Genomic DNA, 54,920 nt, shown 5'->3' with positions numbered 1-54,920 from the left:
AACTGCACCGCGTTGGTCAGCGAGTTGACCATGTTGCCGCCATAGTGGTTGAGCACCAGCACATCGGCGCCAGAGTTCAGCACGGGCGCGATGTAGGACGAGAAGTCAGTCGATGCCAGCGGCGTTTTCACCGCGTTCACGGTTTCCCAGCCCATGGCCTCGGTCGAGGCAACGATCGATTCCTCCTGGGTCCAGCCCCAGGTGTAGTCGGCGGTCAGGTGATAGGCGCGACGGTCGGCGCCCAGTTCCTTGGCCAGCACCGGGGCCAGCGCGGCGGCGGACATGTAGGCGTTGAAGAAATGGCGGAAGCCATTGGCCTTGCGGTCCTTGCCGGTGGTGTCGTTGGAGTGGGTCAGGCCGGCCATGAAGATCACGCCCGCTTCCTGGCAGAGGCCCTGAACGGCCACGGCAACACCCGAGGACGAGCCGCCGTTGATCATGATGGCGCCGTCTTTTTCGATCATCGTCTTGGCCGATGCGCGCGCGGCGTCCGATTTGGTCTGGGTGTCGCCGGTCACGAAGTCGACCTTCTTGCCCAGGATGCCGTTGCCCTTGAGTGCCTTCGAGGTGAAGGTGTTCAGGCAGCCGCCGTCGCCCATCCCGTTCAGGTGCTCGACCGCAAGCTGCTGCGCGAGCAGTTCGTCATTGCCTTCGTCGGCATAGGGGCCGGTCTGGGGCACGTTGAAACCCAGGGTCACGTTGCTGCCGGTCGGTTCGTTGGTGTAGCCGGAAGCAGACGCGGATTGAGCGGTGAAAATGGTCGGCAGTGCGACGCCGGCACCGGCGACGGCACCGGTTTTCAGCACACCACGACGCGTGAAATTCGATTTGGACATGTAATCCTCCCGTTTGGTGAAACGTGCACGGGTCTCCTCAAACCCACGCACTGCGCACATTTGTGCAAAATCATTATCGTGGGGGAACGGAAAATTTCGCAACAACTGCTTTCAAAGCAACAATTTTTTTGTAAAGTAATTCGCAACAGTATCGTATGTGTTGTAAAGAAATTTTTCGGCGGCGCAGAAAGCCGTTGAAAACCCAAGGAATTGCCCATGGCCCGCGACACTTTGACAGGCAGCCGGATCCGCGAGCGCCGGGTGATGGCCGGGATGCGTCAGGCCGAGCTTGCGCGTGAGGTCGGGATATCGGCCTCATACCTCAATCTGATCGAGCATAACCGGCGCAGAATCGGCGGCAAACTGCTTGTCGACATTGCCCAGGTACTGGATGTGGAGCCATCGCTGCTGAGCGAGGGGGCCGAGGCGGCGCTGATCGCGACGCTGCGCGAAGCGGCTGCCGACAGCGCCGCGACCAGTCAGGAACTGGACCGGATCGACGAGTTCGCCGGACGGTTTCCGGGCTGGGCGGCGCTGATCGGCGAGCAGCATCGCCGCCTTGGCAGCCTGGAGCGCACGGCGGCCACGCTGACCGACCGTCTGACCCACGATCCGCACCTGGCCACGTCGATGCATGAGATGCTGACCATCGTTACCGCAATCCGATCGACCGCCGGGATCCTGGCCGATACCCGGGAAATCGAACCGGAATGGCGCAACCGGTTTCACCGCAACCTGAACGAGGACAGCCAGCGGCTGGCCGAAAGTTCGCAGCAGCTGGTGGCCTATCTGGACGGGGCCGGGGATGCGGGCGCCAGCCTGACGCTGCCGCTGGAAGAGGTTGAGGCAATGATGGCGGCGCACAAGTTCCGGTTCGACGCGCTGGAAGGCGCGCCGGACGCGGCGCTGCGGGCCTTTGTCGAGGCCCAGCCCGAGCTGACCTCCAGCGCGTCGCGCGATCTTGCCGAAACCGCCTTGCGTCAGCTGCGCCATGACGCGGGGTTGCTGCCGCTGTCGGACATGCGCGCGGCGCTGGCCGGGAAAGAGGCCGACCCGGTACGCCTGGCGCGCGAGACCGGGGCGCCGCTGACGGCGGTGTTCCGGCGGCTGGCGGTGTTGTCGGATGAATTGCTGCCGGCGCCGCTGGGGCTGGTGATGTGCGACGGGTCCGGGACGCTGATGTTGCGCAAGCCGATCGAGGGCTTCCCGCTGCCCCGGTTTTCCGCGGCCTGTCCGAAATGGCCGTTGTTCCAGGCGCTGGCCCGCCCGATGCGCCCGCTGTGCCAGCGTGTCACCGTGACCGGGCGGGACGCGCGCCAGTTCGAATGTTATGCCGTGACCGAAGCGGTGGGGCCGCTCGAGGTCAATATGGATCCGTTGTATCACAGCTATATGCTGATTGTTCCGGTGGCGGGCGCCGAGGGCGGCGCGCGCGAAGTGGGGTCTACCTGCCGGGTCTGTCCCAGCCGCGAATGCGCGGGCCGGCGGGAGCCTTCGTTGCTGGCAAAGGGCATTTGAGCTTGGAATTTTGTTTCCTGTGGGTAAGGTTGCGGGGAACGTCGCCCGCAAAGGGCGGAAAGACAGGGGAGAATGCATGGGGAAGAGCGTTCTTCTGATTGAAGACGAACCGAACATCATCGAGGCGATCAGTTTCATTCTGTCGCGCGACGGCTGGGCCGTTGCGACGCATTCCAACGGCCATGATGCCGTGGACGTGGTGCAGGCACGCCAGCCCGATCTGATCATTCTGGACGTGATGCTGCCGGGCAAGAGCGGCTATGACATCCTGCGCGAACTGCGCGACCTGGCGGGGACGCGCGATCTGCCGGTGCTGATGCTGACCGCGCGCGGCCAGGTCAAGGACCGCGAGATGGCCGAGCGCGCCGGGGTCAGCCGGTTCATGACCAAGCCGTTTTCCAATGCCGAGGTTCTGGCGGCGGTGCGCGATCTGGTGCCGCGGTGAACGAGCGGCGCAAGTCGCTGTTCCTGGAACGGCAAAGCTATCGGCGCCGGCGGCTGGTTGACGTGATCCGGATGCTGCCGGTTCTGGGCGCCCTGTTGTGGATGGTGCCGCTATTGTGGCCCACGGATGCCCAGGGCGGCGTGGCGACATCCAAGGCAATCATCTTTATCTTTGTGGTCTGGGCCGGGCTGGTGCTGGCGTCGGCCTTGTTGACACGCGCCCTGGCCAGGGGGGATGCGGGCGACGATCAGGAGGTGGGCTGATGGGAACGCTGAACGTTCTGATCGCGGTCTGCCTGATCTATGTGATCTTTCTGTTCCTGGTGGCCTTTGGCGCCGAGCGGGCCGCCATGGCCGGGCGCAGCGGCTGGCTGCGTTCGCCCTGGGTCTATACGCTGTCACTGTCGATCTACAGCACCGCCTGGACGTTCTATGGCGCGGTGGGGTACGCGGCCCGGTCAGGGCTGGAATACCTGACCATCTATATCGGCCCGACGCTGGTGATGATCGGCTGGTGGTGGGTTCTGCGCAAGCTGGTGCGGATCGGGCGCAGCCAGCGGATCACCTCGATCGCCGACCTGATCTCGTCGCGCTATGGCAAGTCCAACCTGCTGGCGGTGGGGGTGACGGTGCTCGCCGTGATCGGCACCACGCCCTATATCGCCTTGCAGCTGCAATCCGTAACGGTGAGTTTCGCGGTGTTCTCGGACGCATATGAGGCGGCGCTGCCGGTGGACAGCCCGGAAAGCAACGCGCTTCTGGTGGCGGCCGGGCTGGCGTTGTTCACCATCATTTTCGGCACCCGCAACCTGGATGTGAACGAGCGCCACCACGGGGTGGTCATGGCGATCGCCGTGGAAGCCATCGTCAAGCTGTTCGCGCTTCTGGCCGTGGGCGTGTTCGTGGTCTGGGGCATCGGCGGCGGGGTGGGCGAGATATTGCAGCGCATCGACGCCTCCGAGATCGGCAGCTGGCAGATGCAGGGTGATCGCTGGGCGGCGCTGATCTTTCTGTCGGCGGCGGCCTTTGTGTGCCTGCCGCGCATGTTCCAGGTGATGGTTGTGGAAAACGAGGATGAAAGCCACCTGCGCACCGCGTCATGGGCCTTTCCGGGCTATCTGATGGTGATGAGCCTGTTCGTGGTGCCTATTGCCGTTGTCGGGCTGGACCTGATGCCGCCCGGATCCAACCCGGATTTCTTTGTGCTGACCGTGCCGCTGGCCACCGGCAATAACGGGCTGGCGATGCTGTCGTTCCTGGGTGGATTTTCCAGCGCGACATCCATGGTGATCGTGGCGGCGCTGGCGCTGTCGACCATGGTGTCGAACCATATTGTCATGCCGATCTGGCTGAGCGCCTCGGGGGGCGGGGCCAGCGTTTCGGGCGATGTGCGCCACGTGGTGCTGCTGTCGCGGCGCATCTCGATCGGGGCCGTGGTGGCGCTTGGCTATCTATACTACCGGCTGTCGGGGGGGGGCACGGCGCTGGCGTCGATCGGGTTGATCTCGTTCACCGGCGTGGCGCAGTTCCTGCCGGTGCTTTTGGGCGGCATCTTTTGGCGCGGTGCCACGCGGATGGGGGCTTTTGCCGGGCTGACCGTGGGGTTCGTGATCTGGGCCTACGCGCTGTTGCTGCCCAGTTTCGGCGCCGGCACGTTGATGTCTCCGGCGCTGCTGGCCGAGGGGCCGCTGGGCCTTGGCTGGCTGCGGCCGCAGGCGTTTTTCGGGATCGAAGGGATGGACCCGCTGGTTCATGCGATCCTGTGGTCGATGGCGTTGAACACGCTGGTGTTTTTCGTGGTGTCGCTGATCGGTTTCCCGTCTCCGATCGAGCGGTTGCAGGGCGCGCAGTTCGTCAATGTCTACGAGCACAGTTCGAACCCGCAAAGCTGGAGCGGCAGTCTGGGTCAGAGCGAGGACCTGATGGTGATGGCCCAGCGCATCCTGGGTGCGCGCGAGGCGCAACAGTTGTTTGAACGCGAAGCGCGGCGGCAAGGGGTGGCCGGGCTGTTGCCCGAGCCAAGCCCGGATTTTCTCCAGGTTCTGGAGCGCGCGCTGGCCGGATCGGTGGGGGCCGCGACGGCGCATGCGATGATCGGGCAAATCGTGGGCGGCGCGTCTGTCTCGGTCGAAGACCTGTTGGCGGTGGCCGACGAGACGGCCCAGATGATGGAATATTCCAGCCAGCTCGAGGCCAAGTCCGAAGAGCAGGCCCGCACCGCGCGCCAGTTGCGCCAGGCCAACGAGAAACTGACGCGGATTTCCGAACAGAAGGATTCATTTCTCAGCCAGGTCAGCCATGAGCTGCGCACGCCGATGACCTCGATCCGGGCGTTTTCGGAGATCCTGCGCGACAGTGAGCGGCTGAGTCCGGAGGAGAAGATCAAGTATTCCTCGATCATTCACGATGAAGCCATCCGTCTGACACGGCTGCTGGACGATCTGCTGGATCTCAGCGTTCTGGAAAACGGGCAGGTCAATCTGAATGTGCAGACCGGGCAGTTGGCAGAGGTTCTGGACCATGCGCTGGCCACTGCCCTGACCGGGGCCGGAACCGACCGGTTGAAAGTGTCGCGCCGCCGTGCCCAGGAGCACGTGCGCCTGACCACCGATCTGGACCGGCTGAGCCAGGTGTTCATCAACCTGATCGGCAATGCGCAGAAATACTGTGATGCCGAGGTCCCGGCGCTGACGATTTCCGTGGGCCGTACCGAGGGCGCGCTGATCGTGGACTTCATCGATAATGGTGCCGGGATTTCGGACCGTGATCAGGCTGTGATTTTCGAGAAATTCGCCCGGGTGGGAGAACAGCGCGCCAGCGGTGCCGGGCTGGGGCTGGCGATCTGTCGCGAGATCATGGCACGCCTTGGGGGCGATGTCAGTTATTTGCCGGGTCAGGGCGGCGCAGCGTTCCGGGTGACATTGCCGGCCGCGCTGGCGCTGGCGGCGCAATAGCGGATCGGGGCGGCTCTGGCTCTTTGTAAATCCGATGGTAACCTTCTGGAGGCTAGGTTGCGAAGCGGCCCGCCAGCGGGCGCGGGGACAGTGGCACGACGAGATGAGCGAAACCGGAACCGGATCCATACTCAGGCGCAAGGCGGTCGATGGGCGACAGGAGCACCTGGCCCGTTCGATGCCACCGCCCAAGGCGTTGCGCCTGGGGCTGGAGCGGGCTGCCGAAAAGGGGCTGGCGCTGGCGTTGGACGTGGCGTCCATGCAATACGAGCTGGTGGGCCATGAGGCGCTGGCCGGGCGGCTGGATTCCCAGGCGCTTCTGGCGGTGCTGGACGGCGACAATGGCGAACCGGCGGCGCTTGCCATCGAGACACAGGCGCTGGCCGGGCTGGTGGAACATGCCACGATTGGCAGGGTGATCGCGCGGCCCGCGCCGGGGCGGGTGCCCACGAGGGTGGATGCGGCGCTGGTCACGCCCTTTGTCAACGACGCGCTGGCCCGGTTCGTTGCCCTGATCGAGGCCGAGGGGCCGGTGCCGGGCTGGTTGCAGGGCTATCGTTTCGGCGCCATGGCGGCGGGGCCGCGTACGCTGTCGCTCGCGCTGACTGCACATGATTACCACCTGTTCGAGATGGATCTTTCACTGGCTGGCGGCGCCAAGAGCGGGCGGTTGGTGGTGGCCTTGCCGGATTGTCGGATCGCGCAGCAAAAGGCAGATGCCGCCAGGGGCGATGCCAGATCGGAGAAAGCCTTTCAGGCGGCGGTGAAGACCGCCCCCGCGGAAATGCGCGCGGTGCTGACACGGCTGAGCGTGCCGATCACGCGTCTGCAATCGCTGGCGGTGGGTGACAGGCTGACTGTCGCGGGCGACGCGGTACAGGATACCATCCTGGAAAGCGCCACCGGGGAAGAGGTGGCGCGGGTGCAGTTCGGGCAGGTCAACGGGATGCGCGCCGTGCGCCTGCGAAACATGGGCCTGCCCGGGGCGGAGGAGGCGGCGCAGGGCGACGGGTTTGTCGCGGAGAAATCGCCAGGGCAGGGCAACAACGAACTGGACGAATTGCTGGCGGCGGAAACCGCGCTGGATGCGCTTTTGCCACCGGTCGAGGACGATCCGGCCGGGGATGATCCGACCGGGGATGATCTGGACGGGGATGATCTGTCCGATCTTGACGATCTGATCCGGCTGAGCGCCGAGGACATCGGCGATCCCACGGCGCTTGCCAACCCGCCGGGAAAAACCGGCGCCGGGACGGGCGGTTCAGCCGCGCCCGGCGATGGCGTCTAGCGTGGGGGCCAGCCCGGCGATGTCATATCCGCCCTGCGCGGCGGCGGCAACGATCGCTTCGGTCGGTTGGTCGGCGGCCTGCGACAATGCCCAGCAAATTGTGCTGCGCGTGCCAGAGCGGCAATAAGCGAGCACTTTGCCGGGGGCGCCCGCCAGCGTATCGCGTTGAAGCGCGACACGCTCGGGTGTCATCGTGTCCATGGTCAGCGGATTGTCCACCACCACCAGCCCCGCCGCCTCGGCGGCTTGCCGCATGGCCGGGCTGGCCTGATCCGCGCCCACCTCAGCATCAGGGCGGTTGTTGATGACGGTGGTGAAACCGGCCTCGGCCAGGGCGGACATGTCGGCCGCATCGATCTGTGGCGCGACATGGTAGCGGGGGGTGATCTGACGAATATCCATGACGGGTGCTTACTCGGCGGGCACGGCTCTGTCCAGTTTCGCGCGCGCCATCGGCGCCACGGCGAATCCGGCCAGCATCGCCAGGAAGAACACCCAATGCGGCCAGCCGCCATAGGACAGCGAGGCGATTGCCGGTCCGGGGCACAGCCCGGCCAGGCCCCAGCCCATACCGAACAATACCGATCCCAGCGCCAGATCGCGCCCCACTTTCGGTTCGGGTGGCGTGGGAAACGCACCGCCCAGGATGGGCCTGCGCCCGCGTGTCAGCGCCCAGGCCCCCGCCATCGGGATGATCGCACCGCCCATCACGAAGGCGAGCGTGGGATCCCAGTCGCCGAAGACATCCAGCCAACCCTGCACCTTGGTGGTGTGGGTCATGCCCGAAACGAACAACCCGGCGCCGAACAGCCCGCCGGCGAGAAATGCAAAGAACAGGCGCTGCATCAGATCACCCCCAGAAGATGGCGGAACACGACGATGGTCAGACCGCCGGCCACGATATAAAGAACCGTGGCGATGATGCCGCGCAGCGACAGGCGCGAGATGCCGCAAACCCCGTGCCCGGAGGTACAGCCATTGGCAAACCGCGTGCCGATTCCCACCAGCAGACCGGCCGCGACCAGTACGGCGACATTTTCGGTCGCGTCGGTCGAGAACGGGCGGTACAGCGGTTTGAGCGCGATCGGCAGCAGGAAGACACCGGCAAGAAAGACCAGCCGTTCGGCGGCGGTGTCGCGCCCGGTGCCATCGACCAACCCGCCGAGAATGCCGCTGGCGCCCATGACGCGGCCATTGGCCAGGAGATAGACAGCGCCGCCAAGGCCGATCATCAGGCCCCCGACCAGCCCCCATATCCAATCTGTGGGGATTGCGTTCAACATATGCGTTTCCTTTCGCTTGGTCGTCTCATGTCGCCCCGTCGCCATCCTGTTCGCTGTGCGGCGGGGTGGTGTGTGTCACATCCGTGCCGGTCTGCTCAGAGCTTGTTCACTGGCACCTTGAGAAAAACGTCGCCTTCGTCATCCGGCTCGGGCATCTGCCCGGCGCGCATGTTCACCTGGAGCGAGGGAATGATCAGCTTGGGCATTGCCAGCGAGGCATCGCGCGCGTCGCGCATCCGGACGAACGTGTCCTTGTCCTTGCCCGCGCCGACATGCACGTTGCGCGCCTTTTGTTCGGCCACGGTGGTTTCCCAGGCATATTCGTCGCGCCCCGGCGCCTTGTAGTCATGGCCCACGAAAATGCGGGTTTCGTCGGGCAGGGCCAGGATTTTCTGGATCGAATTATAGAGCGTTTCCGACGAACCGCCGGGGAAGTCGCAGCGCGCGGTACCGAAATCGGGCATGAACAGCGTATCCCCCACGAAGGCCGCGTCGCCGATCACGTAGGTCAGGCAGGCCGGAGTATGGCCGGGGGTGTGCAGCACGTCGCCGCGCAGCTGACCGATCATCAGGCTGTCGCCTTCCCTGAACAGTTTGTCGAACTGGCTGCCGTCGCGCTGAAACTCGGTGCCTTCGTTGAACACCTTGCCGAACGTGTCCTGCACAAGTGTGATGTTTTCCCCGATGCCGATCTTGCCGCCAACCTTTTGCTGGATATAAGGCGCCGCCGACAGGTGATCCGCATGGACATGGCTTTCCAGCAGCCATTCGACCTTGAGATCGTGGTCCTGTACAAAGGCGATGACCGCGTCGGCCGATCTGGTATCGGTGCGACCGGAGGAATAGTCGAAATCCAGAACAGAGTCGATTATCGCGCAGGACGCGCCCTCGGGGTCCTTGACCACGAAGGAGATCGTGTTCGTGGCATCGTCGAAAAAGGCCGTTACGTCGGGTTTCATGTCGAATCCTCCATTTGATGGAAAACATATATTGAAACGCGCATATGTTGCAAGGGGGACTGTGCGCCTGCCGCTGCGACGGTGGGGATTGACTTGTATCAAGGCCCTCGCCGCCCGGTTGTGTCAATATGCTGGCGACCAAACAGGAGGCTGTCATGGCAAACTACGACAAGAACAAACAGGCGCTCCTGAAACGGCTGGCCGAACTGGATTCCCGGCTTCATGCGATCGAGGCCGAGCTGGACGCGCCCCATTCCAGGGACTGGGAAGATCTGGCGGTGGAACGCGAAGGCGACGAGGTTCTGGAAAGTCTGGGCACCAGCGGCCAGGAAGAGATTCTGCGTATTCGTGCGGCACTTCAGCGATTGCGTGATGGAGAATACGGCAGTTGCGCGCGATGCGGCGAGGAAATCGCCACCGAGCGTTTGAACGTACTGCCGGATACGCCACTGTGCCGGGCATGTGCCGAAGCGGTTTCGCATTAGGGGCGCGCGGGTTTGTGCGGCCCGGGGAGAGACGCACGGAAAATCGGGAGGACTGACATATGAGATTGGATCACTTGCTGGCCAAGGCCGGAGATCTGGAAAGCAGGATTGCAGTCAGCAGCGGCGACGCGCGCTATGAATTGCATCAGCAGTTGCACCGCACGCTGGAGAATATCCGGCTGAGCGGGGGGCGGGTGCCCGCCCATCTGCGCGCGCTGGATCTGGAGCTGGTCGAAGAGGAAATCGAGGACAGTTTCGACAACATGCCGATCTGACCGGCGTTTGCGATACATTGCCTGAACAGGGGCGCGGCCAGTCGGGACCGCGCCTTTTCGGGTTTTTCGGGGCTTGCGCGGCGGGTTACGCAGGGTACAGTTTCGTGAACAGAGGGGCCGGAGTGGGATGTGGCGCAGGCAGTAAGCTATGAAGTGACGGACGGGATCGCGGTTTTGCAGATGCGCAATCCGCCGGTCAACGCGCTGGGCGCGGCGCTGCGCCGGGATCTGGCCGAGGCCCTGGCGCGGGCCGTGCAGGATCGCGAAGTCGGCGCGATCGTGCTGAGCGGGGCGGGAAAGGGATTTTGCGCCGGTGCCGATATCGCCGAGTTCGAGGCGCCGTTTGCCGATCCCTGGGTGCCCGAATTATGCGATCTTGTCGAAAACGCGCCCAAGCCGGTGATTGCCGCCATCCACGGGTTCGCGCTGGGCGGCGGGCTGGAACTGGCGCTGGCTTGCCATTACCGCCTGGCCGGGGCAGAGGCGCGGGTGGGGTTCCCCGAGGTGAATCTGGGCCTGTTGCCGGGGGCAGGGGGCACGCAGCGCGCGCCGCGCCTGATCGGGGCCGGGGCGGCGCTGGATCTGATGATCACCGGACAGCCCGTTCCGGTAACGTCCGCGTTGGTGCGGCCCGCTTTTGACATGATCCTGAAAGAGGGCCTGAACGCGGGCGCCCGGCTTTTTGCGCGCAAGGTGATCGACAAGGGGATGCGTCCGCGCCGGACCCGCGATCAGGGGGCCGGGTTCCGCGATCCGGCGGGGGACCGCAAGGCGTTGCAGACGTGGCGCGCGCGGCTGGCCGGGAAGGCGGAAAAGGCGCCCGGTGACATCCTGCGCTGTGTCGAGGCGGCGGCGCTGTTGCCATTCGAAGTGGGGCAGGAATTCGAGCGTGCGGCCTTTGACGACCTGCTGGGCGGAGACCAGTCTCGCGCGCTGCGCCATATCTGGCGGGCGGAGCGGGCCGCGCCGCGCTTTGGCGAACTGGCCCGCGCCCCGCCGCGCCCGGTGGCGCAGCTTGGGATCGTGGGGGGCGGTTCGCGCGGGGCGGGGCTGGCCGCGGCCGGGCTGATCGCCGGGCACGAGGTGGTTTTGGTAGAGCGCGACGCCCCGTCGCTGACGGCGGCGCTGGCACGGGTTGCCCGGGTGCTGGACCGGGCGGTTCGGCGCGGGCGGTTGACGCAGGTGCAGCGCGACGGGATCGAGGCGGTGCTGCATGGCAAGACCGATCTTGTGGCCCTGTCCGAGGCGGATCTGGTGATCGAAACCGCCGGGCACGACGCGCGCGCGCGGGCGGCGATCTTTGCCCAGCTGGACGCGGTGGTGCGCGACGGCGCGGTGCTGGTCAGCGGCGCGGCCTATGGAGATGTGGAGGCGCTGGCGGCGCAGACGGGGTGCGCGCAGGATGTTCTGGCGCTGCATGTGCCGCTGCCCACGCTGACCGCGCCGCTGGCCGAGATCGGGGTGGGCCGCCATACCGGCGCGGCGGCGGTGGCCACGCTGCACGGGTTTGTGACCGGGCTGGGCAAGCGGGCGGTGTGGGCCAGGGCCGGGGGCGGGCTGATCGGCAGCCGCCTGATGGCGGCCTGTATTCATGCCGCCGACGGGCTGGTTCTGTCAGGTGTCGCGCCAGAGCGGATCGACCGGGACATGCGCGGCTGGGGCATGGGGTTTGGGCCGTATCAGATGGCCGACATGCTGGGGCTGGCGCGCATGGGCGACCACCTTGAGGCGCTGCCGGGGGCGACCGGCGTGAACCCGCATCGCGTGCTGGCCGAGGCGGGCCGGGCCGGACGGCGCAACCGGGTGGGGTGGTATCGCTATGATGCCGGCGCGCCCAGAGGCGTGCCCGATCCGGACGCGGTGGCGCTGTTGGGTGTGGGCGCTGATGGGGCAGGTGATCCCGGCGACATTCCCGGGCGCCTCCTGGCGGCGATGGCGAATGAGGGGGCACGGCTGCTGGAGGCGGGCATTGCCCGGTCCGGGGGCGATATCGACGTGGTGATGACCGGCGGGTTCGGCATGGCGCGCTGGCGCGGCGGGCCGATATGCGCGGCGGATGCGGCCGGGCTTTTGGCGCTGCGCAACCGGCTGCGCGGGCTGGCCGAAGCCGAAGGCGGCTTCTGGACGCCCGCGCCGTTGCTGGATCGCCTGATCCGCGAGGGTGGACGGCTTGGCGACGTGGAGGCAAGTGCCGGTTAACCCAGCGAGATCCCCACGATCACGATCATCAGGCCCATCACCGACACGAACAGCGCGCCCATGTTCAGCGGCATGACCTTTTGCACGGCGGCGCGCAGGTCTTCGTCGCTCAGGCCCGAACGGCGGGCCTTGGTGACTTTCACGATCGACAGGACCAGCCCGATCAGCCCAACCACGGATAACAGGGCACCCGCCCAGATCAGCCATTCCATATCTGTCCCCTTTCAGGCCGTTTTACCGCCCCTAACCCATGGCCGAAAAGATCGCAAGGGCAGGGCGGCGAGAGTGCTTGCGGGGGGGGCGGAGGGGCGCTAGGTTGCGGCTTCGATCCGAACCGAAAACCCGTCAGGAGCTTCCATGACCGACACCGCCTCGCCCGACAGCAGCTATCGCGTCACCGCCAATGAATTGCGCCAGTTCATAGAACGGTTCGAGCGGCTGGAGATGGAAAAGAAAGACCTGGCCGACCAGCAGAAAGAGGTCATGGCCGAGGCCAAGGCGCGTGGCTATGACACCAAGGTGATGCGCAAGATCGTGGCGTTGCGCAAGCGTGACAAGGACGATATCGCCGAGGAAGAGGCGGTGCTGGAAATGTACAAGGAAGCGCTTGGCATGGGCTGACGCCCAGCCGGGGCAAGGGCCGCGTGATGTCCGACAATTCATCGCAATCGCAGGCCGACGCGCCCGGGCAATTCCGGCCCGCGCCCTGGCTGCGCCCGGCCGCCGTGCAGACCGCGCTGGCCAGCAGCCGGTTGCGCAGCCGGCATTGCAAGGCGTTCGGGGCCGGCGCGAAGCGGCTTGTGCTGGAGCAGCGCGACGGGCTGAAGACCACCTGCTATGTGAATGACCGCGCCGATGCGCGCGCGATGATCGTGCTGTTGCATGGCTGGCTGGGAACTCCGGGATCCAGTTATGTGCTGTCGGCGGCCAGGGCGCTTTATGACGCGGGCTTTGCCACCGCGCGCCTGACCCTTCCGGACCATGGCGAGGCGGCGCTGATGAACGAACGCGTTGTCAACCTGACCCAGCATGAGGTGCTGCATGATGCGCTGGCCGCATTGGCGCGGCTGGATGGGCGGCCGATCGGGCTTATGGGGTTTTCGCTGGGCGGCAATTACGCGCTGCGCATCGCCCGCGATCTGGGCCATGCGCCGTTGCCCGGGTTGCGCCACGTGTTCGCCGTCAGCCCGGTGATCGATCCGGGCGATACCTGTGACAAGGTGGACGCGCGCCCGTTGATCCGGCGCTATTTCCTGAACAAGTTTGCGCGGCTCTACCGCGGGAAACAGGCGCTTTATCCAGACCTGCTGCGCGCGGACGAGGTGTTGCGCCAGTCCACTGTGCGCGCCATGACCACACTGTCGGTGGCGCGCTGGACCGGGTTTGACTCGGTAGAGGCCTATTTTGACGGCTATCGCATCAACCGGGGGGATTTGGGCGCGGTGCAGGTGCCGGTGACGCTTTTGACTGCGCAGGACGATCCGATCGTGTCGGCGGGCCCGGCACAAATGCTGGAACCGGGTGGCAATTTCGAGCGGCTGATTCCCCGCCATGGCGGGCATAACGGGTTCTTCGGCGCGTCGCTGCGCGCCAACCTGGCGGAAGATCTGGCGAAAAGACGGTTCGCCGCCATGAGCGCCCGGAAAGGTCGCACGCCCTAGGCGCGCTCAGCCCGCGTTGCGCAGATACTCCATCACCGCCGGGCGCACCGATTGATCGCCGCGCTCGCGTGACGCGATGATCACGTCGCGCACTTCGCCCAGATTCACCCGCCGAAACAGGCTTTTGACCGGCCCGATCGAGGCCGGGCGCATCGACAGGTTGCGCAGCCCCATGGCCGCCAGGCACAGCGCCTCGATGGGGCGCCCGGCGTCCTCGCCGCAGAAACTGAGCGGGGTGTTGGTGCTGATACAGCGGTTCACGATACCTTCCAGGAACGTCAGAAAGCTGACATTCAGCGTGTCATAGCGCCGCCGCACCCGTTCGTTTTCGCGGTCTGCGGCAAAGAAGAACTGTTTCAGGTCATTGCCGCCGATCGACAGGAAATCTACCTCTTCAAAAAACTTCTGCGGCGCGAATCCCAGCGACGGCGTTTCCAGCATCGCGCCCACTTCCAGCGAGGCGGGCAGGGGGTGGCCCAGGATCCGTTCGCGCTCCAACGCCTTGTCCATCTCGGCACAGGAGGCGGTATATTCGTCATATTGCGCGATGAACGGGAACATCACGGTCAGCGGACGGCCATGGGCCGCGCGCAGCAGCGCCTGCAACTGCATCCGCATCACGCCGGGCTTGTCCAGCGCAACCCGCACCGCGCGCCAGCCCAGCGCCGGGTTCGGCTCGTCCTGGGGCGCCATGTAGGGCAGCACCTTGTCCGATCCGATATCCAGCGTGCGAAACACCACGCGCTTGCCTTGTGCAGCGTCCATCACCCGGCTGTAAAGCGCGGCCAGCTCGGTCCGCTTGGGCATCTTGTTCTGAACCAGGAATTGCAGCTCGGTGCGGAACAGCCCCACGCCCTCGGCCCCCGAACCGGCAAGGCTGGGCAGGTCGGCCATCAGACCGGCATTCATGTGCAGCCCGATGGTGACGCCGTCCAGCGTGGTGGCGGGCTTGTCACGGATCGAGGCATAGCGTTCCTGCGCCTGCGCGGCCATGGCAATCTTGTCGCGAAAGGCCGCGACAACCGTGTCGTCGGGGCGCAGATGCGCGATGCCCTGATCGCCATCCACCATGATGTGATCGCCATTCAGCGCCTCGGTGGTGATCCGCTCGGCATGGACCACCAGCGGAATCGCCAGCGCTCGGGCCACGATCGCGGCATGGCTTCCGACCGAGCCTTCTTCCAGCACGATGCCGCGCAGGTTACGGCCATATTCCAGCAACTCACCCGGTCCGATATTGCGCGCCACAAGAATTGGGTCTGCGGGCAGTTCGGCCCCGGTTTCCGAGCCTTGCCCGGTCAGGATGCGCAACAGCCGGTTGGACAGGTCATCCAGATCGTGCAGCCGCTCGCGCAGATAGGCGTCTGTCACCTGCTCCATGCGTTTGCGCGCCGCCGATTGTTCCTTTTCCACCGCCGCCTCGGCGCTCAGGCCCCGGGCGATGTCCTGCTCCATGCGCTTCATCCAGCCCTTGGAATTGGCAAACATCCGGTAGGCTTCCAGCACGTCCAGCTGTTCGCGGTCGCCCCGCGCGGCGGTGGCCAGCATCTTGTCCACGCCCACGCGCAGTTCCTCGATCGCCTCGCCCAGGCGCAGTGTCTCTTTTTCGGGGTCGTCGGCCACCGGGTTGGTGACAACCACACGCGGCTCGTGCAGCCAGACACGGCCCTCGGCGGCGCCTTCCTGCCCGCTGGTGCCCCGGAATATTTCGGGCTGCTGGTGGCGCGCGGTCATCGCCGCGCCTTCGCCCACAAAGGCGCCCAACTCCGTCATCTCGGCCAGCACCATGGCGACCACTTCCAGCGCATAGACCTCGTCCGCGGAATAGCTGCGCGAGTCCTTGGATTGCACCACCAGCACCCCCAGGTTGTCCCCCAGGCGCTGGATCGGAATGCCGCAGAACGAGGAATAGATCTCCTCGCCGGTCTCCGGCATGAAGCGAAAGCCCTTTTCGGCGGGCGCATTATCCGTGTTGATCACACGCGACGAGCGCGCCACACGACCCACCAGGCCCTCACCCACGCGCATCCGGGTCTTGTGCACGGCGTCGGCGCGCAGACCTTCGGTGGCGCAAAGCTCCAGTGTTTCGCTATCGCGGAACAGGTAGATCGAACACACTTCGGTGCCCATCGAGGTGGCAATCAGCCGGGTGATCCGGTCCAGCCGTTCCTGCCCGGCGGCCTCCTCGGCCAGCGCATCGCGCAGGCGCCCAAGCAGCTTGCGGCTTTCGGATTCGGTGCGTTCAGACATGGTGCGACAGGTTTCCCCTGCTGGTTGCATTCAGGCTGAATAGACCACAAGCCGGGCCAAAGCGAAACGCGTTTTTGCCATTCCGGCCCTCAGCCGTCGCCCCGGTGTCCGGCAAACGACCGCCGCTGGCAGATCAAACCGGCCTCAGACCGCCTTTTCCAGCTCGAACGCGTCATGCAGCGCCTGCACGGCCAGTTCCATGTATTTACGGTCGATCAGCACGGAAATCTTGATTTCCGATGTGGTGATCACCTTGATGTTGACGCCCTCGTCGCTCAGAACACGGAACATCTTGGCCGCAACCCCAGATTGTGACCGCATCCCGATTCCGACCACGGAAATCTTGGCTACGTCCATGTCGGTGATCAGTTCCGCAAAATTCAGACCGCCGCCGCTTTTCAGTTCCGCCAACGCCTTTTCGGCGCGTTTCACCTGGTCAGTGGGCAGAGAAAAGGTCATGTCGGTGCGCCCTTCTTCCGAAATGTTCTGCACGATCATGTCCACATTCACCCCGCCATCGCTGAGGCAGCCGAAGATGATCGACGCAATCCCCGGGCGGTCCGCGACCGAAACCAGGGTCATCTTGGCCTCGTCGCGGCTATAGGCGACACCAGAAACTACATTGCTTTCCACTATTTCCTCCTCATCGCAGACCAGCGTACCGGCCTCGTCGGATTGCTCCTCGAACGAGCTGAGCACCCGCAGTTTGACATGATAGCGCATGGCCAGCTCGACCGAGCGGGTCTGAAGCACCTTGGCCCCCAACGAGGCCAGTTCCAGCATTTCCTCGAAGGCGATCTTGTCCAGCTTGCGCGCCTTGGAACAGATTCGCGGGTCGGTGGTGTATACCCCGTCCACATCCGTGTAGATGTCGCAGCGCTCCGCGCCAAAGGCGGCGGCAAAGGCCACGGCGGTGGTGTCCGATCCGCCCCGGCCCAGGGTGGTGATGCGCCCCTCGGGGCTGACTCCCTGGAACCCGGCGACGACGGCCACGCGCATCCCCTGCGCGAACCTGGCGCTGATATTGTCGGTCGGGATCTCCTCGATCCGCGCCTGGGAATGCGCCGAGGTCGTGATCAGCGGCACCTGCCAGCCCTGCCAGCTGCGCGCAGGCACGTCCATCTCCTGCAAGGTCAGCGCCATCAGCCCGGCAGTCACATTCTCGCCCGACGACACCACCGCATCATATTCGCGCGCATCAAACAGCGGCGAGGTTTCCTCGACATAGCCCACCAGCTTGTTGGTCTCGCCCGACATGGCCGACACGATGACGATCACGTCATAGCCCTTGGCAACTTCCACGCCGATGCGTTTCGCAGCGCGGCGGATACGGTCGAGATTGGCAACAGAGGTGCCGCCGAATTTCATGACAAGAACGGGCATGGCGCTTCCTTGGTCTTTTGTTGCGCGCGGTTTACGCGCTTGGGCGCACGGGTGCAAGCGGGGTCGGGTGTCGCAGGGGGCAGCCAACCCCGCAACCGGTCCGCCCCTTCATTTTGCCGGAAATACTCCGGGGGGGTCGCGCTTGCGCGACGGGGGCAGCGCCCCCGCCACCCTCACCGCATCCAGAACCCGTTCTTGCGGATCGTGTTGCGGATCACCTGCTCGCGCCGGGGCAGAAAGCCCCGGTCGAACAGCGCCCGCACCTTGTGCCCGCGCCCCTGATAGATCATGCGCTTGAACGGATCGTATTGCTTGAGCACCTTCTTGACCTTGTTGGGCGCCGCCACCTGTTCCAGAACCTCCACCACCCGGTCGCTTTCGCGGGCATAAAGCAGTGGCAGCATCCGGTAGTGACAGCTGACATCGCCATCCAGATAGCCCGGCGTCAGGGCGTCCCGCCCGCCGTCAAAAGACCGGATCACCAGCGGCAGCGCCACCTGATCCAGCCAGGGAAACAGCGACTGGCAGGCCAGCTCGGGCGGCGGGTCGTCGCGGATCTCCCGCGCGTAATCCTCGAACCGCGTCCCGAATTCACGCGGACAGCGATAATAGAAGAAACCCGCGTTGAAATACATGTAGCGCCGCCAGTATTCGTCGGGCTGCGTCAGGTCCAGCGTGCTCTCGAATTCCAGCCCGAACCGATCATAAAGCGCGCGCCAGATGTCGGAATACCCGGGGCCGTAAAGCTCGATCTGCGGCCAGGTGCCCTCAACCCGCTGCGACGCGGTTGGCCGGCTGAAATCGAACGGCACCCCGCCCAGATCGCCGGTGATCAGCGTGTCCGTGTCAAAGAACACGAAAGGCTCGCCCTCGGGCAGCGCGCGCAACATCTCGATCTTGTTGCCTTCGGGATAGCTCTGGCCAAACAGGGTGTTCTCAAAGGGCAGGAAAGTCACGTCGAACCCCTCCAGCAGCGCGCGCACGTCCGGGTTCGAGATGCGGGGATCCTTGCTCCACAGCGGTCCGGGCTGGGGTTCCGCCACGAACAGGCGGCCCGCGAAATCCGGCGAACTGGCCCGCAGCGAAGCGGCAAACAGCACCGCCTCGTATTGCAGCCGCCCCGACTGGGCCACGATGACCACGTTGAATTGACGCGGAGTTTGCGCTTTGCCTGTCATGTATCCGATGTTCTGCCGATTTCGTTCGTGCTGACTATAGGGGCTGGGCGGGCGCCGCGAAAGGCGGCAGTTGCCGCCGGGCGATTGCGTCGATCCCGGCGGAGCAGAAAGTGACCAGCTCGTCCAGATGTTCGCACGTGTCCGACGCCCCGTCCCCCAGCGCCGATATGCGCCAGCGCGAGGTCAGAAGCGCCAGCATGGCCGAAACCGAATAGACGAACCCGGCGGAAACCGTCTGGCGCGGGCAGGTGGGATAAAGCGCGGCAATCTCCGCGACAAACCGCCCGGCGGTGGGATCAAAACAATGCGCGCACAGGTCGCGCCAGCGCGGATCGGCGGACACGACAGCCACCAGCCGCGCATAGGCGAACCATTGCGCGCCGCCGGTTTCGGCCTTGCTCAGGTAGGGCGCAAGGAAACACTCCATCACCGCTGTCAGCGTCAGCGCACCACGCGCCTTGCGCGCCGCCAGCGCATCAAGCCGTGCGGCGGAAAGCTCGTCGGCGCGGCGCGCCACCACGCGCCAGAACAGATCCTCCTTGGCGCCACCGTGATGGTTGACCAGCGCCACCTGCACGCCGGCCCGGGCGGCGATTTCGCGCAGCGAGGCGCCCTCGAATCCGTGCGCCGCGAACACCTGCTCGGCCGCATCCATGATCCGTTCCCGTGTGGCCAGCGCCCGTTTGGACGGGGCGCGTTGTCGTTGTTTTTCCGGTGGAATTCCCGATGACATAAAAACAGCTTGCCTTATATTGAACGTTTGTTCAATCTAAAACGAGGGAGCGAGGAGGCTGGTATTGGATACGCGTGACAAGTTTGCCCTGATCGGGGCGGGCCCGATGGGGCTTGCGGCGGCCAAGGTGCTGGGAGAGCAGGGCATCGCCTTTGACGGGTTCGAGCTGCATTCGGATGTCGGGGGTTTGTGGGATATCGATGCCCCGCGCTCGACCATGTATGAAAGCGCGCATCTGATCTCGTCCAGGACGATGACCGAGTTTGCCGATTTCCCCATGCGTGAGGACGTGGCCGATTATCCCTCGCATCGCGAGATGGCCCGGTATTTCCGCGATTTTGCCGATCATTTCGGCCTGCGCCGCCACTACCGGTTCAATACCGAAGTGACCAGGCTGGAACCACTGGGCGGCGATGGCGAAGGCTGGCGCGTGGGCTGGCGGGACGAGACCGGCGCGCATGAGGCGGTCTATGGCGGGGTGATGATTGCCAATGGTACCCTGTCCGAACCCAACATGCCCGCCTTTGCGGGCCGCTTCGATGGCGAGCTGATCCATGCCAGCGCCTATCGCCACCCCGGGCAATTTGCCGGCAAGCGTGTGCTGATCGTGGGGGCGGGCAATTCCGGCTGTGACATCGCGGTGGATGCGATCCATCACGGCACACGTTGTGATATGTCGATGCGGCGCGGCTATTATTTTGTGCCCAAATACGTCTTTGGCAAACCCGCCGACACGATGGGCGGCGCGATCAGGCTGCCGATGTGGCTCAAGCGGCATGTGGACGGGCTGATCCTGAGATGGTTTGTCGGCAATCCGCAGAAATACGGCTTTCCCAAGCCCGATTACCGCCTGTATGAAAGCCACCCGGTGGTCAATTCGCTGGTGTTGTATCACGCGGGTCACGGGGATCTGACAATCCGCCCCGATATCGCCCGGATGGATGGCAACACCGTGCATTTCACCGATGGCAGCAGCGCCGATTATGACATGGTGCTGGCCGCAACGGGCTATCGGCTGCATTACCCGTTTATCGATGACGCGCTGCTGAACTGGCAGGGCGATGCACCCCATCTCTACCTCAACGCCATGCATCCGACACGCGACGATCTGTTCGTGCTGGGCATGATCGAGGCCACCGGGCTGGGCTGGCAGGGGCGGCACGAACAGGCCGAGATGGTGGCCCGCTATGTCGCCGGTCTGCGCGCCAACAGCACCGCCGCACAGGCGCTGAAAGAGGAAAAGGCGAAGGGGTTCGAAAGGGCGACCGGCGGAATGGCCTATCTGAAACTGGCGCGTATGGCGTATTACGTGGACAAGGCCACCTATCGCGGGGCCGTCACGAAATGGATTGACCGCCTGTCCAGAGGAGCGCGCGCATGACCCCGGTGGATGATGTTGTCCTGAATTTCAGCGCGGGGTCGCTGACCCTGTTGAACGGCATTCTGGCTGTGGTGATGTTCTCGATCGCCATCGATCTGGCGCCCGAGGATTTCAGGCGCCTTGCGCGCGGGCCCAAACCGGTTTTGACCGGGCTTGTTTCTCAATTTGTCGTGTTGCCGGTGCTGACCTTTGCCATTGTGCTGGCGCTGCAACCCCAGCCGTCGATCGCGCTGGGCATGATCCTGGTGGCGGCCTGTCCGGGGGGCAACATATCCAATTTCATCACCCACCGCGCAGGAGGCAACGCTGCGCTGTCGGTCAGCCTGACGGCGTTTTCCACCGTCGCGGCAATCTTCCTGACACCGCTGAATATCGCCTTTTGGGGTGGTCTTTATGCCCCCACGCGCGAGATTTTGCGCGCCACGGCGATTGATCCGGTGTCAGTGGCGATCACCGTGGGGCTGATGCTGGTGCTGCCGCTGGTGCTGGGGATCACGCTGAACATGCGCCGCCCGGACATCACCGCGAAGCTGCGCAGCCCTTTGCAATGGATCTCGATGGGTATCTTCATCGCCTTTGTGGTGCTGGCGCTGGCGGCGAACTGGGCCTATTTCCTGCAATTTGCCGGGCTGGTGGCCGGGCTGGTGGTGCTACACAACGGGCTGGCGCTGGCCGGTGGCCACGTCACCGCGCGCTTGGCCGGGGTCAGCCCGTTTGACCGGCGCGCCGTGACCATCGAGACCGGCATCCAGAATTCCGGGCTGGGGCTGGTGCTGATCTTCGGGTTCTTTCAGGGTCTGGGCGGCATGGCCGTGGTCGCCGCCTTCTGGGGGATCTGGCATATCCTGTCGGGCATCGCGCTGGCCCGGGTCATGGCCCGCACCGAGGCGGCGCGATGAGCCGTATCCTGATCACCGGTGCCGCGGGCATGATCGGGCGCGCGCTGTTATCCGAGATGGAGGGCAGTCCGCATGACATCCTTGCCACCGACCTGAACGCGCCCGGGCCATTGGGTGATGGCGTGCGATTTGAACGCATGGATGTGACAGGCGACGATCCGGGCCGCGTGATCCGCGCCTTTCAGCCGGACGTGATCGTGCATCTTGCCTCGATCGTGACCCCGCCCAAAGGCTCGACCCGCGATCTGGAATACGCGGTGGATGTGACCGGCACGCAAAACGTGCTGGACGCGGCCGTCGCCGCGGGCACGGGGCGGATCGTGGTCACGTCCTCGGGGGCGGCCTATGGCTATCACGCCGACAACCCGGTGCCTTTGCGCGAACAGGATTCGATCCGGGGCAATCCCGAATTTCCCTACAGCCACCACAAGCGGCTGGTCGAGGAAATGCTGTCGGATGCGCGCCGCAACGCGCCCGGTCTGGAGCAGGTGGTGCTGCGCGTGGGCACCGTGCTGGGGGCGGGCACGCAGAACCAGATCACCGCACTGTTTCGCAAGCCGCGCCTGCTGGCCGTGAGGGGCAGTGAAAGCCCGTTCGTATTCATCTGGACGCGCGATCTGGCCCGGATCCTGCACCGCGCTGCAACCGACGGCCCACCGGGCATCTACAACGTGGCCGGAGACGGGGCGATGGGCGTCAGCGAGCTGGCCGCTGCCATGGGCAAGCCGGTTCTGCGCCTGCCCGCAGGGGCGCTTCGGGCGGCGCTGGCCGTTGCCAGGCCACTGGGGCTCAGCCGCTATGGGCCGGAACAGGTGCGCTTCCTGCAATACCGCCCGGTCCTGGCCAATGACGCGCTCAAACGCGATTTTGGCTATGTGCCGGAAAAATCCAGCCGCGAGGTTTTCGCGCTGTGGCAAAAGGCGGCCGGGCTATGAAAACCGCAGTCATTTCGGGCGGCGCCGGAGGGCTGGGGCGGGCCATGGCGGCGCGGTTGCAGGGGCAGGGCTGGCGCTGCTACCTGCTGGATATCGACATATCGGGGCTGGTGGAAAACGATCTGCAACGCCCGCTCACCTGCGATCTGACCGACGCGGCACAGCTGGAGGCCACCACGGGCAAAATCCTGTCGCAATCGCCGGCGGTGGATCTGGTGATCTACAACGCAGGTATCACCCATATCGGCCCTTTCGAGGGACTTGACGACATCACACTGCGCAAGCTGTTCGAGATCAATTTCTTTGCCGCCACCAATATGGCCCGTGCCTTTCTGCGCCCGGTGCGGGCCGCGCGCGGCACCCATCTGGCGATCTCCTCGGTGGCCGGTTTCTCGCCGCTTTTTCACCGCACGGCCTATGCCGCGTCCAAACACGCCCTGGAAGGGTTCTTTTCCTCGCTGCGCTCGGAAGAGGCGCCCCACGGCGTCACCACGGTGATTGCCGCGCCCAGCTTTGTGGCGACCAATATCGGCAATGACGCGCGTCAGGCGGATGGCACGGCGCGCCCCGGATCGGCCAGTGACGGGATCGATTACATGAGCGCCGAAACCGCCGCCGCCGTGATCCTGCGCGGCGCGGCGCGCGGCGCTGATTTTGTGCCTGTGGGGCGGGTGGCGCGCCTTGGCCACCTCATTCACCGCGCCAGCCCGCGCCTGTTCCGTCACCTAATGGAGCGCAAGATCGCCGGCCAGTGAGCGGGTCCAAAATTCCTTCAGGAATTTTGCCAGGAATTTTCGAAAATTCCCGTGCCCCAAGCCTCTTGCCGGGCGTCGGGCTGTTCCGGGCGAACCATTTATCCAAAGGGGGAAAGTGGTGGGCGACCCTGGAATCGAACCAGGCGTGCGTCTCCGCGAGGGAGTTACAGTCCCCTGCCACACCTTGCGGCCTGTCGCCCACTATCCCAAGCCTTGCGGCCTCGGTGTGGGGGGCTGATTACTGTGACGGGGCAGGGGCGTCAACAAGAAAATCTCTTGCGGCGACACGCGAAGCAGCGCATTGGTACATCCGCGCTTTTGCCGGGGGATTGCAGCATGAAAAAGCCCAAATGGGTTGTCGAAAAGGAACAGGCCAGGCGCAAGTCGGCCGCCGAAACCGTGTGGCTGTTCGGCCTGCATGCGGTGCGCGATGCGCTGGCCAATCCCGCGCGAGAAAAACTGCGCCTGATGGTCACGAAAAACGCCGCCGACAAGCTGGCGGAGGCCATTGAAACCTCGGGCATGACGCCCGAAATCGTGGAGCCGCGCAAATTTTCCGCCCCGCTGGATCCGCAATCGGTGCATCAGGGCGCCGCGCTCGAGGTCAAGCCGCTCGACTGGGGCAGCCTGACCGGGTGCGCCCTGGGCGACGGCACCCGCCCGCCACGTCTTTTGTTGCTTGACCGCGTAACCGATCCCCATAACGTCGGCGCGATCCTGCGCTCGGCCGAAGTGTTCGGCGCTCAGGCGGTGATCGGCACGCGCCACAATTCCGCCCCCGAAACCGGGGCCCTGGCCAAGACCGCCAGTGGCGCGCTGGAACGCCAGCCCTATCTGCGGTTGCGCAATCTGGCCGATACCATCGTGGAACTTCAGGCCATGGGCTATCTGGTTCTGGGCCTGGACGGCGCGGCAGACACCACCATCGATGCGGCGCTGGAAGACAAGCGCGACCGCGCTGTGGCGCTTGTGCTGGGGGCCGAGGGGCCGGGGCTGCGCCAGAAAACCAGGGACACGGTGGACCAGCTGGTAAAGATCGAATTCGCCGGCGCCTTTGGCTCTCTCAATGTGTCCAACGCCGCCGCCGTGGCGCTCTATGCGTCCCTGCCGCGCTGAACCGCGTCTTCATTTTGCCAGAAATACTCCCGCCGGAGGCTCCCATTTTCAACACGCGCGCCTACATCTGTGTAAAGCGATAACTTCCGGAGCAAGACAATTCCCAAAACCGCCAAGATGTTGACCTGTTGTTACTGCGGCTCGCGTGCGGCGCTGGTGCTGCGCGGCGCGGTGCGGCACGAACTGAGCTGTGCCTCCTGCGGCGCCCCGCTGCACGATCTCAAACAGATGCCCGTTGCCGCGCGGTCACCCGGTCCGCGCAGCGACAGACATGCCGGTGCTCAGGTCCGGCCCATGAACAAACCAAAAAAGAAGCACAAAAAGCGCAAATCACGGCGCAAGGACTGGTTCGAGGAAATCTTTGACGTGATCGAGGATATATTCGACTGACCGGCCCGCCTTGACGCGCTCTTCACAAGTTTTTTACAGGCTCTTTCATCCTGGCCAGGAGTTCCTATGTAATAGGGGCAGACGCGGCGACGGAACTGCCGTGTCCTGCTTCACTGTCCCTCGTTCCGTACCTGGCGCCCAAGGTTCACTTGGGCGCTTTTTTCTTGGCGTGACTGGCTGTAGCGTGGCGCCATGACATATGATGACAGTTTTCTGAAATCCGTTCTGCAACGCACCCGGGTGATTGCCGTGGTCGGCGTGTCGATGAATCCGGTGCGCCCCAGCTATTACGTGGCGCGCTATCTCGGGCTCAAGGGCTATCGGGTGATTCCGGTCAATCCGGGCCACGCCGGCAAGATCCTGTTTGGCGAAACCGTACGCGGCGATCTTTCCGAGATCGACGTGCCCGTTGACATGGTGGACATTTTCCGCCGCTCCGAAGCGGTGCCGCCCATTGTAAAGGCCGCGCTGGATCAGTTTCCGGATCTGAAAACGATCTGGATGCAGATCGGGGTCGAGCATGCCGAGGCCGCTGCCATGGCACAGGCACGCGGAGTAGACGTGATCATGAACCGCTGTCCCAAGATCGAATATCAGCGCCTGTTCGGCGAATTGCGCATGGGCGGCTTTGCCACCGGGGTGATTTCCTCGAAACTCTGAAACCCGGTCCCGGATCGGCGCCGGGGCGGCGCCGCGCCGCCCTATTGTCCGCGCGCCGCCTTTTCGACGATCCCGCTCACGCCCTGGCGCCGCGCCAACTCGTCCAGCACGTCCGACAGCGCAACATCGCGCGCCTGAAGCATCACCAACAGGTGAAACAGAACATCCGCCGCCTCGCGGGTCAGCTTGTCCCGGTCGCCCCTGACCGCCTCGATCACCGCCTCGATAGCTTCCTCGCCGAATTTCTCGGCGCATTTCTCCGGACCTTTCGCCAAAAGCCTGGCTGTCCAGCTCGAATCGGGGTCGGCGGTGGCACGTGCGGCAATGGTGGCGGCAAGATCGTCAAGAATGCTCATGTCAGCCTCACGGGGATGCCGGCGGCAGCCATATGTGCCTTGGCCTCCTGCACGGTGTATTCGCCAAAGTGAAAGATCGAGGCCGCCAATACGGCGCTGGCACCGCCCCGGGTGACGCCTTCGACCAGGTGATCCAGCGTGCCCACCCCGCCCGAAGCGATCACCGGCACGTCCACCGCATCCGAAATGGCCCGCGTCAGGGGCAGGTTGAACCCGGATTTGGTGCCGTCGCGGTCCATCGAGGTCAACAGGATCTCTCCCGCGCCCTTCTCTACAACCAGCTTTGCGAATTCCACCGCGTCGATGCCTGTCGGCTTGCGCCCGCCATGGGTGAAAATCTCCCATCTGCCAGGGCTGACCGTCTTGGCGTCGATCGCCACAACGATGCACTGGCTGCCAAATTGCGCCGCGGCCTGGGCCACCACATCCGGGTTGGCCACCGCCGCCGAATTGAACGACACCTTGTCCGCCCCCGCCAGCAACAGGGCGCGCACATCGGCCACGTTGCGCACCCCGCCCCCGACGGTCAGCGGCACAAAACACTGTTCGGCGCAACGCTGCACCATGTCGATCATCACGCCGCGATTGTCATGCGTGGCGTGGATATCGAGAAAACAGATCTCGTCGGCCCCGGCGGCATCATAGGCGCGCGCCGCCTCGACAGGATCGCCCGCGTCGCGCAGGCCAACAAAATTCACACCCTTGACCACGCGGCCATCGGCAACGTCCAGACATGGGATGATGCGGGTCTTGAGCATGGCGCGGTTCAGTCCCTGGGGCGCATGATCAGGGTCATGCCAGCGACAAGAATCCACATCATCGCGGCGCTCAGGACAAGTGGCCATAACTCGGCCGGCCCCCTGGCCACGAACTGGGCAAGTGCGTCTTCGGAATCGCCGCTGCCGACCTCGCGAAAGCGGGTGATCAGCAGCGCGACAAGCCACACCACCACCGGTGCGATGGTGATGAAGCCGAACAAATAGTTGAAGAAACGGGCCATGATGATCCTCTCAGTCCTCGAGTAGTGAAAGCGCCTGTGCCAGGCCAATGGCGCCATCATACAGCGCCCGCCCGGAAATTACCCCATTCAAAGGCGCGCCGCAGGATTTGAGCGCGCGCAGATCGTCCAGCGAGCTGACGCCACCCGAAGCGATTACCGGGATGGACACCGCATTGGCCAGCGCCGCCGTGGCCGCGATATTGGGGCCCTTCATGGCGCCGTCGCGGTTGATGTCGGTGTAGATGATGGCGGCCACGCCCGCGTCTTCGAAACTGCGCGCCAGGTCCGTGACCATCACATCGGTTTCCTCGGCCCAGCCCTTGGTGGCGACACGTCCGCCGCGCGCATCGATGCCCACGGCCACCTTGCCCGGAAAGGCGCGCGCCGCGTCGCGCACCAGCTGGGGGTTTTCCACGGCCACGGTGCCCAGGATCACGCGCGCCAGCCCCTTGTCGATCCAGCGCTCGATCGTGGCCATGTCGCGAATGCCGCCGCCCAGCTGCGCCGGAACGCTGGTCTGTTTCAGAATCTCCTCGACCGGCGCGGCATTGACCGGTTCACCGGCAAAGGCGCCGTTCAGGTCCACCAGATGCAGCCACGCACAGCCGGCACGCACGAATTCCAGCGCCTGCGCGGCAGGGTTGTCGTTGAATACGGTTTCCCGGGCCATGTCACCATGTACAAGACGTACGGCCTTGCCGTCCTTGAGGTCGATGGCGGGGTAAAGGATCATGAGCGCACCTGTGCAAAACATCGTTTCGCGCGGTTTGGCACGGCCCCGCCGGAAATGCAATGTGACCCCAAGTCAGGGTTGATCGGAATCGGGGGCTGGCCCAGACTCGGCCCCGGATCCAGGGAGGATGAACAATGAAGAAACTGGTATTGGCAACGGTTCTGACGATCGCGGGCGCCGGGGCGGCGCTGGCTGATCCGGTGTTCGGGACATGGAAAACGATTCCCGATGACAACGGCAATTCCGGCCTGATCGAGGTCGCCGCCTGCGGCAGCAAGATCTGCGGCACGCTGGTGAAATCCTTTGGACCGGACGGGAAAGAGATCAACTCGCCCAACACCGGAAAAAAGATCATCTGGGACATGCAGGCCGATGGCGACGGCAAGTACAGCGGCGGCAAGGTGTGGTCGCCCGACCGCGACAAGACCTACAAGTCCAGGCTGGAGCTCAAGGGCAGTTCGCTGGCGGTCAAGGGCTGTATCCTGGGTATCTGCCGGGATGGCGGTACCTGGAGCCGGGTGAACTGAGCCGGCCGTTTTTTCGCAAAACGGGCGCCCGGCATGGGGCGCCCGAACGCGTGTTGTCAGACCGCGCCGGTATATTCGCCGCGGGCGGGATAGTTTTTCTCGATCGCGAAATCCAGCGCCGCAAGCAACTCGGAAAAATGCGGCCGCACAAAGGGCATGGTCTGGACCGATCCGTAATACAGCGTCTGCTCGGGCGTGATCATGAACAGGCCCGGCTCTGAAAACAGGGCCGGCTCCTCGATGCCGATCGATGTCTTGCCGCGCGAGGTTGAGATATAAAGCCCCCAGTCGCGCGCCACGCTCAGCGGCAGGTCATAGCCAAAGCGCAGCTGCCTGGCGTCGATCTTGTCCGCCATGGCGCGGGTGCGTTCCTCGCCATCGGAACTCACCGCGATACAGCTGACACCGCGTTCGGCAAACGCCGCCACCCGCTTTTCCAGCTCGGTCAGATATGTGGCGCAGACCGGGCAGTGCAGTCCACGGTAGAAACAGATCACCGTACCGCGTTCGGTACCTTCGGAAGAGAGATCAAACGCGCCGTGATCCAGCGTGGGCAGTTTCAGGTCGGGGGTTTTCTGGCGGGGAATCAACATTTGGGAGTCCTTTCGGTGGGTTTCATGTTGCGCCCTGTATGGCAGGGTTTTATGTTCTGAAAATCCGATTAATCGTGCCGCAAACCCGGAAACCGCCTATGGATCGCCTGACAACCCTGGTCGAAAAATTCCACCTGACGGTAAAACCCGCATCCCCTGAAGGCGCCAACCTCGTGGCAGTGGCCTCGCCTCGGGGCGAGCCGGGCCAGGTGATATTCTTCACCCGGGGCCAGCCCGGCGCCTGCGTCGCACCGGTATTGATGGCGGTGCGGGTGGACTGGTCGGGCCTGAGCAATCCTCTGATGGCGGCGCTGCCGGATCGGGTGATCCTCGATCTGGCGCAACACCCGGATGCGCGCGCTCTGGTCGATCTGATACAAAGCGAACAGACCGGCGCGCGCTGCGGAGCGCAATCGGTGATCAACCGGTTGGGCGAGGCGCTGATGGTGCGCCTGTTGCGGGACCAGATCGAACGCGGCACGGCCGAAATCGGCCTGTTGGCCGGGCTGGCCGATCCCCGGCTGCACCGCGCCATCGTCTCGATGCACGACCACCCCGGCCGGCTCTGGACCACGGCCGACCTGGCCGATATCGCCGGTCTGTCGCGCTCTCGCTTTGCCGAATTATTTGCCGCCAAAGTTGGAGAAACGCCAATAGGCTACCTGCGCCGCTGGCGGCTCATCCTGGCGCGACAGGACGCGGCGCGCGGCGACCGGATCGAGGCCATTGCCCGCCGTTACGCCTACAATTCCGCAGAAAGCTTTACCCGCGCCTTCCGCCGTGAATACGGCACTGCGCCAAGTATCCTGCGCGGCCCCTGATCTTCTTTTGGCCGAAAATATCCCGGGGTGAATTGGCCGCTTGCGGCCAAGAGGGGCTGGCCCCTCCCGCCGTCAGGGCATCCAGCGCAGGAAATTGCCGATCATGCGCAGCCCCACGGCCTGGCTCTTCTCTGGGTGGAACTGCATCCCCAGCATCGTGTCGCGGCCGATGATCGCGGTCACATCCCCTCCGTAATCGACATGCGCTATCCGCTCGTCCGGGGTGTCCACATGGAACTGATAGGAATGCACGAAATAGGTGTGATCTCCGGTGACGACCCCGTCCAGAACCGGATGGGCGCGTTCGATCACCAGATCGTTCCAGCCCATATGCGGCACTTTCAGCGCCCTGTCGGCAGGCACGATCCGTTGCACGTCGCCGGCCACCCAGTTCAGCCCGGGCGTCTCCTCGTATTCATGGCCCGTCGTCGCCATCAACTGCATCCCAACGCAGATGCCCAGAAACGGGCGGCCCTTTTGTTCGACCGCCTCGACCATGGCTTCGTAGATGCCCTTGTGTCCGCGCAGCTCGGCGGCGCAGGCGGGAAAGGCGCCGTCGCCGGGCAAGACAAGCCGGTCGGCGCGCGCCACGGTTTCTGCGTCGGATGTGACAACCACCTCGCCGCTGCCCAGGTCGCGGGCCATGCGCTGGAATGCCTTTTCCGCCGAGTGCAGGTTCCCGCTCTCGTAGTCGATGATAGCCGTCAGCATGGGCCCTACAGCGCCCCTTTTGTCGAAGGCACGGCATCGGCCTTGCGCGGGTCGGTCTCCACCGCCTCGCGCAGCGCCCGGGCCACGGCCTTGAAGGTGGCCTCGGCAATGTGGTGGCTGTTGATCCCGTGGATCAGGTCCACATGCAGCGTGATACCGCCATGCGTGGCAAGGGCCTGAAAGAACTCGCGCACCAGTTCGGTGTCGAACGCGCCGATCTTCTGGGTCGGCATTTCGACCGACCACACCAGGTAGGGGCGGGCCGACAGATCCAGTGCGGCGCGCACCAGCGCGTCGTCCATGGGCAACAGGCAGGCGGCATAGCGGCGGATTCCGGTCTTGTCCCCCAGCGCCTGGCTCAATGCCTGGCCCAGAGCGATGCCGGTATCCTCGACCGTGTGGTGATCGTCGATGTGATAATCGCCCTTGGCGCGGATTGTCATGTCGATCAGCGAATGGCGCGACAGCTGATCCAGCATGTGATCGAAGAACCCGACTCCGGTCTGGTTGTCATAGATGCCGGTGCCATCGAGATTGATCTCGACATCGATCCGGGTTTCCGCGGTGGTTCGCGTGACGCTGGCCGTGCGCATGGGCCGCTCCTCTGGCTGATTGCGCCGCCCTTATAGGCGGGGCGCGGAGCGGGGCCAAGACGCGTGTTTCGGGATTGTGGTCCGGGTGGCTTTTGTGCCAGCCTTGGCGCGCAACCCAAGCGAGGCCACCATGACCACCTGTGTCTTTATCCAGATCCGCTGTAAACCGGGCTCCACATACCGCGTGGCCGAAGAGATCGCGCTGAAGGAAATCCACTCCGAGCTGCATTCCACCAGCGGCGAATATGACTTGTTGATGAAACTGTATATTCCCAATGACGCGGATGTCGGCAAATACATCAACGATCATTTGCTGGACATTCCCGAGATCGAACGATCGCTGACCACGCTGACCTTCAAGGCTTTCTGACACGCGGTCCGAAGGAGCGCGCCTTTGGCGCGCGCCTCATGTCTCGGCTGACGCCTCGGAGCGGGGCGCCGCCCCGTCGCCGGTGGCGACTCCCCGGAGTATTTCCGGAACACTGAAAATCAGACCTGCCGCCCATTGATCCAGGTGGCGGCAATGGCGCGGTCATCGCCCATCATGATGGTGGGAAAAATGGCTTCCCAGAAGGTTTCTGCTCGGGTCGTGCGTTGGGCGATATCCGGGGTCGAGGCGAGATCCAGGACCACGATATCGGCCTCCATGCCGGGCGCCAGATTGCCGATCCTGTCTTCCAGGTGAAGCGCGCGGGCCGATCCGGCGGTGGCCAGCCACAAAAGCTGGGCGGCGTGCAGGGGAGTATGGCGCAGTTGCGCAATCTCATAGGCGGCGGCCATGGTGCGCAGCATGGAAAAGCTTGACCCGCCGCCCGTGTCGCTGGCCAGCCCAATTCGCTGGCCTTCGCCGGTGAGCCCGGCCATGTCGAACAGCCCCGAGCCGATGAACATGTTCGAGGTGGGGCAGTGGATCAGCCCGGCGCCCACGTCGCGCAGGCGGGCGCGTTCGCGCGGTTCCAGGTGGATCGCATGGCCGTACAGGCCCTTTTCACCCAGCAGGCCAAACTGTTCGTATGTGTCCAGATAATCGCGCGCCTCGGGGAACAGGCCCTGCACCCAGGCGATTTCGTCGGTCTGTTCGCTGAGATGGGTCTGCATCAGGCAATCGGGATGCTCTGTCCAGAGCTGGCCCAGCGCATCCAGTTGTTGGGGTGTGGAGGTGGGCGAGAAGCGCGGTGTGATCGCATAGGACAGCCGGTCAACCCCGTGCCAGCGCGCGATCAGCGCCTTGCTGTCGTCATAGGCGGTCTGGGCGGTGTCACGCAGCCCTTCGGGGGCGTTGCGGTCCATGCAGGTCTTGCCTGCGATCACCCGCTGGCCGCGCGCCTGCGCCTGGGCGAAAAAGGCATCAACCGACGCCGGGTGGATCGTGCAGTAGCTGGCCATGGTGGTCACGCCGTGGCGCGCGGTCAGGTCCAGATAGGTGCGCGCGGTGTCGGCGGCGTGGCCGGGATCGTCAAAGCGCATCTCTTCGGGGAAGGTGTATGTATTGAGCCAGTCGATCAGCCGTTTGCCCCAGCTGGCGATGATACCGGTCTGGGGATAGTGGACATGCGCATCGACAAACCCCGCCATGATCAGCCGGTCGCCATAATCGACGATCCGGGCCCGGGGATGGGCGGCGCGCAGACCCTCTCCCGATCCGGTGGCAGCGATTCGACCGGCGCGGATCAGCACCGCGCCATTTGTGTCGTGGCGCGCCGCGTCTTGTGGCGCTATGTCGAACGGCGAGCCGTGATAGTGGAGCGTCTGCCCCAGCAGCAGGGTATCTTGCGTCATTGGCGGTCGGGCTCCTGTCTTGCGCGCGAAGGCCCAGCCTAGCCCGCCTTTTTTGGCCTGTAAATTGTCGCATCCCATTGAGTTTCTGTCCCGCTTTCTCCTATGGTCCGCGTGGCTGGCGGATGGCTGGCACAAGGAGGGCGCCGCATGACCGAGACCGATGACCAGATCGCCCCCGAGACCGAGGCCGAAGAAGCCTATACGCTGAACCCGCGCACCGTGGCGGCCGCGCTTCACGCTGTGGAAGTGGATGACCGCCAGCAGCTGATCGACCTGATGGAGCCGTTGCACGCGGCCGACATCGCCGACATCCTGGAACAGATCAACCCGGCCGAGCGCCGCCGCCTGATCCAGCTTTATGATCGCGAGTTTGACGGGGACATCCTGTCGGAACTGGATGAGGGTATCCGCGAAGAGATCATCTCGATCCTGCGCCCGGATGTTCTGGCCGAGGCGGTGCGCGATCTTGAATCCGATGACATCGTCGACCTTGTCGAAGATCTGGATGAAAGCCAGCAGGAAGCCATTCTCGACCAGTTGGAAGATGCCGACCGGGTCGCGGTGGAACAATCGCTCAGCTACCCGGAATACTCTGCCGGGCGCCTGATGCAGCGCGAGACCGTGTTCGCGCCCGAACACTGGACGGTCGGAGAAGTCATCGATTTTCTGAGAAATGACGAAGATCTGCCGGATCAGTTCTACCACGTGATCCTGGTGGATCCGAAAATGCGCCCCGTTGGCAATGTGACCCTGGGCAAGTTGATGTCGTCACGACGCAGCGTGGCGATGAAGGACATCACGGAGGAGGTGTTTCAGGTTATCCCGGTCACACAGCCCGAATCCGAAGTGGCCTATGCGTTCAACCAGTACCATCTGATTTCCGCCCCGGTGGTGGATCAGGATGACCGCCTGGTCGGGGTGATCACCATTGACGACGCGATGATCGTTCTGGATGAGGAACATGAAGAGGACATCTTGCGCCTGGCCGGGGTGAGCGACGAATCCAGCATCAGCGACCGGGTAATGGAAACCGCGCGGGGGCGGGCAACCTGGCTGTTCGTCAACCTGCTGACGGCGATTCTGGCCTCTCTGGTGATCGAACTGTTCTCGGGGGCGATCGACCAGATGGTGGCGCTTGCGGTGCTGATGCCGATCGTGGCCTCGATGGGGGGCAATGCGGGCACGCAAACCATGACGGTGGCCGTGCGCGCGATCGCCACCAAGGATTTGACGGCGCAGAACGCGCTGCGGGTGATCCGGCGCGAAATTTCCGTGGGGGCGATCAACGGGGTGCTGTTCGGTTTCATCATGGCGGTTCTGGCCGGCGCCTGGTTCGGTGTGCCGATGCTGGCCGTGGTGATCGGCGTGGCCATGGTGTTGACACAGATCGCCGCGGCTCTGGGCGGCATTGCCATTCCCATGGTTCTGGACCGGGCCGGTATCGATCCGGCGCTGGCCTCGGGGCCGTTCGTGACAACCGTGACAGACGTGGTGGGCTTCTTTGCCTTCCTGGGTCTGGCCAGCGCTGTATTACTGTAAGGACGCGCGATGACAACACTGGCACAGAACAAGTCAGAAGCACGCAAGGCGGCATTTGCGCGGCGCGAGTTGGCGTTCGAATCGAATGGGCCGGGTCAGGCGGGCCGTCTGTCCGAAGTGCTGGCGGGCTATCGCGGGGTTCCCCTGTCGGGCTATTTGCCAATCCGCACCGAAATCAGCCCGGTCGCCGCCATGGCCGAGGCCGCAGCACACGGACCGGTGGGTGTACCAGTCATTCAGCGCGCGGGGTTGCCTCTGGAATTCTCGCGCTGGGAACCTGACGCGCCTCTGCGAGAAGGGCCGTTCGGGGCAATGGTGCCCGAGGTCGACGCGTTTTTCGACCCTGAGATACTGGTCGTGCCGCTGGTGGCTTTTGATCTGACAGGTGGGCGGCTGGGCTATGGCGGGGGGTTCTACGATCGCACCCTGGAACGATTGCGCGCGTGCAGGGCCACCTTGGCAATCGGCTTTGCCTTTGATGCCCAGCAGGCCGATGCCTTGCCTTTGGAACCAACCGACCAGCCGCTGGACATGATCGTGACCGAAAGCCGGATCATCGAGGTGGCGTGACAGAGATTTGTGGCCTCCGGCGGGAGTATTTCCAGCAAAATGAAGGTGCGGACATGCGCTCGTCCGTCTTCATTTTGCCAAAAATACTCAAACGCCTTCCTTGCCACTTGTCCAGCCGGTGCGGGAAGAGTAGGCCGTTGCGCCATGAAGATACTTTTTCTTGGTGATGTGATGGGGCGCGCGGGGCGTGCCGCCGTACAGGAGAAGCTGCCGGGCCTGCGCGAGTCGTGGAAGCTGGATTTCGTGGTGGTAAACGGGGAAAACGCTTCCAATGGAATGGGGCTTTCGGGTGCCCATGCCAAGCTGTTGCTGGAAGCGGGCGCTGATTGCATCACATTGGGAGATCATGCCTTCGATCAGAAGGACATGCTTCAATTCATCCAGACCGAGCCGCGCATCCTGCGGCCACTGAATTATGCACGCGGCGAGGTTCCGGGGCGGGGGCACCGCGTGTTCGAGGCGCGCGGCGGTCGCAAGCTGCTGGTGGCGCAGGCGCTGGGTCAGGTGTTCATGAAACAGCCCTATGGCGATCCGTTTTCCGCTGTCGATCAGGTGCTGCGCGCCCACCCGCGCGGCGGCATGGTGCAGGCCGCCATCATAGACATGCATTGCGAGGCAACGTCCGAGAAGATGGCCATGGGTCATTTCTGCGACAGGCGCGCCAGCCTCGTGGTGGGTACCCATACCCATATTCCCACCGCCGACACCCAGATTCTTGAGGGTGGCACGGCGTTTCAGGGCGATGCCGGGATGTGCGGCGATTACGACTCGGTAATCGGCATGGAAAAGTCCGAACCGATGCGCCGTTTCATTACTGGGATGCCCAAGGCGCGGTTCACCCCGGCGCTGGGCGAGGCCACGCTGTCCGGGGTTTATGTGGAAACCGATGACCGGACCGGCGCCGCCACGCGTGTCGAAATGGTGCGCCAGGGCGGGCGGCTGGCCCAGGCGGGGCCGGTCTGACATGTCCCTGATACAGGGTATGACCGTGCTTTTGGCCATTGGCGCGGGCTGGGGGCTGACACAGCCCCTGACCAAGATCGCCGTGTCCGAGGGCTATTTGCCCCTTGGATTGATTTTCTGGCAATTGGTGATCGGTGCGCTTGGGATGGGTTTGTTCCGTCTGGTGGCGGGCAAGCCGGTCACGCTGCCCCGCCGCCATTGGGGTTTTTTTCTGATGATCGCGCTGCTGGGCACGGTTCTGCCCAACAGCTTTTCTTATAGCGCGGCGGCCTTTCTGCCGGCGGGGGTGATGTCGGTGGTGATTTCGCTGGTGCCGATATTCGCCTTTCCGGTGGCGCTGGGTCTGGGAATCGACCGGTTCGGCTGGGCCCGTTTGGGCGGGTTGGTGGCCGGTCTTGTGGGGGTGACGATCCTGGCCGGCCCGGACGCGCTGCCCGAGGCGGGCATGGTTCTGTGGCTGCCGGTCGCGGTGATCGCGCCATTGTGTTACGCGGTCGAGGGCAATGTGGTGGCGCGCTGGGGCATGCACGGGCTGGGGCCGGGGCATGTTCTGTTTGGCGCATCGGTAGTGGGCGCGCTGGTGGCCTTGCCGCTGGCGCTGATCACCGGCCAATTCATTGACCCGCGCACCCGGTGGGACGGTCCCGAATACGCGCTTTTGGCCTCGTCGTTGATTCATGTGGTCGTTTATACGGCTTATGTCTGGCTGGTGACGCGGGCCGGATCGGTCTTTGCCGCGCAGGTTTCCTATGTGGTCACGGGGGCGGGTGTGCTGTGGGCCATGCTGTTGCTGGACGAGCGGTATTCGCTGTGGGTCTGGATGGCGATGGCGCTGATTGTGGCCGGAATGTTTCTTGTGCAGCCGCGTCGGCAGGACGGGCTTGCCCCCTAGGGGGGCTTGGGTAATTGTAGCGCCGACAAGATATTGGAAGAATGATGGATTTGTTCGATTTTTCCCAAACCACACAGGCATTTCTGGCCCTTGGGGTTGTGGTTTTTATGTTCGCGCTGTTCATGCGCGAGGCCTATCCGGCGGAAGTGGTGGCCATTGCCGGGGCATCGGTTTTGCTGATCCTGGGGTTGCTGCCATATGAAGAGGCGCTGGCGGTGCTGTCCAACCCGGCGCCCTGGACAATTGCGGCCATGTTCATCGTCATGGGGGCTCTGGTGCGCACCGGGGCGCTGGACTGGTTCACGCAACTGGCCGAGGCCCATGCCGAGCGCAGCCCGGCGGTGGCGATCGGGGCGCTGATGGTGTTCGTGATGATTGCGTCGGCCTTCATGAACAACACCCCGGTCGTGGTGGTGATGATTCCGGTTTTTGTGCAATTGGCGCGCAAGCTGAATATTTCAGCTTCCAAATTCCTGATACCGCTCAGCTATGCGGCAATCCTGGGGGGGTGTCTGACACTGATCGGGACCTCGACCAACCTGTTGGTGGATGGTGTGGCGCGCGCGCGCGGGCTGGAGCCGTTCACGATCTTCGAAGTTACCCCGCTGGCGGCGATCCTGGCGGTTTGGGGCGGCTTTTACCTGGCCTTCATCGCGCCGCGCCTGTTGCCCAGCCGGGACAGCATGGCCAACCTGCTGTCGTCGGACAAGGCTTCCAAGAAGTTCTTTACCGAGGCGGTGATCCCGCCGGATTCCAACCTGATCGGGCGCGAGGTGCTTTCGGTGCAGCTGTTCAAGCGCGAGGGCGTGCGGCTGGTTGACGTGATCCGGGGAGATGCGTCGCTGCGGCGCGATCTCAAGGATGTCACGCTTCAGGTGGGCGACCGCGTGGTTCTGCGCACCAAGATGACCGAATTGCTGTCTTTGCAGCGCAACAAGTCGCTCAAGCGGGTGGATCAGGTATCGGCGGTGGAGACCAGCACTGTCGAGGCGCTGATCACGCCCAATTGCCGGATGGTGGGGCGGCGGCTGGGCGATCTGCGTTTGCGGCGGCGTTATGGTGTTTATCCGATTGCGGCGCATCGTCGTGACAAGAATATCGGGCGCCAGCTGGACGATCTGGTGGTGCAGGCCGGGGACACGCTGTTGCTGGAAGGGGCGCCCGAGGATATCCAGCGTCTGGCGCGGGACATGAACATGCTGGACGTGTCCAAGCCCACGGACCGCGCCTATCGGCGCAGCCATGCGCCCGTCGCGATTGGGGCGCTGGCCGGGATCGTGATCCTGGCCGCGTTTGGCGTTGCGCCGATCCTGCTTTTGGCGGTGCTGGCGATGGCGCTGGTGTTCCTGACCCGCTGTATCGACAGTGACGAGGCCTTTGGATTTGTCGACGGGCGGTTGCTGGCGTTGATCTTTGCCATGCTGGCGGTGGCCACGGCGCTGGAGACTTCGGGCGCGATCGAGCTGATCGTACATGCAATCTCGCCCTATATCGAGGGTTTGCCGCCGTTCTTTATCGTCTGGGCGATCTATTTGCTGACGTCGGTTCTGTCAGAGACAATCAACCATGCGGTGGCGGTGGTGCTGACACCGGTGGCGATCGGTATTGCCACCTCGCTGGGCGTGGATCCGCGCCCGTTGGTGATTGCGGTGATGATTTCGGCCAGTGCGACCTTTGCCACGCCGATCAGCTATCAGACCAATATGATGGTTTATGGGCCTGGCGGGTATCGGTTTACCGATTTCATGCGGGTGGGGATCCCGCTGAACCTGTCGGTGGGGCTTTTGGCCTCGGCGCTGATCCCGCTATTCTGGCCTTTGTGACCGGTTTTGTGGCGGGGAAGAGGGGGGCGCTGCCCCCCGCCGCAGCAGGCTGCGACTCCCCCCGGAGTATTTTTGGCAAAATGAAGACGGAAGCGTGCGCGGGTTGATGGCGCGCGCGGAACCGACGCCCCGGGGACAGGCCCGGGGCGTGGGGATCATTTCTTTTTTCTGGGCGGCATCAGGTCGGTGATGGTGCCTTCGAACATTTCGGCGGCGAAATTCACCGTTTCCGACAGGGTCGGGTGCGGGTGGATGGTGTGACCCAGATCCACCGCGTCCGATCCCATTTCGATGGCCAGCGCCACTTCGGCGATCAGATCGCCCGCGTTGGGGCCGACGATGCCGGCGCCGATGACGCGTTCATGTTCGTCAAACAGCACCTTGGTGATGCCTTCGGAACGTCCCAGCGACAGCGAGCGCCCCGACGCGGCCCAGGGGAAGGCGCCCTTGCCCAGCTTGATGCCTTCGGCCTTGGCCTGGGTTTCGGTCATGCCCACCCAGGCGACCTCGGGGTCGGTATAGGCGACCGAGGGGATCACGCGCGCATCAAAGAAGCGTTTGTGTCCGGCGCAAACCTCGGCGGCAACCTTGCCTTCGTGCACTGCCTTGTGGGCCAGCATGGGCTGTCCGACCACGTCGCCAATGGCGAAGATATGCGGCACGCCGGTGCGTTGCTGGTTGTCGACGGCGATGAAGCCACGCTCGTCCACCGCGACACCTGCGGCGGCGGCGTTGATCCTGGCGCCGTTCGGGCGGCGGCCCACGGCGACCAAGAGCTTGTCGAACGTGTCGGTCTTTTCGCCATCGGGGCCTTGCATCGTGACCTTCAGGCCGGCCTTTGTGGCCTCGACCCCTGTCACCTTGGTCTTGGTGAGGACCGCTTCGTAGCGGGCCTTGATGCGGGTGTGCAGCGGTTTGACGATGTCCTTGTCGGCGCCCGGAATGATCTGGTCCATGAATTCGACGATGGTCACGCTGGACCCCAGGGCGTCATAAACCGTGGCCATTTCCAGCCCGATGATGCCGCCACCCAGCACCAGCAGGCGCCCGGGCACATCCTGCAATTCCAGCGCGCCGGTGGAATCGATCACGCGCGGGTCGTCATGCGGAATGAAGGGCAGGGTGACAGGCTCGGATCCGGCGGCGATGATGCATTGATCAAAGCTGACGGTGGTCCTGGCGCCATCATTGTCGACCTCGATCATGTTGGGCCCGGTAAAGCTGCCATAGCCGTTGACGATCTGCACCTTGCGGGCCTTGGCCAGGCCGGCAAGCCCGCCGGTCAGCTGATTGATCACGCTTTCCTTCCAGCTGCGCAGCGCGTCGAGATCGACCTGCGGTTTGGCGAAGGTGATGCCGTGATGGGCCATGTCCTCGGCTTCGGTCATGACCTTGGCCGCATGCAGCAGCGCCTTGGAGGGGATGCAGCCGACATTCAGGCAGACCCCGCCAAGCGCGGCGTCCTTTTCGATCAACACGACCTTTTTGCCAAGGTCGGCGGCGCGGAAGGCGGCGGTGTAACCGCCGGGGCCAGAGCCCAGAACCACCACCTCGGCGTGCACGTCACCGGGGCCGGAGGCGGTGCCGGTGGCGGCCACGCTTTGCGGCGCGGCCGGGGCGGCGGCAGGAGCTTCGGATTTGGGCGCTTCGGCGGCATCCGCACCGTCGAATACCATGATCACGCTGCCTTGCGAGACAGTGTCGCCTGTCGCAACCTTGATTTCTTTCACCACGCCAGCGGCAGGCGAGGGCACTTCCATCGTGGCCTTGTCGCTTTCCAGTTCGATCAGCGGGTCTTCGGCGGCGACGGTATCGCCGACCGAGACGAGGACCGAAACGACAGGCACGTCAGAGAAATCGCCAATATCGGGAACTTTGATTTCCATGGGGTTTTCTCCTTACCACATCAGCTTGCGCATATCGCCCAGCAGGGTCTTGAGCGTCACGCAGAAGCGTGCGGCCAGGGCCCCGTCAATGGCGCGGTGATCATAGGACAGCGACAAGGGCTGCATCAGGCGCGGCACGAATTCCTCGCCGTTCCAGACCGGCGCCATTTTGCTGCGCGTCAGGCCAAGGATCGCCACTTCGGGCGCGTTCACGATGGGGGTGAAGGACGTGCCGCCAATGCCGCCCAGCGACGAGATGGTGAAGGTGGCGCCGGACATGTCGGCGGCCTTCAACTCGCCCGCACGAGCCTTGCCCGACAACTCCATGAGATCCTTGGAAATCTCGACCAGACCCTTGCGGTCTGCATCCTTGATCACCGGAACCACAAGGCCGTTGGGCGTGTCGGCGGCAAAGCCGATATTGTAGTAATCCTTCTTGATCAGCTTGTCGCCGTCCGGATGGATCGACGAGTTCACTTCCCAATGCTGTTTCAGCGCCGAGACGCTGGCCTTGATGACAAAGCTGAGGAGTGTCACGCGATAGCCGTCTTCCTTGGCCAGCGTGTCCATTTCCTTGCGGTACTTGTCCAGATCGGTGATGTCGGCCTCGTCATTATGGGTAACGTGGGGCACGTTCAGCCACGAGCGATGCAGGGCCGGGCCGCTGATCTTCTTGATGCGGGGCATGTCGACATTTTCGACCGGGCCGAACTTGCTGAAATCCACAACCGGGATCGGCGGGATGCCCATGCCACCCTGGACCGCGCCGCCCGCGGCGGGGGCCGTGGCTGTCGAGGATTTCAGGAAGGCGGTGATGTCTTCGCGCAGGATGCGTCCCTTGCGGCCGGTGCCATTCACCTTGGCCAGATCAATGTCCAGCTGGCGGGCAAAGGCGCGCACCGAGGGCGAGGCGTGGGCCTTGCCGAACCCGGCATCGGTGACAACCGGCGCGGCGGCGGGGGCGGCCGCCGGGGCAGGGGCCGGGGCGGCCTCGGCGGGCGCCTCGGCGGGTTTCTCGGCCGGCGCCGCGGCAGCGCCTTCGCCTTCCAGAAGCAGGATCAGTGAACCTTCGGACACAGTGTCGCCTTCGGCCACCTTGATCTCGACCACCTTGCCGGCAGCCGATGACGGCACTTCCATCGTGGCCTTGTCGCTTTCCAGCTCTACGATCGGGTCTTCCACGGCGATCACGTCGCCGACGCTGACCAGAACGGTGACAACCGGCACATCCGAAAAATCGCCGATATCGGGAACGTTCACTTCAACAGTCATTTCAAATCCTCCTTAAGTCCCGATCACACCAGGCGCGGGTTCGGCTTGGCGCCGTCGATGTCGTATTTCTTGAGTGCTTTTTCGAGCACCGATTTGGTGATGCCGCCCTCGCGATACAGGTCCACCATGGCGGCGGCGGCGATGTGGTTGGCGTCTACCTCGAAGAAACGGCGCAGGTTCACGCGGCTGTCGCTGCGGCCAAACCCGTCCGTGCCAAGCACCGTGTAACGGCCCGGCACACAGGCGCGGATCTGCTCGGCATAGTTCTTCATGTAATCGGTGGCGGCGATGACCGGTCCCTTGGCCTTGCTCAACTGTTGCGTGACAAAGCTTTGCTTTGGGTCGGCCAGCGGGTTCAGACGGTTCCAGCGGGCCACGTCCTGGCAGTCGCGCGCCAGTTCGTTAAAGCTGGTGGCCGACCAGATTTCCGAGGTCACACCGAAATCCTCTTCCAGCATCTCGGCTGCCTTGACCGCCTGTACGAGGATCGTGCCGGATCCCATCAGCGTGACATGCTTCTTGGTGGGTTTCTTGACCTCCCTGAAGCGATACAGGCCCTTGATGATCTCGTCCTCGACCCCCATCGGCATGTCGGGATGGGCGTAGTTCTCGTTCATCAGGGTGAGGTAGAAGAACACGTCCTCCTGATCCTGATACATCCGCTTCAGCCCGTGCTGCACGATCACCGCAACCTCGTATTGAAAGGTCGGATCATAGCTGATGCAGTTGGGGATGGTGCCGGCCAGGATGTGGCTGTGCCCGTCCTCGTGCTGCAGGCCTTCGCCGTTCAGCGTGGTGCGCCCGGCAGTGCCGCCCAGCATGAAGCCGCGCGCGCGGCTGTCGCCGGCGGCCCAGGCCAGATCGCCGATCCGCTGGAAGCCGAACATCGAATAGTAGATGAAGAACGGGATCATCGGCACGCCGTGGTTGGAATAGGCCGTGGCGGCGGCGATCCAGTCGGCCATGGCGCCGGCCTCGTTGATGCCTTCCTGAAGAACCTGCCCGTCGGTGGTTTCCTTGTAATACATCATCTGGTCGGCATCTTCGGGCGTGTATTTCTGCCCTTGCGGGTTATAGATACCCACGGACCGGAACAGCCCCTCCATGCCGAAGGTGCGGCTTTCGTCCGGTACGATCGGCACCACGTTCTTGCCGACCTTCTTGTCACGCAGCAGCGTGGTCAGGATGCGGACAAAGGCCATGGTGGTGGAAATCTCGCGGTCGCCCGTGCCCTTGAGCTGGGCGTTGAACTTGTCGAGATCCGGAATCTCCAGCTTGGGCGCATCCGAGAACCGCTTGGGAAAGTCCCCGCCCAGCGCCTTGCGGCGGTCGGCCAGATAGGCCTTTTGGGCGTTGTTGAGCTTGACAAACGGTGCCTTGGGCAGGTCTTCGTCGCTGACCGGGATCTGAAAGCGGTCGCGGAAGGCGCGCAGCTGATCTTCGGCCATCTTCTTTTGCTGATGGGTGGTGTTCTGCCCTTCGCCGGCGGTGCCCATGCCATAGCCCTTGACCGTCTTGACCAGCAGGCAAGACGGCTGGCCCTTGGTCTCGGTGGCGCGCTTGAAGGCGGTGTACACTTTTTGCGGATCATGCCCGCCCCGGCGCAGCGCCCAGATCTGTTCGTCGCTCCAGTCTTCGACCAACGCGGCGGTTTCGGGGTATTTGCCGAAGAAATGCTTGCGGATATAGGCGCCGTCCCTGGATTTGAACGTCTGGTAGTCGCCATCGACGGTTTCATCCATCAACTGGCGCAGCTTGCCCGACGTGTCTTTTTCCAGCAGGTCGTCCCAGCCCTTGCCCCACAACAGCTTGATCACGTTCCAGCCCGCGCCGCGGAAGTCGCCCTCCAGCTCCTGCACGATCTTGTGGTTGCCGCGTACCGGGCCATCCAGCCGTTGCAGGTTGCAGTTGATCACGAAAATCAGGTTGTCCAGCCCCTCGCGTACGGCCAGATCGATCGCGCCGCGGCTTTCCGGCTCGTCCATCTCGCCATCGCCCAGAAAGCACCACACCTTGCGGTCGGCCATGTCGATATGGCCGCGATTGTGCATGTATTTCATGAACCGCGCCTGGTAGATCGCCATCAGCGGGCCCAGACCCATCGACACGGTGGGAAACTGCCAGTAATCGGGCATCAGCCAGGGATGCGGGTAAGAGGACAGCCCGCCGCCATCCACTTCGGATCGGAAATTCTCCAGCTGCTCTTCGCTGATCCGCCCTTCCATGAAGCTGCGCGCATAGATGCCGGGGATCACGTGGCCCTGAAAGAAGACAAGATCGCCGCCGTGAATGGCGGACTTGCTGCGCCAGAAATGGTTTAGCCCTATATCATACATCACCGCCGACGAGGCAAAAGAGGCGATATGGCCGCCATATTCCGAAGATTCCTTGTTGCGGCGCACCACCGTGGCCATGGCATTCCAGCGGTTGATCGTGCGAATGCGCCATTCCATGTCCATGTCGCCGGGGAAGTCTGCCTGGTCGTCGGCGGGAATGGTGTTCTGATAGGGGGTGGTTGCCGAAAACGGCAGGTTGGCCCCCGAGGCGCGCGCCTGTTGGACGGCCTTGTCCAACAGGTAATGGGCGCGGTCGGCCCCGTCGCGGGCAATCACATCCTCGACGGCGTCTTGCCATTCGCGGCTTTCAATGGGGTCGATGTCTTCGAATTGGGTCGCCATGCGCAGCGTCCTCCTCCTGATTGACGTAGCGTTTCGGCCTTATAGTTTAATGTTAAACTACTTAGCTAGAGGGCGGGTCGCAAATCTGCCATGCGCTGAGCGGGATGCTGCCGATCGGTATCGCAACCCGCCTGTGGCGCTGTCTGACAAGCCTGTTCGCCATCCTCCCTGAGAATGACGATAACAGAACCGGGCGCCAGTCCGAGGACTTTTTTGCACCGGCCGTGCAATCCCCTGCCTGGCCCGTGGCAGGCGCGAAAAGGGGAGCAAAGGAAAACGGCCCGGAGGATGTCCGGGCCGTTCTCGTAATCGCGCAAAGGCTGGGTCAGACGTGATCGTCCTTCGGCAGCGAACCCTTGGAATGGCCCGACATGCCGCCCGAAACCTCTTCGGTTGCTTCGTCCGACAGTTCCTCGGGCAGGATCAGGTTCAGAACGATGGCGATCAGCGCCGCGGGCAAAATGCCCGATGTGGCCAGCACCTTGATCGTCCCCGGCAGATGCTGAAGCGCGCCGGGCTCCAGTTGCAGCCCCAGCCCAAGGCTCAGCGCGATGGCAAAGATCACCATGTTGCGCCGGTTCCAGTTCACATCCGACAGCATCGACACGCCCGCCGACGTGACCATGCCGAACATCACGATAACGCCGCCGCCCAGAACCTCGATCGGTACGGTCGAGATGATGGCGCCGATCTTGGGCACAAGGCCGCTCAGGATCAGGAACAGCGCACCGATCGTCACCACATGGCGGCTCATCACGCCGGTCATGGCGATCAGGCCGACATTCTGGCTGAACGACGTGTTGGGCAGGGCACCGAACAGGCCGGAAACCGCCGTGCCGATCCCGTCGGCGAATGTGGCGCCCTGGATTTCCTTGTCGGTGGCTTCACGTCCGGCGCCGCCCTTGGTGATGCCCGATACGTCGCCCACGGTTTCCACCGCCGACACGAACGACATCAGGCAGAAGCCGATGATCGCCGCGACCGAGAATTCCATGCCGAAATGCAATGGATTGGGCAGTGAAAAGCTGGCCGCGCGGCCCACGCCGCCAAAGCTCACCATGCCCATGAAGAAGGCCACGACATAGCCGGCGATCAGCCCCAGCAGCACAGCCGAAACCGACAGCATCCCGCGCGCATAGAATTTCAGGCCCAGCGTCACCACGATGACCACCGAGGCCACGAACCAGTTTTGCAGCGAGCCATATTCCGGCTTGCCGATGGCGGGTACGCCCCCGGCGGCATACTGGATGCCCACCTTGACCAGCGCGAGACCGATCATCATCACCACAAGCCCTGTCACCAGAGGCGGTAGTGCAAAGCGGATGCGACCGATGAAAAGGCCCAAAGTGGCGTGGAACAGGCCACCCACCAGAATGCCGCCCATCAGAACGGCAATCGCATCCACACCCTTGCCCGCGACCAGCGGGATCATGATCGGAATGAAGGCAAAGCTGGTACCCTGCACGATGGGCAGGCGCGCGCCCACCGGGCCGATGCCGATGGTCTGGATCAGGGTCGCCAGCCCGGCAAAGAACATCGACATCTGGATCATATAGATCATCTGCGGAAAATCGGGCGAGTTCGATCCAAAACCGAACCCGGCCGCGCCGCTGATGATGATCGCCGGGGTGACGTTCGAGACAAACATCGCCAGCACGTGCTGGATGCCCAGCGGAATGGCCTTGGCCAGCGGCGGCGTATAATTGGGGTCTCTGAGCTGGTCTTCGGTCCCTATGGAAGTGTCAGCCATACGCGTTTCTCCTTGTAGTGTATGGGGATCGTACCGCTTCTTTGGTGGCGGTTTCGAAAGGGTGAGGCCGGGCGCCCTTGCGCCCGTCCGGGTTCAGGCGCGAACAACCGTGTAGGGCTGTTCGAACCGGAATTCCTCAAGATTGGGGCCGTCGCCGATCCGGTCGATGACGGCAAACAGGCCGGGGGCTTGCAGCGGGGTCAAAACGCCGTGCCACGTGCCCCGGTGCAGGTTGATGCCCTGTCCGGGCGCGGTCAGAAAGGCCAGCGGAGTGTCGGGGGTGCCTTTGTTGTCAGGCGCGACAATCACCAGGAAACTGGTCTGGCTCATCGGGATGAAGGCCTGGGAACCGTCGGGATGGCGTTCGACCAGGTCCAGACGATAGGGCAGGGTGCGTGGCTTGGCGTCAAACAGGCTGATGCCCGCGCGCCCATCGCCGAAATCCAGCGCCGCCAGATCGTGATGCCGTCCGCAAAGCCCCTGATTGATCAGCTTTGTCGGCGCGTCGCGCAGCGCGATCACATCGCCAAACGGGGCGAAGGCCGGGGCCGTCAGGGGGCGGGCCATAATTGTTCTCATTCGGCCAACTCCTTGACAGGCCAGCGATCCGACCGGGGCTGATTGGCAAGACTCACGCCAGCAGATCCATCAGGCGGAATTCGGCGATGCGTTCCACCTGTTGGCAGGCCTGGGCGAACTCGGTTTCGGTGTCATTGTCGATGCGGCGATTGAAACTGGCCATGATCGATGCCTTGTCGTGATCGCGCACCGCGATGATGAAGGGAAAGCCGTGCTTTTCCACATAGGCCGTGTTCAGCCGCGTGAAGGTCTCGCGCTCCTCGTCCGTCAGCATGTCCAGCCCCGCGCCCGCCTGTTCCGAGGTGCTTTCGGCCGTCAGCCGCCCTGCGGCGGCCAGTTTTCCGGCCAGATCCGGGTGCGCGGTCAGCACGCTGAGCCGTTCCTGGCGCGACGCGCTGCGGAACATGCGGCACAGCGCGTTATGCACCCCGGCGGCACAATCATGTGCCGGGCCGAGTTCCAGATCAAAGGCACGTTCGGCGATCCAGGGGCTGTGTTCGAAGATACCGCCAAAGGCGGCCACGAATTGCGCGCGGGTCATCTGGCTGGGGCGGGCGCGCCTCTCGTGGGGATGGGTGGTGGCCCAATGGCGGGCAATGTCGATCCGGCGCGGGGTCCAGACCCCGTCGAACCCGGCGATATGATCGAGGAACCGTTTCAACCCGGCGATCTTGCCCGGACGCCCGATCAGGCGGCAATGCAGACCGATGGACATCATCCTGGGGGCACCGGCCGCGCCTTCGGCATAGAGCGTGTCGAACGCGTCCCGAAGATAGGTAAAGAACTGCTCGCCCGTGACATATCCCGGCGCGGTGGCAAAGCGCATGTCGTTGGCTTCCAGCGTGTAGGGAATGATCAGCTGATCCCGGTCCCCCACTTCCAGCCAATAGGGCAGGTCGTCGTCATAGGTGTCGCTGATATAGTCGAACCCGCCTTCTTCGGCCACCAGCCGCACCGTGTTGAGCGAACAGCGCCCCGTGTACCAGCCGCGCGGACGCTCGCCCACAACTTCGGTATGCAGGCGGATCGCCTCATCTATCGCCGCGCGTTCCTGGGCTTCGGTCATGTCCTTGTGTTCGACCCATTTCAGCCCGTGGCTGGCGATCTCCCAACCGGCGGATTTCATCGCCGCCACCTGTTCGGGGCTGCGCGCCAGCGCGCTGGCCACGCCATAGATCGTCAGCGGGATCCGCGCACCGGTGAACAGCCGGTGCAGCCGCCAGAACCCGGCCCGCGCGCCGTATTCATAGATCGATTCCATGTTCCAGTGGCGCTGTCCGGGCCATTGCGCGGCCCCGGCAATATCCGACAGAAAAGCCTCGGAGGACGCGTCGCCATGCAGAAGACAGTTTTCGCCGCCTTCCTCGTAGTTCAGCACAAACTGCACCGCCACCCTGGCGTCGCCGGGCCAGTGCGGATGCGGCGGGTTGGGGCCATGGCCCCGCATGTCGCGAAGGTATCGTGTCACATGTCGCTCCATTTGCGTTCATTTCGTTCTAGCGCATGAAAATCGCCAAGACTTTCACATATTTTTTGAAAGAGCTATTGGAACGGACACGCTGCACATGCAGTATCGTTGGGCGCTACAACAGGGGCGTGATGCAAAAAGGGGCAGGTTATGGCTGGCTATCTGACGACACATGTACTCGACACTGCGCGCGGCTGCCCGGCAAAGGGAATCAGGATCGCGCTTTATGCGGTGTCGGGCAACACCCACCGCAAGATTGCCGAGACCGTCACCAACGAGGACGGGCGCACCGACGCGCCGATTCTGCCAGCAGGCGATTTTGCCACCGGCACCTACGAGCTGGTGTTTTTCTGCGGTGACTATCTGCGCGCCACGGGACTGGCCGGGGACGATCCGCTGTTCCTGGACGAGGTGCCGATCCGTTTCGGCATGTCCGATCCGGGGGCGCATTACCATGTGCCACTGTTGCTTTCGCCCTATGGGTATTCCACCTATCGCGGCAGCTAGGGTCAGGACCCATTAATCCTGCGCCACTGGCGCCAAATCCACGAAATATCGGGGGTTTGGCGCGCGCCGGACATAGTGGCTCTATTTCCAAGCGTGCCAAGCCGCTGAAATGAAGTGGATTTGGCGTCCTACGGATTTGACGGATTTGCCGCCTGACGTCCTTTCAATGCCTTGAAATAGAACCACTATTCCTGCGGCATTGTACGTAGCCAGACAGCAAATCTGTCAAACCAGTGGCGCAGGATTAATGGGTCCTGACCCTAGGACAGGGGCGGGGGCGCCTTGGCGTGCGCTCTCACGCCGCCTCCAGCGCCGCCTGCATCTTCTCAACCATGAACTCGATGAACAGCCGCGCCTTGGGGTCCTGATGGCGGCGATGCGTATATAACAGCGCCATCTGGATCGGGATCGGCGGGGTGTCCTCGAGCACCGGCACCAAACGGCCCGCCGCCAGATGATCGGCAATCTCGAAGACCGGTTTCAGCACGATCCCGTGCCCGTCCAGCGCCCAGTTGGTCAGCACGTCGCCATCGTCGGTTTCAAACGGCCCCTTCACCGCGATTTTCCGCGTGCCCTCGGGCAGTTGCAACGGCCATTGGAATTCGGGCGCGCCGGGATATCGCAGGTTCAGGCAATCATGGGTGCCATCGGCCAGATCCTGCGGGCTTTGCGGGATGCCGCGCGCCTTCAGATACAGCGGCGCGGCGCATAACAGGCGCGGGCAGTCGGCGATCTTGCGGATGCGCAGCGCGCTGTCCTCGGGCACGCCCAGAAAAAAGCGCACGTCGATCGCCTCGGCGGTCAGGTCCAGCTTGCGGTCGCTCAGCCGCAGGCGCAGATCGATCAGCGGGTATTCCTGTTTGAAATCCGGCATCAGCGGCGCGATCAGCCGCCGCCCCACGCCCAGCGGCGCGGCCACATGCAACAGCCCGCGCGGGCTTTGCGTGATCGAATTGACCTCGGATTCCGCCGCGTCGATGGCCTCCAGGATCTTGCAGGCCCCGCTGTAAAAGATATTGCCCTGTTCGGTCGGGTTCAGCTGCCGCGTGGTGCGCTGGAACAGGCGCACGCTCAGATAGTCTTCCAACTGCGAAATCCGCGACGACGCCACCGCCGCGGAAATGCGCTGATCGCGGGCAGCGGCGGACATGCTGCCCAATTCATAGACACGTACAAAGGTGCGGATATTGTCAAAATAGGACATCGGGTTTTCAGCGGACCATCTTCAGGATATTTTTGAAGCTCTTCGGCTTTTTTCTACGATAGAGAATAATCAAGCACCGCGCTAGCGTGGCTGCAACGTCAAAATTTCGGAGGCAGACATGACGGAATTTGTGCTCATGTGGGATTGGGTCGCCTTTGCGGTGCGCTGGGTGCATGTGATCACCGCTATTGCCTGGATCGGCTCGTCCTTCTATTTCATCGCGCTGGATCTGGGGCTGCGCAAGGCGCCCAACCTGCCGGTGGGCGCCCATGGCGAGGAATGGCAGGTGCATGGCGGCGGGTTCTATCACATCCGCAAGTTCCTGGTGGCCCCGGAAAACATGCCCGAGCATCTGACCTGGTTCAAATGGGAAAGCTATTCCACCTGGCTGTCGGGCGCGGCGCTGTTGATGGTGGTTTACTGGGTCGGAGGCGAATTGTACCTGGTCGATCAGACCAGGACCGACATCGCGCTGTGGCAGGGAATCGCGATTTCGGCGGCCTCTCTGGGTGTTGGCTGGCTGATCTATGACCGCTTGTGCAAATCTCCGCTGGGCGAGCGGCCCACGGTGCTGATGCTTTTGCTGTTCGTGCTGCTGGTGGTCATGGGCTGGGGCTATACCCAGGTGTTTACCGGGCGCGCGATGATGTTGCATCTGGGCGCGTTCACCGCCACGATCATGACGGCCAATGTGTTCTTCATCATCATGCCCAACCAGCGCATCGTGGTAAAGGATCTCCAGGAAGGGCGCGCGCCCGATCCCAAATACGGCAAGATCGCCAAACTGCGCTCGACCCATAACAACTATCTGACGCTGCCGGTTGTCTTCCTGATGCTGTCCAACCATTACCCGCTGGCCTTTGCCACCCAGTATAACTGGCTGATTGCGGCGCTGGTGTTCCTGATGGGGGTCACGATCCGGCATTTCTTCAACACGATGCACGCGCGCGGCGGCATGAAATGGTGGACATGGGCCGTCACCGCTATCCTGTTCATCGCCATCATGTGGCTGTCCACCGCGCCGCTGATGCAAAGCGACTATGACGCCGAAGAGGCGCGCGCGCTGACGCCCGCCGAACAGGTCTATGCCAGCGCTGCGGGGTTCGAGGATGTGACAGACATCGTGCTGGGGCGCTGTGCGATGTGCCACGCGCGCGAACCGGGCTATGACGGTATTCGGCGCGCACCGCGCAACGTGCTTCTGGAAACCCCGTCCGAAGTGGCCGCCGCCGCCGCGCAGATCTATCTGCAAGCCGGCGTCAGCCAGGCCATGCCCCCCGCCAATGTCAGCTGGATGGAACCCGAAGAACGCGCCGCGATCATCCGCTGGTACCGGGCCGCGCAGAAGGGCTGATCCGCTTCGCGGGCTATTGCCATTCAAACATTCAAATGCGAATGTGTGAATGAAAGTAGGATCGGGAGGTTCCAGCATGTCAGTCACACGGCGTTCATTTCTGAAACACGCCGGGGCCGGAATGGTCGCGGCGGGCGTGTTTTCACAGCCGGTCTGGGCGGCCAGCGAACTGGCGCTGGGATCGCTGCGTATCGACAGCCTGTCGGACGGCACCCTGACCCTGCCGCCCGAGTTTGTCTTTGCTCCCATGCCACAGGCCGATTTGGCGGCACTGTTGCCCGAACTGGGCGTGGCGCCGGGCACCCTGACCCCGGATTGCAATGTCACGCTGATGCGGGATGGCACCAACACGGTGCTGTTTGATGCCGGGTCCGGCAGCGGTTTTCAGGCCAGCGCCGGGCTGTTGCCGGATGCGCTGGACGCGGTTGATGTGGCGCCCGAAGACGTGACCCACATTGTCTTTACCCATGGCCACCCGGATCACCTTTGGGGGGTGCTGGACGATTTTGACGATCCGATGTTTCCCGCGGCGCGGCACATGATGGGGCGCGCCGAATGGGATTACTGGATCAACCCGCAAACCGCTGAAACCATACAGCAAAGCCGCACCACCATGGCCCTGGGCGCAAGGCGGCGGCTGGCGGCGATGGAAGACCGGTTTAGCCTTTTTGACGATGGTGACGAAATCCTGCCCGGCGTGGCCGCGCGGCTGACGCCGGGCCATACACCGGGGCATATGGGGTTTGAAATCCGGTCCGGCTCCGGGGCGCTGATGGTGGTGGGGGATGCGATCGGCAATCACCACGTTGCCTTTGCCCGCCCGGCATGGCGATCGGGCTCGGATCAGGATCAGGATCTTGGCGCGAAAACCCGCACCGCCCTGCTGGATCAACTTTCCGCAGACAAGATGCGCCTGATCGGCTATCACCTGCCCGGTGGCGGAATAGGCCATGCCGAGAAAACCCCGGATGGCTATCGTTTTGTGCCCGAGGGGGGCTGACCAAAAAAGGGGCAGGGCATCATGGGTCTGGTGATCTTCGATCTGGACGGAACGCTGGTGGACAGCGTGGCCGACATGCAGGGCTGTGTGAACCGGATGCTGAGCGCCGAGGGGCTGGCGCCGCTGGACCTGCCGACATTCCTCACCTTTGTCGGCAACGGGTTGCCACATCTGATCAACCGAGTGATCGCGGCCCGTGACATTGACCCGGATCAGTTCCAGCGCCTGCATGACATCGTGCTGCGCCTGTATATGGAAACCCCGCCCCGGCTGACCCGCGTCTATCCCGGGGTGATTGCGGCGCTGGATCGGCTGGCGGCGATGGGCTTGCGGCTGGGCATCTGCACCAACAAGGCCCGGGAACCGGCGCGTCACCTGCTGGAGGCGCTGAACCTGTCGGGCTATTTCGCCACGGTCATCGGTGGCGACAGCCTGTCTGAACGCAAGCCCCACCCGTTGCCGCTTTTGTCGGCGGTGCGGGCGATGGGGGGCGGCCCGGTGCTGTATGTCGGGGACAGCGAGGTGGATGCCGAAACCGCGCGGCGCGCCGAACTGCCCTTTGCGCTTTATACCGAGGGCTACCGCAAATCCCCGGTGGCCCGGATAGCGCATGACCATGCCTTTGCCGATTTCGCGGAGTTGCCCGCAATCGCCGCCCGAACTCTGGGCATCGCCGCCTGAAACCGGACGGTCACATAATCGTCGCTTGCCCGCCGGGCGGTTTCCGCCTTAGGCTGGACGGCGACGTATGGATGTGCCCACAAAGGAGTGGCCGATGAAGAGCTATGTTACTGCATTTCTGGCCGGCGCCTTGTCGCTGCTGGCCACCGTGTCATTTGCGGCTGTGATCGAACTGACCCCGGCCAGCCCTCAGCCCAGCGGGCTGAAGCAGGGGCTCAAGGCGCAGTTCGTATTCGGCAACCGCCCGCGCACGCTGTCGCAGGCACAGGGCAAGCTGTCGGCCAATCCGGCCCGCGCCACGCCACTGACCAAGCTGCAATGGCCCGACAAGGGCAAGGGCGCGCTGATGTTCGGAACCAAGAATTACGAACGTATCATCGCCGATATGACCGGCTATATCCGGTTCGACGCGCCGGGCGAGTACGGTTTGGAATTCTTTGCCAATGACGGTTTGCTGGTCTGGATCGGCGGCAAACAGGTGGCCAAGCTGGATGGCATCAATCCCTGTTCCAGCGCCGGGCGTCCGACGGTCAAGGTGCCCCAGGCGGGCTGGTATGAATTCCGCGCCTTCTACTATCAGAAAGAGGGCACGGCCTGCTATGAAAGCGAATGGACAAAGCCGGGCGGGAAGCGGGATTTGATCCCGGATTCCGCATTTGGATACAAGTAGATATAGACCTGAGTTAAGGTGAATTTTGGGGGGCGAAGCGCCCCCCTTTCTTATTGGCAGATACCGCGCAGCTCGGCATCCTCCCACGGCAGCGTCACCGCTTCGGGCCGTGGCAGGCTGTCCACCGGGAAATAGGGGTCCAGCAGCGCCTTGAGGCGGGCGGTGCGCGGGGCGGCCGGATCCAGTATGGAGCAGCACAGATATTCCTCGACCACCGAGGATTGCTGTTCGTAGCCATATTCCAGAAAATCGGCGCTGGATGTCAGCGCGAACTGGTAGGGATCTTCCGCCACGCGATGTTCCCGCGCCGCCCGGACCGGCGAATAGCCGGTGATATCGCGGTTTTGCCATTGCCAGACATGCACCAGCTCGTGCGCCAGAAACAGCGCCGCGCCCATATGCATCCGGCGCGGATAGGCGGCCATGTAATCGTCCAGATACCAGCCTTTCGAGGTCAGCAGCCGATTCCAAAGCACCAGCCCGGCCGGCGAAGTGGTTATCACGCTGTCATCGGGTTCGGGAAACAGCCGCTCACGGCAGGCCAGCCGGGGGCGCTTCTCGTACTGGAACGTGGCCACGCCCAGCGGCACATCGGCGACAATGCGCACCGGTGCCGGGTCCAGCGTCTCGCCCATCAGGTCATCGGCAAAGGCCCGCTCGCCCAGTGTCATCGGGCGCGAACAGGCGGACAGGGTAAGGAAAAGGCCAAGGAAAACCGCGCGCATGGCCCGAGCGTAGCAGCGCGCGCGCCGGGCGCAAGCCCGTCAGGGGCGCGTGGGGATCAGCCGCGCGCCGTTCAGGCATTCGCCATGGTGAAAGTCGTAAAGCTGCGTGTCCCGTTCGGCCCCCGCAGCCGAGCCAAGCGCGCCACCCACCATGCCCAGCGCCTCGGCCTGCTTGCGGTCGCGTGTGGCGATATAGCCGGTTTGCTTGCCAAACGTTGTCCCGGCATCGCTCCCTTGCGTGCGTCCGCCTTGCCCGGCCGCAGCACGGGCGTATTGATCACAAAACAGAGGGGTCCGCGCCTGATCCTGCGGCCATTGCTGTGGCTGGGTCTGGTTGTGGGGGAGTTGCTGAAACCGTTCGCTATCCGCCCGGTTCTGCGCCTGGGCGGCGAGGGGCAGCAGGAGGACGAAGAGGGCGAGGGTGCGCATGGGGGGAGTGTGGCAGGTGTGGGCCGGTTTGTCACCGGGGGTGGCGGGGTGCTTCGTATTAAGCCCAAGCGAAATGCATGGCATTTCGCACGCGCCCGCCCCGCCCCATGGGCGGGCGCGTTCCGCACCCACCCCGGGCCGGGCGCTGGGGTGCTCTTTGAAGTGGTCCCGGAAATCCGGACAGTTAGCTAAGGTGTATCCCGAACTTTTTGGAGGGATACGAGATGGCGAAACG

The 54,920-nt window shown here is 63.8% G+C and carries 57 protein-coding genes and 1 tRNA gene (1 of these 58 running past the window's edge); 30 read left to right on the top strand and 28 right to left on the bottom strand.

Going from position 1 to position 54,920, the window contains the following annotated elements; all coding sequences use genetic code 11:
- Positions 1-836: the 5' portion of a substrate-binding protein gene (locus I3253_RS17950; protein ID WP_197919194.1), read on the bottom strand. It extends 523 nt beyond the left edge of the window; 836 of the gene's 1,359 nt are visible here — the first part of the coding sequence; the start codon lies at positions 834-836; its stop codon lies beyond the left edge, outside the window.
- A gap of 216 nt (positions 837-1,052) precedes the next feature.
- On the opposite strand from I3253_RS17950, the gene I3253_RS17945 reads away from it, so the two are divergent.
- The 5 genes from I3253_RS17945 (at position 1,053) to I3253_RS17925 (ending at position 7,040) form a co-directional block, all read left to right on the top strand.
- A complete protein-coding gene (locus I3253_RS17945; RefSeq protein ID WP_197919193.1) occupies positions 1,053-2,354 on the top strand; it encodes a helix-turn-helix domain-containing protein in 1,302 nt (433 codons plus the stop codon).
- A 76-nt stretch (positions 2,355-2,430) separates the two neighbouring features.
- Positions 2,431-2,799, top strand: coding sequence for a response regulator transcription factor (locus I3253_RS17940; RefSeq protein WP_197919192.1), 369 nt, complete (start codon positions 2,431-2,433; stop codon positions 2,797-2,799).
- Positions 2,796-3,062 (top strand): hypothetical protein, encoded by a 267-nt coding sequence (locus I3253_RS17935; RefSeq protein ID WP_197919191.1) that lies wholly within the window; start codon positions 2,796-2,798, stop codon positions 3,060-3,062. The genes I3253_RS17940 and I3253_RS17935 overlap by 4 nt, the downstream gene beginning before the upstream one ends.
- Entirely contained in the window at positions 3,062-5,752 is a 2,691-nt protein-coding gene (locus tag I3253_RS17930; RefSeq protein WP_197919190.1) for a sensor histidine kinase, read from the top strand. The genes I3253_RS17935 and I3253_RS17930 overlap by 1 nt, the downstream gene beginning before the upstream one ends.
- Positions 5,753-5,855: 103 nt before the next feature.
- Positions 5,856-7,040 (top strand): FliM/FliN family flagellar motor switch protein, encoded by a 1,185-nt coding sequence (locus tag I3253_RS17925; RefSeq protein WP_197919189.1) that lies wholly within the window; start codon positions 5,856-5,858, stop codon positions 7,038-7,040.
- Here the strand turns inward: I3253_RS17925 and I3253_RS17920 are convergent.
- The 4 genes from I3253_RS17920 to I3253_RS17905 form a co-directional block, all read right to left on the bottom strand.
- Positions 7,014-7,442 carry a TIGR01244 family sulfur transferase gene (locus I3253_RS17920; protein ID WP_197919188.1) on the bottom strand — a complete coding sequence of 143 codons (429 nt, stop codon included), beginning with the start codon at positions 7,440-7,442 and terminating at the stop codon, positions 7,014-7,016. The two genes, I3253_RS17925 and I3253_RS17920, sit on opposite strands and share 27 nt — an antisense overlap.
- Positions 7,443-7,451: 9 nt before the next feature.
- Positions 7,452-7,886, bottom strand: coding sequence for a DUF6691 family protein (locus I3253_RS17915; RefSeq protein ID WP_197919187.1), 435 nt, complete (start codon positions 7,884-7,886; stop codon positions 7,452-7,454).
- Positions 7,886-8,311: a YeeE/YedE family protein gene (locus tag I3253_RS17910; RefSeq protein ID WP_197919202.1), complete on the bottom strand. Its 426-nt coding sequence runs from the start codon at positions 8,309-8,311 to the stop codon at positions 7,886-7,888. The genes I3253_RS17915 and I3253_RS17910 overlap by 1 nt, the downstream gene beginning before the upstream one ends.
- A 107-nt stretch (positions 8,312-8,418) precedes the next feature.
- Complete coding sequence (locus tag I3253_RS17905) at positions 8,419-9,282, bottom strand: MBL fold metallo-hydrolase (RefSeq protein WP_197919186.1); 864 nt, start codon at positions 9,280-9,282, stop codon at positions 8,419-8,421.
- 155 nt (positions 9,283-9,437) lie between these two features.
- On the opposite strand from I3253_RS17905, the gene I3253_RS17900 reads away from it, so the two are divergent.
- From I3253_RS17900 to I3253_RS17890, 3 genes are all read left to right on the top strand, one after another.
- Entirely contained in the window at positions 9,438-9,767 is a 330-nt protein-coding gene (locus tag I3253_RS17900; RefSeq protein ID WP_197919185.1) for a TraR/DksA family transcriptional regulator, read from the top strand.
- A gap of 59 nt (positions 9,768-9,826) precedes the next feature.
- Positions 9,827-10,042, top strand: coding sequence for a hypothetical protein (locus I3253_RS17895; protein WP_197919184.1), 216 nt, complete (start codon positions 9,827-9,829; stop codon positions 10,040-10,042).
- 129 nt (positions 10,043-10,171) lie between these two features.
- Positions 10,172-12,241 carry an enoyl-CoA hydratase-related protein gene (locus I3253_RS17890; RefSeq protein WP_197919183.1) on the top strand — a complete coding sequence of 690 codons (2,070 nt, stop codon included), beginning with the start codon at positions 10,172-10,174 and terminating at the stop codon, positions 12,239-12,241.
- Here I3253_RS17890 and I3253_RS17885 read toward each other — a convergent pair.
- Positions 12,238-12,453 (bottom strand): hypothetical protein, encoded by a 216-nt coding sequence (locus I3253_RS17885; protein ID WP_197919182.1) that lies wholly within the window; start codon positions 12,451-12,453, stop codon positions 12,238-12,240. The two genes, I3253_RS17890 and I3253_RS17885, sit on opposite strands and share 4 nt — an antisense overlap.
- 145 nt (positions 12,454-12,598) lie before the next feature.
- Here I3253_RS17885 and I3253_RS17880 point away from each other — a divergent pair, with 145 nt between their 5' ends.
- The gene (locus I3253_RS17880) at positions 12,599-12,862 is read left to right on the top strand and encodes a DUF2312 domain-containing protein (RefSeq protein ID WP_197919181.1); all 264 of its coding nucleotides are present in this window, start codon (positions 12,599-12,601) and stop codon (positions 12,860-12,862) included.
- Positions 12,863-12,888: 26 nt separating this feature from the next.
- On the top strand, positions 12,889-13,902 hold the full coding sequence (locus I3253_RS17875; protein ID WP_197919180.1) for an alpha/beta fold hydrolase: 1,014 nt from the start codon (positions 12,889-12,891) through the stop codon (positions 13,900-13,902).
- 6 nt (positions 13,903-13,908) lie between these two features.
- On the opposite strand, the gene ptsP is transcribed toward I3253_RS17875, so the two are convergent.
- The 4 genes from ptsP to I3253_RS17855 form a co-directional block, all read right to left on the bottom strand.
- The gene (ptsP, locus tag I3253_RS17870; RefSeq protein ID WP_197919179.1) at positions 13,909-16,152 is read right to left on the bottom strand and encodes a phosphoenolpyruvate--protein phosphotransferase; all 2,244 of its coding nucleotides are present in this window, start codon (positions 16,150-16,152) and stop codon (positions 13,909-13,911) included.
- Between the two features lie 144 nt (positions 16,153-16,296).
- The gene (locus tag I3253_RS17865; RefSeq protein WP_197919178.1) at positions 16,297-17,535 is read right to left on the bottom strand and encodes an aspartate kinase; all 1,239 of its coding nucleotides are present in this window, start codon (positions 17,533-17,535) and stop codon (positions 16,297-16,299) included.
- A gap of 173 nt (positions 17,536-17,708) precedes the next feature.
- Positions 17,709-18,713, bottom strand: coding sequence for a hypothetical protein (locus I3253_RS17860; RefSeq protein WP_197919177.1), 1,005 nt, complete (start codon positions 18,711-18,713; stop codon positions 17,709-17,711).
- A 34-nt stretch (positions 18,714-18,747) separates the two neighbouring features.
- Complete coding sequence (locus I3253_RS17855; protein WP_232272186.1) at positions 18,748-19,368, bottom strand: TetR/AcrR family transcriptional regulator; 621 nt, start codon at positions 19,366-19,368, stop codon at positions 18,748-18,750.
- Positions 19,369-19,510: 142 nt separating this feature from the next.
- Here I3253_RS17855 and I3253_RS17850 point away from each other — a divergent pair, with 142 nt between their 5' ends.
- From I3253_RS17850 to I3253_RS17835, 4 genes are read left to right on the top strand one after another with little or no spacing between them, the layout of a single operon-like run.
- The gene (locus I3253_RS17850) at positions 19,511-20,827 is read left to right on the top strand and encodes a flavin-containing monooxygenase (protein ID WP_232237179.1); all 1,317 of its coding nucleotides are present in this window, start codon (positions 19,511-19,513) and stop codon (positions 20,825-20,827) included.
- Positions 20,824-21,726, top strand: coding sequence for a bile acid:sodium symporter family protein (locus I3253_RS17845; RefSeq protein ID WP_197919175.1), 903 nt, complete (start codon positions 20,824-20,826; stop codon positions 21,724-21,726). Before I3253_RS17850 ends, I3253_RS17845 begins: the two co-directional genes overlap by 4 nt.
- A complete protein-coding gene (locus I3253_RS17840; protein ID WP_197919174.1) occupies positions 21,723-22,661 on the top strand; it encodes an SDR family oxidoreductase in 939 nt (312 codons plus the stop codon). Before I3253_RS17845 ends, I3253_RS17840 begins: the two co-directional genes overlap by 4 nt.
- The gene (locus tag I3253_RS17835) at positions 22,658-23,416 is read left to right on the top strand and encodes an SDR family NAD(P)-dependent oxidoreductase (protein ID WP_197919173.1); all 759 of its coding nucleotides are present in this window, start codon (positions 22,658-22,660) and stop codon (positions 23,414-23,416) included. The genes I3253_RS17840 and I3253_RS17835 overlap by 4 nt, the downstream gene beginning before the upstream one ends.
- A gap of 116 nt (positions 23,417-23,532) precedes the next feature.
- On the opposite strand, the gene I3253_RS17830 is transcribed toward I3253_RS17835, so the two are convergent.
- Positions 23,533-23,616, bottom strand: a tRNA-Tyr gene (locus I3253_RS17830).
- Positions 23,617-23,752: 136 nt separating this feature from the next.
- On the opposite strand from I3253_RS17830, the gene rlmB reads away from it, so the two are divergent.
- The 3 genes from rlmB (at position 23,753) to I3253_RS17815 (ending at position 25,582) form a co-directional block, all read left to right on the top strand.
- Positions 23,753-24,532: a 23S rRNA (guanosine(2251)-2'-O)-methyltransferase RlmB gene (rlmB, locus tag I3253_RS17825; protein WP_197919172.1), complete on the top strand. Its 780-nt coding sequence runs from the start codon at positions 23,753-23,755 to the stop codon at positions 24,530-24,532.
- 117 nt (positions 24,533-24,649) lie between these two features.
- The gene (locus I3253_RS17820; RefSeq protein WP_197919171.1) at positions 24,650-24,922 is read left to right on the top strand and encodes a hypothetical protein; all 273 of its coding nucleotides are present in this window, start codon (positions 24,650-24,652) and stop codon (positions 24,920-24,922) included.
- 192 nt (positions 24,923-25,114) lie between these two features.
- The gene (locus I3253_RS17815; RefSeq protein WP_197919170.1) at positions 25,115-25,582 is read left to right on the top strand and encodes a CoA-binding protein; all 468 of its coding nucleotides are present in this window, start codon (positions 25,115-25,117) and stop codon (positions 25,580-25,582) included.
- Between the two features lie 41 nt (positions 25,583-25,623).
- Here the strand turns inward: I3253_RS17815 and I3253_RS17810 are convergent, their stop codons facing one another.
- Genes I3253_RS17810 through hisA form a run of 4 tightly spaced genes read right to left on the bottom strand, consistent with a single transcriptional unit; the run spans position 25,624 to position 27,671 of the window.
- Complete coding sequence (locus I3253_RS17810; RefSeq protein ID WP_197919169.1) at positions 25,624-25,938, bottom strand: phosphoribosyl-ATP diphosphatase; 315 nt, start codon at positions 25,936-25,938, stop codon at positions 25,624-25,626.
- On the bottom strand, positions 25,935-26,696 hold the full coding sequence (gene hisF, locus I3253_RS17805; protein WP_197919168.1) for an imidazole glycerol phosphate synthase subunit HisF: 762 nt from the start codon (positions 26,694-26,696) through the stop codon (positions 25,935-25,937). The genes I3253_RS17810 and hisF overlap by 4 nt, the downstream gene beginning before the upstream one ends.
- A gap of 8 nt (positions 26,697-26,704) precedes the next feature.
- On the bottom strand, positions 26,705-26,938 hold the full coding sequence (locus I3253_RS17800; protein ID WP_197919167.1) for a hypothetical protein: 234 nt from the start codon (positions 26,936-26,938) through the stop codon (positions 26,705-26,707).
- Positions 26,939-26,948: 10 nt separating this feature from the next.
- On the bottom strand, positions 26,949-27,671 hold the full coding sequence (gene hisA / locus I3253_RS17795; protein WP_197919166.1) for a 1-(5-phosphoribosyl)-5-[(5-phosphoribosylamino)methylideneamino]imidazole-4-carboxamide isomerase: 723 nt from the start codon (positions 27,669-27,671) through the stop codon (positions 26,949-26,951).
- 134 nt (positions 27,672-27,805) lie between these two features.
- Between hisA and I3253_RS17790 the strand changes: the two genes are divergently transcribed.
- Entirely contained in the window at positions 27,806-28,198 is a 393-nt protein-coding gene (locus I3253_RS17790) for a DUF2147 domain-containing protein (protein ID WP_197919165.1), read from the top strand.
- A gap of 56 nt (positions 28,199-28,254) precedes the next feature.
- On the opposite strand, the gene I3253_RS17785 is transcribed toward I3253_RS17790, so the two are convergent.
- Complete coding sequence (locus tag I3253_RS17785; protein WP_197919164.1) at positions 28,255-28,791, bottom strand: peroxiredoxin-like family protein; 537 nt, start codon at positions 28,789-28,791, stop codon at positions 28,255-28,257.
- A 98-nt stretch (positions 28,792-28,889) separates the two neighbouring features.
- Here I3253_RS17785 and I3253_RS17780 point away from each other — a divergent pair, with 98 nt between their 5' ends.
- Positions 28,890-29,612, top strand: a complete 723-nt coding sequence (locus tag I3253_RS17780; RefSeq protein WP_197919163.1) for a helix-turn-helix transcriptional regulator — start codon at positions 28,890-28,892, stop codon at positions 29,610-29,612.
- A gap of 72 nt (positions 29,613-29,684) precedes the next feature.
- On the opposite strand, the gene hisH is transcribed toward I3253_RS17780, so the two are convergent.
- Complete coding sequence (gene hisH, locus I3253_RS17775) at positions 29,685-30,323, bottom strand: imidazole glycerol phosphate synthase subunit HisH (RefSeq protein WP_197919162.1); 639 nt, start codon at positions 30,321-30,323, stop codon at positions 29,685-29,687.
- 5 nt (positions 30,324-30,328) lie between these two features.
- A complete protein-coding gene (gene hisB, locus I3253_RS17770) occupies positions 30,329-30,916 on the bottom strand; it encodes an imidazoleglycerol-phosphate dehydratase HisB (protein WP_197919161.1) in 588 nt (195 codons plus the stop codon).
- Positions 30,917-31,046: 130 nt separating this feature from the next.
- Between hisB and I3253_RS17765 the strand changes: the two genes are divergently transcribed.
- The gene (locus I3253_RS17765) at positions 31,047-31,286 is read left to right on the top strand and encodes an Lrp/AsnC ligand binding domain-containing protein (RefSeq protein WP_197919160.1); all 240 of its coding nucleotides are present in this window, start codon (positions 31,047-31,049) and stop codon (positions 31,284-31,286) included.
- Between the two features lie 119 nt (positions 31,287-31,405).
- Here the strand turns inward: I3253_RS17765 and guaD are convergent, their stop codons facing one another.
- Positions 31,406-32,695, bottom strand: a complete 1,290-nt coding sequence (gene guaD / locus I3253_RS17760) for a guanine deaminase (protein ID WP_197919159.1) — start codon at positions 32,693-32,695, stop codon at positions 31,406-31,408.
- Positions 32,696-32,842: 147 nt separating this feature from the next.
- Here guaD and mgtE point away from each other — a divergent pair, with 147 nt between their 5' ends.
- The 5 genes from mgtE to I3253_RS17735 all read left to right on the top strand — a co-directional run bounded on the left by mgtE (position 32,843) and on the right by I3253_RS17735 (position 38,482).
- The gene (gene mgtE, locus I3253_RS17755; protein WP_197919158.1) at positions 32,843-34,234 is read left to right on the top strand and encodes a magnesium transporter; all 1,392 of its coding nucleotides are present in this window, start codon (positions 32,843-32,845) and stop codon (positions 34,232-34,234) included.
- Between the two features lie 9 nt (positions 34,235-34,243).
- On the top strand, positions 34,244-34,804 hold the full coding sequence (locus I3253_RS17750) for a 5-formyltetrahydrofolate cyclo-ligase (RefSeq protein ID WP_197919157.1): 561 nt from the start codon (positions 34,244-34,246) through the stop codon (positions 34,802-34,804).
- A gap of 144 nt (positions 34,805-34,948) precedes the next feature.
- The gene (locus I3253_RS17745) at positions 34,949-35,767 is read left to right on the top strand and encodes a TIGR00282 family metallophosphoesterase (protein WP_197919156.1); all 819 of its coding nucleotides are present in this window, start codon (positions 34,949-34,951) and stop codon (positions 35,765-35,767) included.
- A 1-nt stretch (position 35,768) separates the two neighbouring features.
- Entirely contained in the window at positions 35,769-36,659 is an 891-nt protein-coding gene (locus I3253_RS17740) for a DMT family transporter (protein WP_197919155.1), read from the top strand.
- 44 nt (positions 36,660-36,703) lie between these two features.
- The gene (locus I3253_RS17735) at positions 36,704-38,482 is read left to right on the top strand and encodes an SLC13 family permease (protein ID WP_197919200.1); all 1,779 of its coding nucleotides are present in this window, start codon (positions 36,704-36,706) and stop codon (positions 38,480-38,482) included.
- Positions 38,483-38,637: 155 nt separating this feature from the next.
- On the opposite strand, the gene lpdA is transcribed toward I3253_RS17735, so the two are convergent.
- The 6 genes from lpdA to puuE form a co-directional block, all read right to left on the bottom strand.
- Positions 38,638-40,368, bottom strand: a complete 1,731-nt coding sequence (lpdA, locus tag I3253_RS17730) for a dihydrolipoyl dehydrogenase (RefSeq protein WP_197919154.1) — start codon at positions 40,366-40,368, stop codon at positions 38,638-38,640.
- A gap of 12 nt (positions 40,369-40,380) precedes the next feature.
- Entirely contained in the window at positions 40,381-41,640 is a 1,260-nt protein-coding gene (aceF, locus tag I3253_RS17725; RefSeq protein ID WP_197919153.1) for a dihydrolipoyllysine-residue acetyltransferase, read from the bottom strand.
- Between the two features lie 23 nt (positions 41,641-41,663).
- Positions 41,664-44,318 (bottom strand): pyruvate dehydrogenase (acetyl-transferring), homodimeric type, encoded by a 2,655-nt coding sequence (aceE, locus tag I3253_RS17720; RefSeq protein ID WP_197919152.1) that lies wholly within the window; start codon positions 44,316-44,318, stop codon positions 41,664-41,666.
- Between the two features lie 325 nt (positions 44,319-44,643).
- Positions 44,644-46,068: a uracil-xanthine permease family protein gene (locus I3253_RS17715; RefSeq protein ID WP_197919151.1), complete on the bottom strand. Its 1,425-nt coding sequence runs from the start codon at positions 46,066-46,068 to the stop codon at positions 44,644-44,646.
- 93 nt (positions 46,069-46,161) lie between these two features.
- Positions 46,162-46,647 (bottom strand): ureidoglycolate lyase, encoded by a 486-nt coding sequence (locus I3253_RS17710; protein WP_197919150.1) that lies wholly within the window; start codon positions 46,645-46,647, stop codon positions 46,162-46,164.
- A gap of 52 nt (positions 46,648-46,699) precedes the next feature.
- Positions 46,700-48,115 carry an allantoinase PuuE gene (puuE, locus tag I3253_RS17705; RefSeq protein WP_197919149.1) on the bottom strand — a complete coding sequence of 472 codons (1,416 nt, stop codon included), beginning with the start codon at positions 48,113-48,115 and terminating at the stop codon, positions 46,700-46,702.
- 150 nt (positions 48,116-48,265) lie between these two features.
- Here puuE and uraH point away from each other — a divergent pair, with 150 nt between their 5' ends.
- Positions 48,266-48,622, top strand: coding sequence for a hydroxyisourate hydrolase (gene uraH, locus I3253_RS17700; protein WP_197919148.1), 357 nt, complete (start codon positions 48,266-48,268; stop codon positions 48,620-48,622).
- A gap of 295 nt (positions 48,623-48,917) precedes the next feature.
- Here the strand turns inward: uraH and I3253_RS17695 are convergent, their stop codons facing one another.
- On the bottom strand, positions 48,918-49,826 hold the full coding sequence (locus I3253_RS17695) for a LysR family transcriptional regulator (RefSeq protein ID WP_197919147.1): 909 nt from the start codon (positions 49,824-49,826) through the stop codon (positions 48,918-48,920).
- Positions 49,827-49,944: 118 nt separating this feature from the next.
- Here I3253_RS17695 and I3253_RS17690 point away from each other — a divergent pair, with 118 nt between their 5' ends.
- The 4 genes from I3253_RS17690 (at position 49,945) to I3253_RS17675 (ending at position 53,531) form a co-directional block, all read left to right on the top strand.
- Positions 49,945-51,180 (top strand): urate hydroxylase PuuD, encoded by a 1,236-nt coding sequence (locus I3253_RS17690; RefSeq protein ID WP_197919146.1) that lies wholly within the window; start codon positions 49,945-49,947, stop codon positions 51,178-51,180.
- Between the two features lie 76 nt (positions 51,181-51,256).
- Complete coding sequence (locus I3253_RS17685; RefSeq protein WP_197919145.1) at positions 51,257-52,180, top strand: MBL fold metallo-hydrolase; 924 nt, start codon at positions 51,257-51,259, stop codon at positions 52,178-52,180.
- Positions 52,181-52,201: 21 nt separating this feature from the next.
- Positions 52,202-52,861, top strand: coding sequence for a phosphoglycolate phosphatase (gph, locus tag I3253_RS17680; RefSeq protein ID WP_232237177.1), 660 nt, complete (start codon positions 52,202-52,204; stop codon positions 52,859-52,861).
- 94 nt (positions 52,862-52,955) lie between these two features.
- Positions 52,956-53,531: a PA14 domain-containing protein gene (locus I3253_RS17675; RefSeq protein WP_197919144.1), complete on the top strand. Its 576-nt coding sequence runs from the start codon at positions 52,956-52,958 to the stop codon at positions 53,529-53,531.
- Positions 53,532-53,581: 50 nt separating this feature from the next.
- On the opposite strand, the gene I3253_RS17670 is transcribed toward I3253_RS17675, so the two are convergent.
- Together I3253_RS17670 and I3253_RS17665 are read right to left on the bottom strand one after the other, a co-directional pair.
- Positions 53,582-54,256 (bottom strand): hypothetical protein, encoded by a 675-nt coding sequence (locus I3253_RS17670; RefSeq protein WP_197919143.1) that lies wholly within the window; start codon positions 54,254-54,256, stop codon positions 53,582-53,584.
- Between the two features lie 39 nt (positions 54,257-54,295).
- On the bottom strand, positions 54,296-54,685 hold the full coding sequence (locus I3253_RS17665; protein ID WP_197919142.1) for a hypothetical protein: 390 nt from the start codon (positions 54,683-54,685) through the stop codon (positions 54,296-54,298).
- Between the last annotated feature and the right edge of the window lie 235 nt (positions 54,686-54,920).

It is taken from the genome of Thiosulfatihalobacter marinus (assembly GCF_016019955.1).
Taxonomy (GTDB): Bacteria; Pseudomonadota; Alphaproteobacteria; order Rhodobacterales; family Rhodobacteraceae; genus Shimia; species Shimia marinus_A.
Note: the sequence above shows the minus strand (reverse complement) of the source record. Positions and strands in the feature narration are given on the sequence as shown.

What these genes read in the sequence shown, in the direction of transcription:
- rlmB (WP_197919172.1), top strand. Translation starts at nt 23,753, where the DNA reads ATGAAAAAGCCCAAATGGGTTGTCGAAAAGGAACAGGCCAGGCGCAAG.
- I3253_RS17765 (WP_197919160.1), top strand. Translation starts at nt 31,047, where the DNA reads ATGACCACCTGTGTCTTTATCCAGATCCGCTGTAAACCGGGCTCCACA.
- I3253_RS17735 (WP_197919200.1), top strand. Translation starts at nt 36,704, where the DNA reads ATGGATTTGTTCGATTTTTCCCAAACCACACAGGCATTTCTGGCCCTT.
- hisF (WP_197919168.1), bottom strand. Translation starts at nt 26,696, where the DNA reads ATGCTCAAGACCCGCATCATCCCATGTCTGGACGTTGCCGATGGCCGC.
- I3253_RS17820 (WP_197919171.1), top strand. Translation starts at nt 24,650, where the DNA reads ATGTTGACCTGTTGTTACTGCGGCTCGCGTGCGGCGCTGGTGCTGCGC.
- guaD (WP_197919159.1), bottom strand. Translation starts at nt 32,695, where the DNA reads ATGACGCAAGATACCCTGCTGCTGGGGCAGACGCTCCACTATCACGGC.
- I3253_RS17810 (WP_197919169.1), bottom strand. Translation starts at nt 25,938, where the DNA reads ATGAGCATTCTTGACGATCTTGCCGCCACCATTGCCGCACGTGCCACC.
- I3253_RS17885 (WP_197919182.1), bottom strand. Translation starts at nt 12,453, where the DNA reads ATGGAATGGCTGATCTGGGCGGGTGCCCTGTTATCCGTGGTTGGGCTG.
- I3253_RS17875 (WP_197919180.1), top strand. Translation starts at nt 12,889, where the DNA reads ATGTCCGACAATTCATCGCAATCGCAGGCCGACGCGCCCGGGCAATTC.
- I3253_RS17815 (WP_197919170.1), top strand. Translation starts at nt 25,115, where the DNA reads ATGACATATGATGACAGTTTTCTGAAATCCGTTCTGCAACGCACCCGG.
- I3253_RS17900 (WP_197919185.1), top strand. Translation starts at nt 9,438, where the DNA reads ATGGCAAACTACGACAAGAACAAACAGGCGCTCCTGAAACGGCTGGCC.
- ptsP (WP_197919179.1), bottom strand. Translation starts at nt 16,152, where the DNA reads ATGTCTGAACGCACCGAATCCGAAAGCCGCAAGCTGCTTGGGCGCCTG.
- I3253_RS17710 (WP_197919150.1), bottom strand. Translation starts at nt 46,647, where the DNA reads ATGAGAACAATTATGGCCCGCCCCCTGACGGCCCCGGCCTTCGCCCCG.
- gph (WP_232237177.1), top strand. Translation starts at nt 52,202, where the DNA reads ATGGGTCTGGTGATCTTCGATCTGGACGGAACGCTGGTGGACAGCGTG.
- I3253_RS17860 (WP_197919177.1), bottom strand. Translation starts at nt 18,713, where the DNA reads ATGACAGGCAAAGCGCAAACTCCGCGTCAATTCAACGTGGTCATCGTG.
- I3253_RS17845 (WP_197919175.1), top strand. Translation starts at nt 20,824, where the DNA reads ATGACCCCGGTGGATGATGTTGTCCTGAATTTCAGCGCGGGGTCGCTG.
- I3253_RS17665 (WP_197919142.1), bottom strand. Translation starts at nt 54,685, where the DNA reads ATGCGCACCCTCGCCCTCTTCGTCCTCCTGCTGCCCCTCGCCGCCCAG.
- I3253_RS17785 (WP_197919164.1), bottom strand. Translation starts at nt 28,791, where the DNA reads ATGTTGATTCCCCGCCAGAAAACCCCCGACCTGAAACTGCCCACGCTG.
- I3253_RS17835 (WP_197919173.1), top strand. Translation starts at nt 22,658, where the DNA reads ATGAAAACCGCAGTCATTTCGGGCGGCGCCGGAGGGCTGGGGCGGGCC.
- I3253_RS17925 (WP_197919189.1), top strand. Translation starts at nt 5,856, where the DNA reads ATGAGCGAAACCGGAACCGGATCCATACTCAGGCGCAAGGCGGTCGAT.
- I3253_RS17745 (WP_197919156.1), top strand. Translation starts at nt 34,949, where the DNA reads ATGAAGATACTTTTTCTTGGTGATGTGATGGGGCGCGCGGGGCGTGCC.
- I3253_RS17855 (WP_232272186.1), bottom strand. Translation starts at nt 19,368, where the DNA reads ATGGATGCGGCCGAGCAGGTGTTCGCGGCGCACGGATTCGAGGGCGCC.
- I3253_RS17750 (WP_197919157.1), top strand. Translation starts at nt 34,244, where the DNA reads ATGACAACACTGGCACAGAACAAGTCAGAAGCACGCAAGGCGGCATTT.
- uraH (WP_197919148.1), top strand. Translation starts at nt 48,266, where the DNA reads ATGGCTGGCTATCTGACGACACATGTACTCGACACTGCGCGCGGCTGC.
- I3253_RS17685 (WP_197919145.1), top strand. Translation starts at nt 51,257, where the DNA reads ATGTCAGTCACACGGCGTTCATTTCTGAAACACGCCGGGGCCGGAATG.
- I3253_RS17915 (WP_197919187.1), bottom strand. Translation starts at nt 7,886, where the DNA reads ATGCAGCGCCTGTTCTTTGCATTTCTCGCCGGCGGGCTGTTCGGCGCC.
- I3253_RS17895 (WP_197919184.1), top strand. Translation starts at nt 9,827, where the DNA reads ATGAGATTGGATCACTTGCTGGCCAAGGCCGGAGATCTGGAAAGCAGG.
- I3253_RS17670 (WP_197919143.1), bottom strand. Translation starts at nt 54,256, where the DNA reads ATGCGCGCGGTTTTCCTTGGCCTTTTCCTTACCCTGTCCGCCTGTTCG.
- hisA (WP_197919166.1), bottom strand. Translation starts at nt 27,671, where the DNA reads ATGATCCTTTACCCCGCCATCGACCTCAAGGACGGCAAGGCCGTACGT.
- I3253_RS17780 (WP_197919163.1), top strand. Translation starts at nt 28,890, where the DNA reads ATGGATCGCCTGACAACCCTGGTCGAAAAATTCCACCTGACGGTAAAA.
- hisH (WP_197919162.1), bottom strand. Translation starts at nt 30,323, where the DNA reads ATGCTGACGGCTATCATCGACTACGAGAGCGGGAACCTGCACTCGGCG.
- I3253_RS17715 (WP_197919151.1), bottom strand. Translation starts at nt 46,068, where the DNA reads ATGGCTGACACTTCCATAGGGACCGAAGACCAGCTCAGAGACCCCAAT.
- mgtE (WP_197919158.1), top strand. Translation starts at nt 32,843, where the DNA reads ATGACCGAGACCGATGACCAGATCGCCCCCGAGACCGAGGCCGAAGAA.
- hisB (WP_197919161.1), bottom strand. Translation starts at nt 30,916, where the DNA reads ATGCGCACGGCCAGCGTCACGCGAACCACCGCGGAAACCCGGATCGAT.
- I3253_RS17790 (WP_197919165.1), top strand. Translation starts at nt 27,806, where the DNA reads ATGAAGAAACTGGTATTGGCAACGGTTCTGACGATCGCGGGCGCCGGG.
- I3253_RS17920 (WP_197919188.1), bottom strand. Translation starts at nt 7,442, where the DNA reads ATGGATATTCGTCAGATCACCCCCCGCTACCATGTCGCGCCACAGATC.
- I3253_RS17690 (WP_197919146.1), top strand. Translation starts at nt 49,945, where the DNA reads ATGACGGAATTTGTGCTCATGTGGGATTGGGTCGCCTTTGCGGTGCGC.
- I3253_RS17905 (WP_197919186.1), bottom strand. Translation starts at nt 9,282, where the DNA reads ATGAAACCCGACGTAACGGCCTTTTTCGACGATGCCACGAACACGATC.
- I3253_RS17740 (WP_197919155.1), top strand. Translation starts at nt 35,769, where the DNA reads ATGTCCCTGATACAGGGTATGACCGTGCTTTTGGCCATTGGCGCGGGC.
- lpdA (WP_197919154.1), bottom strand. Translation starts at nt 40,368, where the DNA reads ATGGAAATCAAAGTTCCCGATATTGGCGATTTCTCTGACGTGCCTGTC.
- I3253_RS17695 (WP_197919147.1), bottom strand. Translation starts at nt 49,826, where the DNA reads ATGTCCTATTTTGACAATATCCGCACCTTTGTACGTGTCTATGAATTG.
- I3253_RS17865 (WP_197919178.1), bottom strand. Translation starts at nt 17,535, where the DNA reads ATGCCCGTTCTTGTCATGAAATTCGGCGGCACCTCTGTTGCCAATCTC.
- I3253_RS17800 (WP_197919167.1), bottom strand. Translation starts at nt 26,938, where the DNA reads ATGGCCCGTTTCTTCAACTATTTGTTCGGCTTCATCACCATCGCACCG.
- I3253_RS17940 (WP_197919192.1), top strand. Translation starts at nt 2,431, where the DNA reads ATGGGGAAGAGCGTTCTTCTGATTGAAGACGAACCGAACATCATCGAG.
- I3253_RS17675 (WP_197919144.1), top strand. Translation starts at nt 52,956, where the DNA reads ATGAAGAGCTATGTTACTGCATTTCTGGCCGGCGCCTTGTCGCTGCTG.
- aceF (WP_197919153.1), bottom strand. Translation starts at nt 41,640, where the DNA reads ATGACTGTTGAAGTGAACGTTCCCGATATCGGCGATTTTTCGGATGTG.
- I3253_RS17930 (WP_197919190.1), top strand. Translation starts at nt 3,062, where the DNA reads ATGGGAACGCTGAACGTTCTGATCGCGGTCTGCCTGATCTATGTGATC.
- I3253_RS17945 (WP_197919193.1), top strand. Translation starts at nt 1,053, where the DNA reads ATGGCCCGCGACACTTTGACAGGCAGCCGGATCCGCGAGCGCCGGGTG.
- I3253_RS17840 (WP_197919174.1), top strand. Translation starts at nt 21,723, where the DNA reads ATGAGCCGTATCCTGATCACCGGTGCCGCGGGCATGATCGGGCGCGCG.
- I3253_RS17880 (WP_197919181.1), top strand. Translation starts at nt 12,599, where the DNA reads ATGACCGACACCGCCTCGCCCGACAGCAGCTATCGCGTCACCGCCAAT.
- aceE (WP_197919152.1), bottom strand. Translation starts at nt 44,318, where the DNA reads ATGGCGACCCAATTCGAAGACATCGACCCCATTGAAAGCCGCGAATGG.